Origin of the sequence: Arthrobacter sp. SX1312 (assembly GCF_002929295.1) — a bacterium.
Lineage (GTDB): Bacteria > Actinomycetota > Actinomycetes > Actinomycetales > Micrococcaceae > Arthrobacter_D.
The window spans coordinates 1,338,084-1,393,098 of the sequence record NZ_PJIM01000001.1; the positions used below are offsets into that span (position 1 = coordinate 1,338,084).

60 protein-coding genes (2 of these 60 only partly in view) are annotated in these 55,015 nt (G+C 69.7%); 30 read left to right on the forward strand and 30 right to left on the reverse strand.

The annotated features are described in order from the left end of the window. The 6 genes from CXQ92_RS06255 to CXQ92_RS06280 all read left to right on the forward strand — a co-directional run. Positions 1-872, forward strand: partial view of an ABC transporter substrate-binding protein gene (locus CXQ92_RS06255; RefSeq protein WP_104166180.1) — the 3' portion only. 73 nt of this gene lie to the left of the window's left edge; only the last 872 of its 945 coding nucleotides appear in the window; its start codon lies beyond the left edge, outside the window; the stop codon is at positions 870-872. Positions 873-904: 32 nt separating this feature from the next. Then, entirely contained in the window at positions 905-1,918 is a 1,014-nt protein-coding gene (locus CXQ92_RS06260) for an ABC transporter permease (RefSeq protein ID WP_104166182.1), read from the forward strand. Further along, entirely contained in the window at positions 1,908-2,921 is a 1,014-nt protein-coding gene (locus CXQ92_RS06265) for an iron chelate uptake ABC transporter family permease subunit (RefSeq protein WP_104166184.1), read from the forward strand. The genes CXQ92_RS06260 and CXQ92_RS06265 overlap by 11 nt, the downstream gene beginning before the upstream one ends. A 13-nt stretch (positions 2,922-2,934) precedes the next feature. Beyond that, the gene (locus CXQ92_RS06270) at positions 2,935-3,693 is read left to right on the forward strand and encodes an ABC transporter ATP-binding protein (RefSeq protein ID WP_104166185.1); all 759 of its coding nucleotides are present in this window, start codon (positions 2,935-2,937) and stop codon (positions 3,691-3,693) included. A gap of 9 nt (positions 3,694-3,702) precedes the next feature. Further along, complete coding sequence (locus CXQ92_RS06275) at positions 3,703-4,917, forward strand: class I SAM-dependent methyltransferase (RefSeq protein ID WP_104166187.1); 1,215 nt, start codon at positions 3,703-3,705, stop codon at positions 4,915-4,917. Between the two features lie 110 nt (positions 4,918-5,027). Beyond that, entirely contained in the window at positions 5,028-5,729 is a 702-nt protein-coding gene (locus CXQ92_RS06280) for an HAD family hydrolase (protein WP_104166189.1), read from the forward strand. A 33-nt stretch (positions 5,730-5,762) separates the two neighbouring features. Here CXQ92_RS06280 and CXQ92_RS06285 read toward each other — a convergent pair whose 3' ends face one another. Then, positions 5,763-6,056, reverse strand: a complete 294-nt coding sequence (locus tag CXQ92_RS06285) for a DUF503 domain-containing protein (protein ID WP_104166191.1) — start codon at positions 6,054-6,056, stop codon at positions 5,763-5,765. Between the two features lie 35 nt (positions 6,057-6,091). Continuing rightward, positions 6,092-7,108, reverse strand: coding sequence for a LacI family DNA-binding transcriptional regulator (locus CXQ92_RS06290; RefSeq protein WP_104166194.1), 1,017 nt, complete (start codon positions 7,106-7,108; stop codon positions 6,092-6,094). 178 nt (positions 7,109-7,286) lie between these two features. Between CXQ92_RS06290 and CXQ92_RS06295 the strand changes: the two genes are divergently transcribed. From CXQ92_RS06295 to CXQ92_RS06310, 4 genes are all read left to right on the forward strand, one after another. Continuing rightward, positions 7,287-7,676, forward strand: coding sequence for a hypothetical protein (locus tag CXQ92_RS06295; RefSeq protein ID WP_146067403.1), 390 nt, complete (start codon positions 7,287-7,289; stop codon positions 7,674-7,676). Positions 7,677-7,706: 30 nt separating this feature from the next. Further along, positions 7,707-8,222: a Cys-tRNA(Pro) deacylase gene (gene ybaK / locus CXQ92_RS06300; RefSeq protein ID WP_104166198.1), complete on the forward strand. Its 516-nt coding sequence runs from the start codon at positions 7,707-7,709 to the stop codon at positions 8,220-8,222. Positions 8,223-8,320: 98 nt separating this feature from the next. Next, positions 8,321-8,743 carry a GNAT family N-acetyltransferase gene (locus CXQ92_RS06305; RefSeq protein WP_104166792.1) on the forward strand — a complete coding sequence of 141 codons (423 nt, stop codon included), beginning with the start codon at positions 8,321-8,323 and terminating at the stop codon, positions 8,741-8,743. Further along, the gene (locus CXQ92_RS06310; RefSeq protein ID WP_258069758.1) at positions 8,740-9,381 is read left to right on the forward strand and encodes a GNAT family N-acetyltransferase; all 642 of its coding nucleotides are present in this window, start codon (positions 8,740-8,742) and stop codon (positions 9,379-9,381) included. The genes CXQ92_RS06305 and CXQ92_RS06310 overlap by 4 nt, the downstream gene beginning before the upstream one ends. On the opposite strand, the gene CXQ92_RS06315 is transcribed toward CXQ92_RS06310, so the two are convergent. Together CXQ92_RS06315 and CXQ92_RS06320 are read right to left on the reverse strand one after the other, a co-directional pair. Next, on the reverse strand, positions 9,282-10,118 hold the full coding sequence (locus CXQ92_RS06315) for a PhzF family phenazine biosynthesis protein (RefSeq protein WP_104166199.1): 837 nt from the start codon (positions 10,116-10,118) through the stop codon (positions 9,282-9,284). The two genes, CXQ92_RS06310 and CXQ92_RS06315, sit on opposite strands and share 100 nt — an antisense overlap. 30 nt (positions 10,119-10,148) lie before the next feature. Beyond that, positions 10,149-11,603, reverse strand: a complete 1,455-nt coding sequence (locus tag CXQ92_RS06320; RefSeq protein WP_104166201.1) for an APC family permease — start codon at positions 11,601-11,603, stop codon at positions 10,149-10,151. Between the two features lie 185 nt (positions 11,604-11,788). Between CXQ92_RS06320 and CXQ92_RS06325 the strand changes: the two genes are divergently transcribed. The 5 genes from CXQ92_RS06325 (at position 11,789) to CXQ92_RS06345 (ending at position 17,756) form a co-directional block, all read left to right on the forward strand. Beyond that, positions 11,789-12,235 carry a VOC family protein gene (locus CXQ92_RS06325; RefSeq protein WP_104166203.1) on the forward strand — a complete coding sequence of 149 codons (447 nt, stop codon included), beginning with the start codon at positions 11,789-11,791 and terminating at the stop codon, positions 12,233-12,235. Between the two features lie 200 nt (positions 12,236-12,435). Continuing rightward, the gene (locus CXQ92_RS06330) at positions 12,436-14,499 is read left to right on the forward strand and encodes a beta-galactosidase (RefSeq protein ID WP_104166205.1); all 2,064 of its coding nucleotides are present in this window, start codon (positions 12,436-12,438) and stop codon (positions 14,497-14,499) included. After that, positions 14,477-15,415, forward strand: a complete 939-nt coding sequence (locus CXQ92_RS06335; RefSeq protein ID WP_181033562.1) for a carbohydrate ABC transporter permease — start codon at positions 14,477-14,479, stop codon at positions 15,413-15,415. Before CXQ92_RS06330 ends, CXQ92_RS06335 begins: the two co-directional genes overlap by 23 nt. After that, a complete protein-coding gene (locus CXQ92_RS06340; protein ID WP_258069759.1) occupies positions 15,412-16,344 on the forward strand; it encodes a carbohydrate ABC transporter permease in 933 nt (310 codons plus the stop codon). The genes CXQ92_RS06335 and CXQ92_RS06340 overlap by 4 nt, the downstream gene beginning before the upstream one ends. Positions 16,345-16,421: 77 nt before the next feature. Then, positions 16,422-17,756 (forward strand): ABC transporter substrate-binding protein, encoded by a 1,335-nt coding sequence (locus tag CXQ92_RS06345; RefSeq protein ID WP_104166209.1) that lies wholly within the window; start codon positions 16,422-16,424, stop codon positions 17,754-17,756. Positions 17,757-17,870: 114 nt separating this feature from the next. Here CXQ92_RS06345 and CXQ92_RS18080 read toward each other — a convergent pair whose 3' ends face one another. After that, positions 17,871-18,032, reverse strand: a complete 162-nt coding sequence (locus tag CXQ92_RS18080) for a hypothetical protein (RefSeq protein ID WP_181033563.1) — start codon at positions 18,030-18,032, stop codon at positions 17,871-17,873. 107 nt (positions 18,033-18,139) lie between these two features. Here CXQ92_RS18080 and CXQ92_RS06350 point away from each other — a divergent pair, with 107 nt between their 5' ends. Next, a complete protein-coding gene (locus tag CXQ92_RS06350; RefSeq protein WP_104166212.1) occupies positions 18,140-20,131 on the forward strand; it encodes an amylosucrase in 1,992 nt (663 codons plus the stop codon). On the opposite strand, the gene CXQ92_RS06355 is transcribed toward CXQ92_RS06350, so the two are convergent. Then, on the reverse strand, positions 20,062-20,859 hold the full coding sequence (locus CXQ92_RS06355) for a shikimate 5-dehydrogenase (RefSeq protein ID WP_104166798.1): 798 nt from the start codon (positions 20,857-20,859) through the stop codon (positions 20,062-20,064). The genes CXQ92_RS06350 and CXQ92_RS06355 overlap by 70 nt on opposite strands. 175 nt (positions 20,860-21,034) lie before the next feature. On the opposite strand from CXQ92_RS06355, the gene CXQ92_RS06360 reads away from it, so the two are divergent. Beyond that, positions 21,035-22,174: a glutamate--cysteine ligase gene (locus CXQ92_RS06360; RefSeq protein WP_104166214.1), complete on the forward strand. Its 1,140-nt coding sequence runs from the start codon at positions 21,035-21,037 to the stop codon at positions 22,172-22,174. Between the two features lie 290 nt (positions 22,175-22,464). Here CXQ92_RS06360 and CXQ92_RS06365 read toward each other — a convergent pair whose 3' ends face one another. Beyond that, on the reverse strand, positions 22,465-22,647 hold the full coding sequence (locus CXQ92_RS06365) for a hypothetical protein (protein WP_104166216.1): 183 nt from the start codon (positions 22,645-22,647) through the stop codon (positions 22,465-22,467). 166 nt (positions 22,648-22,813) lie between these two features. Beyond that, complete coding sequence (locus CXQ92_RS06370; RefSeq protein WP_104166218.1) at positions 22,814-23,254, reverse strand: hypothetical protein; 441 nt, start codon at positions 23,252-23,254, stop codon at positions 22,814-22,816. 137 nt (positions 23,255-23,391) lie between these two features. Between CXQ92_RS06370 and CXQ92_RS06375 the strand changes: the two genes are divergently transcribed. Next, positions 23,392-24,258 carry an AraC family transcriptional regulator gene (locus CXQ92_RS06375; protein WP_104166800.1) on the forward strand — a complete coding sequence of 289 codons (867 nt, stop codon included), beginning with the start codon at positions 23,392-23,394 and terminating at the stop codon, positions 24,256-24,258. A 420-nt stretch (positions 24,259-24,678) separates the two neighbouring features. On the opposite strand, the gene CXQ92_RS06380 is transcribed toward CXQ92_RS06375, so the two are convergent. The 5 genes from CXQ92_RS06380 to arr form a co-directional block, all read right to left on the reverse strand. Further along, positions 24,679-25,254: a dihydrofolate reductase family protein gene (locus tag CXQ92_RS06380; RefSeq protein ID WP_104166220.1), complete on the reverse strand. Its 576-nt coding sequence runs from the start codon at positions 25,252-25,254 to the stop codon at positions 24,679-24,681. Positions 25,255-25,353: 99 nt separating this feature from the next. Next, the gene (locus CXQ92_RS06385) at positions 25,354-26,373 is read right to left on the reverse strand and encodes a glycosyltransferase (RefSeq protein WP_104166222.1); all 1,020 of its coding nucleotides are present in this window, start codon (positions 26,371-26,373) and stop codon (positions 25,354-25,356) included. Then, on the reverse strand, positions 26,370-26,543 hold the full coding sequence (locus CXQ92_RS06390; RefSeq protein ID WP_104166225.1) for a glycosyltransferase: 174 nt from the start codon (positions 26,541-26,543) through the stop codon (positions 26,370-26,372). The genes CXQ92_RS06385 and CXQ92_RS06390 overlap by 4 nt, the downstream gene beginning before the upstream one ends. Positions 26,544-26,709: 166 nt before the next feature. After that, positions 26,710-27,030, reverse strand: a complete 321-nt coding sequence (locus tag CXQ92_RS06395; RefSeq protein WP_104166227.1) for a hypothetical protein — start codon at positions 27,028-27,030, stop codon at positions 26,710-26,712. 128 nt (positions 27,031-27,158) lie between these two features. After that, positions 27,159-27,569, reverse strand: coding sequence for an NAD(+)--rifampin ADP-ribosyltransferase (arr, locus tag CXQ92_RS06400; protein WP_104166229.1), 411 nt, complete (start codon positions 27,567-27,569; stop codon positions 27,159-27,161). 139 nt (positions 27,570-27,708) lie between these two features. Between arr and CXQ92_RS06405 the strand changes: the two genes are divergently transcribed. Beyond that, positions 27,709-28,191, forward strand: a complete 483-nt coding sequence (locus CXQ92_RS06405) for a DUF2975 domain-containing protein (protein WP_306738452.1) — start codon at positions 27,709-27,711, stop codon at positions 28,189-28,191. Beyond that, complete coding sequence (locus CXQ92_RS06410; RefSeq protein ID WP_219815687.1) at positions 28,191-28,472, forward strand: helix-turn-helix transcriptional regulator; 282 nt, start codon at positions 28,191-28,193, stop codon at positions 28,470-28,472. Before CXQ92_RS06405 ends, CXQ92_RS06410 begins: the two co-directional genes overlap by 1 nt. A 184-nt stretch (positions 28,473-28,656) precedes the next feature. Here CXQ92_RS06410 and CXQ92_RS06420 read toward each other — a convergent pair whose 3' ends face one another. From CXQ92_RS06420 to CXQ92_RS06440, 5 genes are read right to left on the reverse strand one after another with little or no spacing between them, the layout of a single operon-like run. After that, on the reverse strand, positions 28,657-30,678 hold the full coding sequence (locus tag CXQ92_RS06420; RefSeq protein WP_258069761.1) for a beta-galactosidase: 2,022 nt from the start codon (positions 30,676-30,678) through the stop codon (positions 28,657-28,659). A gap of 34 nt (positions 30,679-30,712) precedes the next feature. Continuing rightward, entirely contained in the window at positions 30,713-31,354 is a 642-nt protein-coding gene (locus tag CXQ92_RS06425; protein ID WP_104166235.1) for a hypothetical protein, read from the reverse strand. Continuing rightward, on the reverse strand, positions 31,351-32,271 hold the full coding sequence (locus CXQ92_RS06430; protein ID WP_258069762.1) for a carbohydrate ABC transporter permease: 921 nt from the start codon (positions 32,269-32,271) through the stop codon (positions 31,351-31,353). Before CXQ92_RS06430 ends, CXQ92_RS06425 begins: the two co-directional genes overlap by 4 nt. Then, positions 32,268-33,251 carry a carbohydrate ABC transporter permease gene (locus CXQ92_RS06435; RefSeq protein ID WP_104166237.1) on the reverse strand — a complete coding sequence of 328 codons (984 nt, stop codon included), beginning with the start codon at positions 33,249-33,251 and terminating at the stop codon, positions 32,268-32,270. The genes CXQ92_RS06430 and CXQ92_RS06435 overlap by 4 nt, the downstream gene beginning before the upstream one ends. 39 nt (positions 33,252-33,290) lie before the next feature. Continuing rightward, positions 33,291-34,583 (reverse strand): extracellular solute-binding protein, encoded by a 1,293-nt coding sequence (locus CXQ92_RS06440; protein WP_104166239.1) that lies wholly within the window; start codon positions 34,581-34,583, stop codon positions 33,291-33,293. Positions 34,584-34,745: 162 nt separating this feature from the next. On the opposite strand from CXQ92_RS06440, the gene CXQ92_RS06445 reads away from it, so the two are divergent. Continuing rightward, entirely contained in the window at positions 34,746-35,753 is a 1,008-nt protein-coding gene (locus CXQ92_RS06445; RefSeq protein WP_104166241.1) for an acetylxylan esterase, read from the forward strand. A gap of 82 nt (positions 35,754-35,835) precedes the next feature. On the opposite strand, the gene CXQ92_RS06450 is transcribed toward CXQ92_RS06445, so the two are convergent. From CXQ92_RS06450 to CXQ92_RS06460, 3 genes are read right to left on the reverse strand one after another with little or no spacing between them, the layout of a single operon-like run. Continuing rightward, positions 35,836-36,996: a mannitol-1-phosphate 5-dehydrogenase gene (locus CXQ92_RS06450; RefSeq protein ID WP_104166243.1), complete on the reverse strand. Its 1,161-nt coding sequence runs from the start codon at positions 36,994-36,996 to the stop codon at positions 35,836-35,838. Beyond that, the gene (locus CXQ92_RS06455) at positions 36,993-38,975 is read right to left on the reverse strand and encodes a PTS mannitol transporter subunit IICBA (protein WP_104166245.1); all 1,983 of its coding nucleotides are present in this window, start codon (positions 38,973-38,975) and stop codon (positions 36,993-36,995) included. The genes CXQ92_RS06450 and CXQ92_RS06455 overlap by 4 nt, the downstream gene beginning before the upstream one ends. A gap of 59 nt (positions 38,976-39,034) precedes the next feature. Next, entirely contained in the window at positions 39,035-39,763 is a 729-nt protein-coding gene (locus tag CXQ92_RS06460) for a TetR/AcrR family transcriptional regulator (protein WP_104166247.1), read from the reverse strand. Positions 39,764-39,880: 117 nt separating this feature from the next. Between CXQ92_RS06460 and ptsP the strand changes: the two genes are divergently transcribed. Further along, positions 39,881-41,566, forward strand: coding sequence for a phosphoenolpyruvate--protein phosphotransferase (gene ptsP, locus CXQ92_RS06465; protein WP_104166249.1), 1,686 nt, complete (start codon positions 39,881-39,883; stop codon positions 41,564-41,566). A gap of 55 nt (positions 41,567-41,621) precedes the next feature. On the opposite strand, the gene CXQ92_RS06470 is transcribed toward ptsP, so the two are convergent. Both CXQ92_RS06470 and CXQ92_RS06475 read right to left on the reverse strand, forming a co-directional pair. Then, entirely contained in the window at positions 41,622-42,527 is a 906-nt protein-coding gene (locus tag CXQ92_RS06470) for a DUF6807 family protein (RefSeq protein ID WP_104166250.1), read from the reverse strand. After that, positions 42,524-43,696, reverse strand: a complete 1,173-nt coding sequence (locus CXQ92_RS06475) for a Gfo/Idh/MocA family protein (protein WP_258069763.1) — start codon at positions 43,694-43,696, stop codon at positions 42,524-42,526. Before CXQ92_RS06475 ends, CXQ92_RS06470 begins: the two co-directional genes overlap by 4 nt. Before the next feature lie 173 nt (positions 43,697-43,869). Between CXQ92_RS06475 and CXQ92_RS06480 the strand changes: the two genes are divergently transcribed. Further along, positions 43,870-44,922, forward strand: coding sequence for a LacI family DNA-binding transcriptional regulator (locus CXQ92_RS06480; RefSeq protein WP_104166252.1), 1,053 nt, complete (start codon positions 43,870-43,872; stop codon positions 44,920-44,922). A 45-nt stretch (positions 44,923-44,967) separates the two neighbouring features. Here the strand turns inward: CXQ92_RS06480 and CXQ92_RS06485 are convergent, their stop codons facing one another. Beyond that, complete coding sequence (locus CXQ92_RS06485) at positions 44,968-45,192, reverse strand: hypothetical protein (RefSeq protein ID WP_104166254.1); 225 nt, start codon at positions 45,190-45,192, stop codon at positions 44,968-44,970. 212 nt (positions 45,193-45,404) lie between these two features. Here CXQ92_RS06485 and CXQ92_RS06490 point away from each other — a divergent pair, with 212 nt between their 5' ends. The 6 genes from CXQ92_RS06490 (at position 45,405) to CXQ92_RS06515 (ending at position 49,922) form a co-directional block, all read left to right on the forward strand. Next, positions 45,405-45,701, forward strand: a complete 297-nt coding sequence (locus tag CXQ92_RS06490) for a hypothetical protein (protein WP_104166256.1) — start codon at positions 45,405-45,407, stop codon at positions 45,699-45,701. A gap of 112 nt (positions 45,702-45,813) precedes the next feature. After that, on the forward strand, positions 45,814-46,113 hold the full coding sequence (locus tag CXQ92_RS06495) for a hypothetical protein (RefSeq protein ID WP_146067404.1): 300 nt from the start codon (positions 45,814-45,816) through the stop codon (positions 46,111-46,113). Positions 46,114-46,306: 193 nt separating this feature from the next. After that, positions 46,307-47,494 carry a Gfo/Idh/MocA family protein gene (locus tag CXQ92_RS06500; RefSeq protein WP_104166260.1) on the forward strand — a complete coding sequence of 396 codons (1,188 nt, stop codon included), beginning with the start codon at positions 46,307-46,309 and terminating at the stop codon, positions 47,492-47,494. Beyond that, positions 47,491-48,645, forward strand: a complete 1,155-nt coding sequence (locus CXQ92_RS06505) for a DUF993 family protein (protein WP_104166261.1) — start codon at positions 47,491-47,493, stop codon at positions 48,643-48,645. The genes CXQ92_RS06500 and CXQ92_RS06505 overlap by 4 nt, the downstream gene beginning before the upstream one ends. Further along, a complete protein-coding gene (locus CXQ92_RS06510; RefSeq protein ID WP_104166263.1) occupies positions 48,642-49,523 on the forward strand; it encodes a sugar phosphate isomerase/epimerase in 882 nt (293 codons plus the stop codon). Before CXQ92_RS06505 ends, CXQ92_RS06510 begins: the two co-directional genes overlap by 4 nt. A gap of 9 nt (positions 49,524-49,532) precedes the next feature. Continuing rightward, a complete protein-coding gene (locus CXQ92_RS06515) occupies positions 49,533-49,922 on the forward strand; it encodes a nuclear transport factor 2 family protein (RefSeq protein ID WP_104166265.1) in 390 nt (129 codons plus the stop codon). A 78-nt stretch (positions 49,923-50,000) separates the two neighbouring features. Here CXQ92_RS06515 and CXQ92_RS06520 read toward each other — a convergent pair whose 3' ends face one another. From CXQ92_RS06520 to alr, 6 genes are all read right to left on the reverse strand, one after another. Continuing rightward, positions 50,001-50,615, reverse strand: coding sequence for a GNAT family N-acetyltransferase (locus CXQ92_RS06520; protein ID WP_104166267.1), 615 nt, complete (start codon positions 50,613-50,615; stop codon positions 50,001-50,003). 133 nt (positions 50,616-50,748) lie between these two features. Further along, a complete protein-coding gene (gene tsaD / locus CXQ92_RS06525) occupies positions 50,749-51,834 on the reverse strand; it encodes a tRNA (adenosine(37)-N6)-threonylcarbamoyltransferase complex transferase subunit TsaD (protein ID WP_104166269.1) in 1,086 nt (361 codons plus the stop codon). After that, positions 51,831-52,322, reverse strand: coding sequence for a ribosomal protein S18-alanine N-acetyltransferase (gene rimI / locus CXQ92_RS06530; protein ID WP_104166271.1), 492 nt, complete (start codon positions 52,320-52,322; stop codon positions 51,831-51,833). The genes tsaD and rimI overlap by 4 nt, the downstream gene beginning before the upstream one ends. Continuing rightward, entirely contained in the window at positions 52,319-52,999 is a 681-nt protein-coding gene (gene tsaB, locus CXQ92_RS06535) for a tRNA (adenosine(37)-N6)-threonylcarbamoyltransferase complex dimerization subunit type 1 TsaB (RefSeq protein WP_104166273.1), read from the reverse strand. Before tsaB ends, rimI begins: the two co-directional genes overlap by 4 nt. A 9-nt stretch (positions 53,000-53,008) precedes the next feature. Beyond that, a complete protein-coding gene (gene tsaE / locus CXQ92_RS06540) occupies positions 53,009-53,554 on the reverse strand; it encodes a tRNA (adenosine(37)-N6)-threonylcarbamoyltransferase complex ATPase subunit type 1 TsaE (RefSeq protein WP_104166275.1) in 546 nt (181 codons plus the stop codon). Next, a complete protein-coding gene (gene alr / locus CXQ92_RS06545) occupies positions 53,538-54,710 on the reverse strand; it encodes an alanine racemase (RefSeq protein ID WP_104166277.1) in 1,173 nt (390 codons plus the stop codon). The genes tsaE and alr overlap by 17 nt, the downstream gene beginning before the upstream one ends. Positions 54,711-54,799: 89 nt before the next feature. On the opposite strand from alr, the gene CXQ92_RS06550 reads away from it, so the two are divergent. Next, on the forward strand, positions 54,800-55,015 hold the 5' portion of the coding sequence (locus tag CXQ92_RS06550) for a GIY-YIG nuclease family protein (protein ID WP_258069764.1). 363 nt of this gene lie beyond the right edge of the window; the window shows 216 of its 579 coding nt (coding positions 1-216); its start codon is at positions 54,800-54,802; its stop codon lies off the right edge, out of view.

Below are 55,015 nucleotides of genomic sequence, written 5' to 3' on the forward strand. Positions count from 1 at the left end.
CCTCCGAAGCCGCCGGCGAGCCCGCAGCCTCCTCGACGGTCCCGGTCGAGCATGCGCAGGGAACCACCGAGGTGCCGGTGGACCCGCAGACGGTCTTCACGTTCGACCTCGGCGCCCTGGACACGCTCGACGCGCTCGGCGTCGAGGTGGCCGGCGTCCCGCAGGGCACCCTCCCCGAGCAGCTCTCGGCCTACGAGGGCGGGGACGTCACCGACATCGGATCCATGAAGGAACCGGACTTCGAGGCGATCGCTGCAGCCGCCCCCGACCTGATCATCATCTCGGGCCGCGTCGCCGACTCCTACGACGAACTCTCCGCGATCGCGCCCACCATCGACCTGAGCGTCGACGCGGCCGATCCGATCGCGAGCTTCGCGGAGCACACGGAATCCCTCGGCCGGGTCTTCGGCGTCGAGGACGAGGTCGCCGACCGCCTGGCGGCCCTCGACGCCGCCATCGACGAGACGAAGGACGCAGCCTCCTCGGCGGGGGACGGCCTCGTCCTGATGACCAGCGCAGGTGAGGTCACGGCGTACGGTGCCGGTTCCCGGTTCGGCCTGATCCACGACGTGCTCGGCGTCGATCCCGCCGCCGAGGTGAAGAGTGAGGGGACGCACGGCGAGGCCGTCTCCTTCGAGTACATCGCGGAGGTCGACCCCGCCCACCTGTTCGTGATCGACCGCGACGCCGCCGTCGGTGAGGCGGGAGCGGCAGGCGCGGCGGTCCTCGACAACGACCTCGTGAACGGGACGATTGCTGCGAAGAACGACGCCGTGACCTACCTCGACTCGGCAAGCTGGTACCTCATCGGTTACGGGCTGGACAACCTCGACGCCATGGTCTCGGCCGTCCACGAGGCCGTCGCGGCCTGATCCGCCCACCGCATCCCGCGGCAGGCGCCTCCATGCCAGCACTCGCCCTCCGGCCGCAGCGGCCGGTCCAGCAGCACGGTTCCACCGGATCACCCGCCCTGTGGCTGGCCGGTGGGGCCGTGCTGCTGCTCGCCCTCGTGAGCCTGTTCGTCGGCGTCTCCGACGTCTCGCCCGCGGACCTGCTGGCCGGTGACGCCGACGTCCGGCAGACCTTCCTCGTCAGTCGCGTGCCGCGGACGCTGGCGGTCGTCCTGGCCGGCGTGGCACTCAGCATCGCCGGATTCATCCTGCAGCTCATGGCCCGGAACCGGTTCGTCGAACCCTCCACGGTGGGGACGGTCGAGTCCGCCACCGCGGGCATCCTCGTGGCCACGCTCGTCCTGCCCGCAGCGCCGATCGTCGGGAAGATGCTCGTCGCCGCCCTCTTCGCCATGGCCGGGACGGCCCTCTTCCTGACCGTCCTGCGCCGCATCCCGCTGCGCAACACGCTGATCGTCCCCCTGGTGGGCATTATGCTCGGCGGCGTCATCGCCGCGGTCACCACGTTCTTCGCCTACCGGTTCGACCTGCTGCAGACCCTCAACACCTGGATGATCGGTGACTTCTCGGGACTGGTCCGCGGCCGCTACGAACTGCTGTGGATCGTCGCCGTCCTCGCCGTGGTCGGCTACATCTGCGCGGACCGCTTCACGGTCGCCGGGATGGGCGAGGAGTTCACCACGAACCTGGGGCTGGACTACCGGCGCACCATGAACCTCGGCCTGGTGCTCGTGAGCCTCATCAGCTCCGTCGTCGTCGTGGTGGTCGGAGCCATCCCGTTCCTCGGACTGATCGTCCCCAACCTCGTGTCCCTGCTCGTCGGCGACAACGTGCGCCGCGCCGTGCCCTGGATCGCCGTCGTCGGGGCCGGTTTCGTCCTCGCCTGCGACATCCTCGGGCGCATCATCCGCTTCCCGTACGAGGTGCCGGTGGGCGTGATCGTCTCCGTGGTGGGCAGCATCCTGTTCATCACCCTGCTCGTGAGGAGGAACGCCGGTGCGCGCTAGGACCGGGACCCTTCCCACCGCCGTCGTGCAGTCCGCACGGAGACCCGTACGGTCCCTCCCGCCCGCCGCCTGGCTGGTGATCCTCGGCGTGACCGCTGCCGCGCTCGTCACGGCGTTCCTCCTGGTCGGCCTCGAGGGGAACCCCGCCTACGTGCTCCCCCGACGCCTGAACCGCGTGGGCGCGATGGTGCTCGTCGCCGTCGCCGTCGGGGTGTCCACGGTCCTGTTCCAGACCGTCACCGGCAACCGCATCCTCACGCCGTCGATCATGGGACTGGACGCGCTCTACATCCTGATCCAGACGGTGCTGGCCTTCGTGCTCGGCGCCGGGACACTCCTCACCCTGGGCGCTCCCGTCCGCTTCGCCGTCGAGGTGTCCCTCATGGTCGGCTTCTCCTGGCTGCTGTACCGGTGGCTGTTCCTGGGCAGCGGGCGCAGCCTCCACCTGCTGCTGCTCGTCGGGATCGTGTTCGGGGTGTTCTTCCGGGGCGCCTCGTCGCTCCTGCAGCGATTGATGGATCCGAGCGAGTACATCATCCTGCAGGACCTGTTCTTCGCGAGCTTCAACCGGGTCGATCCGCTGCTCCTGCTCATCTCCGCGGTCGCCGTCGCCGGGCTGTGCATCCCCGCCTGGCGGCTCCGCCACCGGCTGGACGTCCTCGCCCTCGGCCGCGAGACCGCGGTGGGCCTCGGCGTCGACTACCGGCGCACCGTGACGCTCGTGCTCGTGGTCTGCTCGGTGCTCGTCGCCGTCTCCACCGCCCTCGTGGGCCCGACGACGTTCTTCGGCCTGCTCGTCTCCGCCCTCGCGTACCAGCTCTGCAACCAGTTCAGGCACGCCGTGGTGCTGCCCATCGCCGTCCTCCTCGGCGTGATCGCGCTCGTCGGCGGGCAGCTCGTCCTCGAGCAGGTCTTCGCCTTCGACACCGCGCTCAGCATCGTCATCGAGTTCACCGGCGGCATCGTCTTCCTCGTCCTCCTCCTGAAAGGCCGTATCCGATGAAAGGCCGTCTCCGATGATTACCATCGACCATGCCACCAAGCGCTACGGCGCCGCCACGGTGGTCGACGGCGTCAGTTGCACCATCCCCCGGGGCGGCGTCACCTCGATCATCGGTCCGAACGGCGCGGGCAAGTCCACGCTGCTGTCCATGATGAGCAGGCTCCTCCCGCTCGACGCCGGGTCGGTGGTGGTCGACGGACTGGACGTGAGCACGACGGCAGGCCCCGTCCTGGCGCGGACCCTGGCCATCCTGCGCCAGGAGAACCAACTCACCGTCCGGCTCTCCGTGCGCGACCTCGTGGGCTTCGGCCGCTTCCCGCACAACAACGGCCGCCCCACCGTCGTGGACCGCGAGCTCATCGAGCGCGCCCTCGCTTACCTCGACCTGACGGAGCTGGCCCACCGCTTCGTGGACGAGCTCTCCGGCGGGCAGCGCCAGCGGGCATTCATCGCCATGGTGCTGGCGCAGGACACGGACTGCATCCTGCTCGACGAACCGCTCAACAACCTCGACATGAAGCACTCCGTGGACATGATGCGCCTGCTCCGCCGCCTCGCCGGCGACCTCGGGAAGACCGTGGTGCTGGTCATCCATGACATCAACTTCGCCTCCTGCTACTCGGACACGATCCTCGCGATGCGCGACGGCGCCCTCCTCCGCCAGGGCCCGCCGGAGGAGATTATGACGCCGGAGGTGCTGCGCGAGGTGTACGACGTCGAGATCCAGGTGGAGCAGATCCGCGGCAACAGGATCGGGGTGTACTTCGCCTAGGCTGGCAGCATGGCGTCGGACAATATCGCGGACATCCTGACCACGGACGGCTGGGAGCTGCTGAACTCGCTCGGGCCCTACACCGAAGCGGACAGCCTGCGCCTCACCGGGCAGCTGCGGAAGGCCGGCTACTCCCCCGAGGTGGTCGCCGCGGCCCTCACCCAGTCACGGCTCCGGGCGAAGGCGTCCGCCAAGTTCGGCCCCTTCGCCGAACGCATGATCTTCACGGCCGCAGGGCTCGAGCAGGCCACGCGCCTGACCGTCGCCGCCCGCCACGCCCAGCGCTTCGTCGACGCCGGCCTCCTGAGGGTCGCCGACCTCGGATGCGGGCTCGGGGCGGACAGCATGGCCCTGGCCACCCTCGACCGCGAGGTCACCGCCGTCGAGCTCGACGAGACGACCGCCGCGGCCGCGACCATGAACCTGCTCCCCTTCCCCAACGCGCGCGTCGTCAACGCGGACGCCTCCGCCGTCGACACCACGGCGTTCGACGGCGTCTGGCTCGACCCGGCGCGCAGGACGACGACGACGTCGGGCACGTCCCGCCTCTTCGACCCCGAGGCGTTCTCGCCCCCGCTGTCCTTCGTGCAGGAGCTCGCGGACCGCGGCATGCCGGTGGGCGTGAAGATGGGCCCGGGCATGCCGCACGCCTCCATCCCGGCGAGCTGCGAGGCGCAGTGGGTCTCCGTGGACGGCGACGTCACGGAGGTGGCCCTCTGGTTCAACGCGCTCCGCCGCGCGGGCGTCCGGCGGGCCGCCCTCGTCCTCGGGGCGCAGGGCGCCGCGGAGATGGTGACGGAGCGGGACTTCGGCGACGGGCCCACACCCGCCGTCGGCGAACCTGCCGGCTATCTCTACGAGCCCGACGGCGCCGTCATCCGCGCCGAGCTCGTGGCGGATCTCGCCGCACAGCTCGGCGGGCACCTGCTGGATCCGATGATCGCCTACATCTGCGCGCCGACGTTCACGGACACCCCCTTCGCCCGCGCATACCGGGTGCTCGAGGTCCGGCCCTACAACGTCAGGGCGCTGAAGGCGTGGGTCCGCGCCGAAGGGATCGGGGTGCTCGACATCAAGAAGCGCGGCACCTCGGTCACCCCCGAGGAGGTCCGCAAGCAACTGCTGACCGGATCCGGCAAGGGCCGGAAGAGGGCCACCCTCGTCCTGACGCGCCTCGGGGACGAGCGCGTGGCCATCGTCGTCGAGCCCGTGCCGACCGCCTGAGAACGGGCCACACTTGTCGGCCTCCCGCAAGCCGGAATCCGCGACGACGCCGGGGTCCGCCCGTTCCTAGACTCGATCGGGAGCACATCCACTCCAGCGGAAGGCAGCACATGGCAGACGGCACCAGCACAGCAGCGGACCCACGGCACGGGGTGCTGTTCGACGTCGACGGCACCCTCGTCGACTCCAACTACCAGCACACCATGGCCTGGTGGCAGGCCTTCCGGCGGTTCGGCCACGACGTGCCCCTGGCCGAGATCCACCGCGCCATCGGGATGGGCGGTGACAAGCTCGTGGCGCACCTGCTCGGCGACGACCGCGACACGGACCAGGACGCCGAGCTGGACTCCACGCACAGCGCCCTCTTCTCGAGCTACTGGCCGGGCCTGCGTGCCTTCGAGGGCGCCGGCGACCTCCTGCGCCGCTGCGCCGACCACGGGTTGACCGTGGTCCTCGCCTCCTCCTCCTCGCAGCAGGAGGTGGGCGTCTCCCGCGGCATCATCGACGCCGACGATTCCATCAGTGCGGCCACCAGCTCGTCCGACGCCGAGAACAGCAAGCCGTCCCCGGACATCCTGCAGGCCGCGCTCGAGGCCGGCGGGCTCGACGCGGCGAACACCGTGTTCGTCGGCGACTCGATCTGGGACGTCAAGGCGGCGGCCGAACTGGGGATCCCGACGGTCGGCCTGGCCTCGGGCGGCACGAGCGAGGCGGAGCTGCGGGAGGCCGGCGCGGTGGAGGTCTACAAGGACATCCGGGCCCTGCTCGACGCCTTCGAGGACGGACCGCTCCGCCGGCTCGCGGCCTCCTGACGGGCTGCTGAGGACCGCCGAAGGGCCCGCACCCTAGTCCTCGCTGGTGAGGAGCCGTCGCCGGGCACTGAGGAGGTCGACCTCCGGCCTCGCCGCGACGTACCGCTCCACGCGGTCCAGGACGTCCACCACGTGCTGCCGGTCGGCGCCGACCAGGCCGACCCCGACGACGGTGCGGCGGTGCAGGTCCTGGTGGCCGACCTCCGCGACGGACAGCTCGAACTTCCGGCGGAGGTCCGCGACGAGCGGGCGCACCACCGACCGCTTGCCCTTCAGCGAGTGCACGTCGCCGAGCAGGACGTCGAACTCGATGAACCCGATCCACATGAGCGTCCTCCTCGTCGTGCCCCTCCCCTGCGGGGTCAGGCCGAATCGCGCCAGACGACGGTCGTGTCGAGCACCTGGACGGGGCTCGGCAGGCCCCGGATCTGGGCCAGCACCAGTTCCGCCGCCGTGCTGCCCAGCAGGTCGGCGGGCTGCCGGACGGTGGACAGCTGGGGCCTGGTCCTCACGGCCCAGCTGCTGTCGTCGAAGCCGACGATCCCGACGTCGTCGGGCACCTTCCGCCCCGATTCCTGGAGCGCGGTCATGGCACCCGCAGCGACGGCGTCCGAGGCTGCGAAGACGCCGTCGATCTCCGGGCAGCGGCGCAGCAGCTCCTGCATCCCCTCGAGCCCCGCCGCGTAGGTGTAGAGCGGGTATTCGACCACCAGGGACGCGTCGAAGCGGTCCCCCATCGCGTCCCGGAAACCCGTGAAGCGGTCGTACCCGGAGTCCCGGTCCAGGGCGCTCGCGATCATGCCGATCCTCCGGCGCCCGGTCGCCATGAGGCGCCGCGTGATCGCGCCGGCCGCGGCGACGTTGTCGATCGCGACGTACGGCAGGTCCGGAGTGCCGGGCGGATGGCCGACGAAGGCGGCCGGCACGCCGATGTCGCGCACCGCCGAGGCGATCGGGTCGGAGGCCCGGGCGGAGACGATGACCGCGCCGTCCACGAGGCCGCCCCTCAGGTAGTCCGCGACCCTGCGGCTGTCCCGGTCGGAGTCGATGATGAGGGAGACGAGCTGGTAGTCCGCCCGCGAGAGCACGGCGTTCGCCCCGAGGAGGATGGACCCGATGTTGGGGTCCTCGAACAGGAGCGAGTGCGGCTCGTGGATGATCAGGGCGATCGCCCGCGACTCCTGGGTGACGAGGTTCCTGGCCGCGGAGTTCCGGACGTAGCCCACCCGCGCGATCGCCTCCTCGACGGCGATGCGCGCCTCGTCGGACACGTAGCGTTCGCCGTTGACGACCCGGGACACGGTCCCCCGGGAGAGCCCTGCCGCGGTCGCGACGTCATTGATGGTCGCCCGGCGAGCACGGGTGCGGATCGGGGGCATACGTGTACTGTAGCCGAGCGTTCACGGGCTGTTTCCGCAGGAAGGAGTACCGACCTAGTACTGTGGGGGAAGTTGTCCAGAAGAGGGCGGCTGTTTCTCCGGTTCTCCCTCTCGTCGCCCGGGCCACCACGCCGGGCACCCTGCAGCGGAGCACCCTCCCCGATCGGGGTGTGCAGCAATGACCGACCAGGAAGCCCTTCTTCCGGACCCTCCCGCGGAAGAATCCCCGCGCCACACACCCATGGCGCACCTCGACCGATTCCTCCGGGCCACCACCACCGTCACCACCGACGGCGCGCTGGTCTCCCTCGACGAACTCGAGGGCCTCTACATGTACTGGTGCTCCCGGACCGGCCAGGACCCCTCGGCCACGGAGGACCTTGTCGACGCCCTCGAGCAGCAGGGCGTGGAACCCGTCACCCACGACGGCGTGGACTACGTCGAAGGGCTCGTGCTGACCGGCGTCCTCGTGACCGGCTTCATCGTCGAGTGCAAGTTCACGGGCAGCTGGGGCGTCCCCTCGGCACACGAACCGGCGACGGCGCTGGACGCCGGGACGGCGTCCTAGCACGCACGCGCCACGACAGGCGGGAGTGATGTGGGCAGGAAGATCACGGGACCACGCGGTACGCCCGCCCTCGCCGCGCTGACGGCCGCGGCCGTCCCCTTCACGACGCATCCGTACACCCACGAGGAGGGCGTCTCCTCCTACGGGCTCGAGGCCGCCGCAGCGCTCGGCGTCGAGCCGGAGCGGGTCTTCAAGACCCTGATGGCGAGCGTCGACGGGACGCTGGTCGCCGCCGTCGTCCCCGTCAGCGGTTCACTGGACCTCAAGGCCCTGGCCTCGTCGCTCGGCCGGCGGAAGGCGGCGATGGCCGATCCGGACGCCGCCCGGCGGCGGACGGGCTATGTTCTCGGCGGGATCTCCCCCATCGGGCAGCGGCAGGCATCCCCCGTCGTCGTCGACCGCTCGGCGCTCGACCACGCGACGGTCTTCGTGTCCGGTGGCCAGCGGGGCCTGGACATCGAACTGGCCCCCGCGGACCTCGTCGCCGTCACGCACGCCCTGATCGCCCCGATCGCGGGCACGCGACGCCGGTCCGCGGAGCTGTGACGCCCTGCCGGGGCGAGGAGGGAGCGCCGACCGGTTCCTGTTCCACGGTGCCCTGCGTGCACGGTGGCGAGGACGGGGTGCGGGGGTACGGTGGATCGGTGAGGATCACCGCTGATGACGCCCCTCCCCTGGACCGGGTGCTCACGCTCTACGACGCCGTGGGGTGGACGGCCTACACGCGTGATCCCGACAAGCTCGCGCGGAGCCTGGCGGGGTCCCACCTGGTCGTCACGGCGTGGGACGGCGACGGCGGACTGATCGGCCTGGCGCGCACCGTCTCCGACGGGGAATCGATCTGTTACATCCAGGACGTCCTCGTGCACCCGGCGTCCCGGCGACGCGGGGTGGCACGCGCCCTGATGGAGGAGATCCAGGGGCGCTACCGCCACTGCATGTTCGTGGCCCTGAGCACCGACGCCGGCGGGACGGAGGACGCGGCGCGCTCGCACCCGTTCTACCGTGCGTTGGGCTTCCAGCCGCACGACGACCTCCGCCTCGCGGCGTTCGGCTACCGGCCGTGAGCGGGCCCGTGGGTGCGCTGCTGCCCGACTGGCCGGACGTCGCTCCGGCCGTCGGCGACGTGGTCCTCCGACGGGTCGAGGACAGGGACTCGGGCATGGTCCGGGACCTGGCGACCGATCCCTACGTGCCCCTGATCGGCACGCTCCCTCCGCTGGCCGGTGAGCAGGAAGCCCTCGCCTACATCGCCCGCCAGCGCCAGCGGCACCCGGAAGGTACGGGCTTCTCCTTCGCGATCGCCGACGCCCGCTCCGACGAGGCGCTGGGCGTCATCGGCCTGTGGCTGCGCGACTACCCCCTGGGGCGAGGCCAGGCCGGATACGCCGTCGCCCCCGCCGCTCGCGGTCGCGGGACCGCGACGGACGCCCTGCGGGCGCTGACCTCGTTCGCGTGGACCCTGCCGGGCCTCCACCGCCTGGAACTGCACATCGAGCCGTGGAACGCGGCGTCCGTCGGCGTCGCCCGCCGGGCCGGCTTCAGCTACGAGGGGATCCTCCGCAGCTACCTGGAGATCGGCGGTGAACGGCGCGACCTCGCCGCCTACGCGGTGATCCGCACCGCGCCGCCGGAGACCGTCAGCCCCCCGGCCACCGGGATGCCGACCGTGATCAGGGACGGGCGCCCGACGTCGGAACCCTGATGCACCGTCAGGGTGGCCGGCGGGCGGACCTCGCCGCGCGCCCGCAGATAGGCGCCGAGGGATGCCGCCGCGGAACCGGTGGCGGGGTCCTCCCGGACGCCGCCCGGCGGGAAGGGGTTGCGGGCCTCGAAGACGTGCGGGCCGATCCGGTGCACGATGGCGACCGTCGCCCCCCAGCCCTGGGCGGCCATGAGCGTCCTGAGTCCGTCGTAGTCGTAGTCGAGTGCGCGCAGCACGCCCGCGTCGCGGACGGGCACGATCGGGTGGATGTTGCCGGCGAAGGACAGCAGGACGGGCAGGTCGGTCGACAGGTCCTCCTCGGCGAGCCGGAGGTGGCGCAGCAGGTCGGCGCGGCAGCCGGCGTCGATCCCGTCGGCCCACGGTTCGACCGTCTCGAGGGACGCGACGAGGCGACCGGCCACGCGGTCCGTGGTGAGCCCGAGCACTCCCACCGGGGTCGAGAGGGCCAGCGTCCCCGGTCCCTCGCGTTCGGCGAGCGCGACGCCCGTGGCGATCGTCGCGTGGCCGCAGAAGGGGATCTCCGCCTCGGGGGCGAAGTAGCGGACCGTGGCACGGCCTGGCAGGCGGTCGGAGATGAAGGCGCTCTCCGCGTAGCCGAGCTCCGCGGCGATGGCCTGCATCTCCCCGGACGTCAGGCCGTCGGCGTCGAGCACCACACCGGCGGGGTTCCCGCCGTCGGGCCGGTCGGTGAACGCTGCGTAGCGGAGGATCTCCATGCAGCCGATGCTAGCGCGGCTCCGGGCCGGTCACCCGTCGATCGCCGCCGGATCCCCCGTGGGGGTGTTGGTCCTCCGGTTGATCAGCCAGGTCACGAACCAGAGCACGACGCCGATCACCATGAGGCCCCCGGCGATCTGGTACTGGATGATGTCGCGCCCCACCCAGGGGCCGGCGAGGAAGAGGCACAGGACGGCAGCCACGGCGGGAAGCGGGCCCGGGGAGGTGAAGAACACCTTCCGGTTGACGTCCCGCTTGCGGCGCAGCACCAGGCACGCGATGTTCACCACGGTGAAGACGCACAGGAGCAGGAACGCGGTGGTCCCGGAGAGGTTGGCGACGATGTTGCCGTCCGGGTCGCTGGTCACGTAGAGGATCAGGCCGAGTGCCAGGACCGTCGAGAACACGATGCCGGCCCACGGCGTGCAGCGCACGGGGAGCACCTTGCCGAGCGGTCGGGGCAGGACGCCCTGCCGCGCCATCCCGTAGATCAGGCGGCTGGCCATCAGCATGTTGATCAGGGCGGTGTTCGCGACGGCGAAGACGGCGAGGAAGGGGAAGATCTGGTCGATGGGGAAATCGGGCGATCCCTTGTGCACCACCTCGAGCAGCGCGGCACCCTCCGCCTCCCGGATGCCCTCCAGCTCGGTGGGACTGAGCACCGTGACCACCGACACGGCCACCAGCATGTAGAAGAGCACCGCGATCCCGAGGCCTGTCAGCATGGTCCTGGGGAAGATGCGCTCCGGGTTCTGCGTCTCCTCGACCATGTTGACGGAGTCCTCGAAGCCCACCATCGCGAAGAAGGCGATCGAGGTGGCGGCGGTGACCGCCAGGAACAGGCCCTTGTCCTGGTAGTCGGTGAAGACGAAGACCTGGCCCACGTTGCCGGTGCCCTGCGCCATGGCGAGGAAGCCCACTCCGATGACGATGCACAGCGCGGCGACCTCGATGAGCGTCAGGACGACGTTGAACTTGACGCTCTCGCCGACCCCGCGGAGGTTGATCAGGGCGAGCAGGACCATGAACCCGAGGGCGACGGCGGTGAGCGCCCCCTGCCCCGGCGTGTCCGTCCAGCCGTTGACCACGAAGCCGCCGAAGAGGTTCTGGGCCAGCACGTTGGCGGAGGTCGCGGCGCTGGTGATGCCGGAGCAGACGACGGCGAACGCCACCAGGAAGGTGACGAAGTGGATGCCGAACGCCTTGTGGGCGTACAGGGCGGCCCCCGCCGCCTGGGGGTACTGCGTCACGAGTTCGAGGTAGGAGAACGCCGTCATCGTCGCGACGACGAAGGCGAGGAGGAACGGGAGCCACACGAGCCCGCCGACCGTCCCCGCCATGGTCCCGGTGACCGCGTAGACCCCGGCTCCGAGGATGTCACCCACGATGAACAGGAGGAGCAGCTTCGGCCCGAGGACCCGCTTGAGCTCGGGTTCCTCGCGGGTGGCGGATGCTTCGGACACGTGCTCTGACGAAGTACTCATGGACGGCCTCCCCGTAGTTTTCCACCTCACTGTCGACCTGTTCAGCCTGCTTCGCAAGGGGTGGACAGGAATGCGTCGGACACCGATGATTTCCCGGAGAAGTTCGCGTCCAAGAGGTACAGGGGCTCACAGGAGCCCCGGAGCACGCACCGGATCACCACCGCCCACGAAACAGGAGAACGGCCATGGCCACGAACGTCTTCATCAACCTCCCCGTCAGCGACCTCGCGAGGTCCAAGGAGTTCTACACGAGCTTCGGCTGGACGCTGGACCCGAACTTCTCCAACGAGGACGCCGGCTCAGTGGCCATCAGCGACACCATCTTCCTGATGATCCTCACCCACCAGCACTGGACGCAGTTCACGGACAAGCCCGTCGCGGACGCCCACGCCACCTCCGCAGTCATCAACGCGATCAGCGTCGACGCGCCGGAGGAGGTCGACACCCTCGTCGAGCGGGCCGTCGCCGCCGGAGCCGCCGAGAACAAGTCCCAGGAGCTCGGCTTCATGCGCTCCCGCTCCTTCTCCGACCCCGACGGCCACGCATGGGAAGTGATGTGGATGGATCCCATCGCGCAGTCCGGCGACTGGGAGGCCGTCCAGGCCAAGTACGGCGACCAGCAGCTCACCTAGGCCTCCGGCGCCTCGCTGCGCAGCGTCGCCGGCACCACCTCCGGCGTTGACAGCCACTGTGACCGTGATTACTCTGGGAACGTTCACAGATTCTCAACGGAGAGCTTAGCGGCTCCATCTGGGAGCGTTCACAGAACGCGCCCGCGGCCTCTCCTGCGGCACCTGCCCGAGAATCGGCACCGCAGCACCGAGGAGCAGGCTTGGCACATACCACCACCGTCGCAGGACTGTCCGGCAACGGGCAGCTCGTCTATGGATGTGATTACAACCCGGAGCAGTGGGACCCCTCCGTCTGGGTGGAGGACGTCCACCTGATGAAGGAAGCCGGCGTCAATCTCGTGGCCGTCAACATCTTCGGCTGGGCGGAACTGGAGCCGGAGCCGGGCGTCTTCCGCTTCGGGAACCTCGACGCCGTCATGGACCTCCTCGCCGAACACGGCATCGGGGTGAACCTGGGCACCGGGACGTCCTCGACTCCCGCCTGGCTCACCACCGCCCACCCGGAAATCCTCCCCCGCGCTGCCGACGGCACGGCCCGCTGGCCGGGCGGCCGCCAGGCGTTCTGCCCCAGTTCCCCCGTCTACCGCGAGCACGCCCTCGCGCTCGTCCAGCAGGTCGCCGCCCGCTACGGCAGCCACCCGGCGCTCCGGCTGTGGCATGTCTCGAACGAGCTCGGCTGCCACAACTCGCTGTGCTACTGCGACGTCTCGGCGGAGGCCTTCCGCGGGTGGCTCCGCACGCGCTACCAGAGCCTCGACGCCCTCAACGCGGCGTGGGGGACCGCGTTCTGGAGCCAGCGGTACTCGGCCTGGGAGCAGATCCTGCCCCCGAGGCTCACGCTCTCGGCGACCAACCCGACGCAGACGCTCGACTTCAACCGCTTCAGCTCGGACGAACTCCTCGCCCACTACTCGGCCGAGGAAGCCGTCCTGCGGGCCAACAGCGCGGCTCCCGTCACCACGAACTTCATGGTCGCGGCCCATATCCGCAACCAGGACTACTGGACCTGGGCGCCCTCGATGGACGTCATCGCCAACGACCACTACGTGGATCACCGCCTCGACGCACCGCGGGCCGAACTCGCCTTCACCGCGGACGCCACCCGCGGGCTCGCGCAGGGCCGGCCGTGGCTGCTCATGGAACACTCCACCGGTGCCGTGAACTGGCAGCCCCGCAACATCGCCAAGGGTCCGGGAGAGATGATCCGCACCTCGCTGACCCACCTCGCCCGCGGCGCGGACGGCCTGTGCTTCTTCCAGTGGCGCGCGTCGCTGCAGGGCAGCGAGAAGTTCCACTCCGCGATGGTGCCGCACGCCGGGACGGACTCGCAGATCTGGCGCGACGTCGTCGAACTCGGCTCGTCGCTGGTCAAGCTGCGCGAACTCGCGGGCACCACCGTGCACGCGGACGTCGCGCTCGTCTTCAGCTGGGAGGCCTGGTGGGCCCATGACCAGGAATCGCACCCGTCCGGGGACGTCCGCTACATCGAGCAGGTGCACGCCGCCTACAAGGCCCTGTGGGACGCCGGCATCACCGTCGACGTCGTGGCACCCGGCGCTGACCTCTCCGCCTACCGCCTCGTGGTGGTCCCCAACCTCTACCTGATCCGCGACGAGCACGCCGCGATCATCAGCGACTTCGTGGCCGACGGCGGATCCGCCGTCGTCACCTTCTTCAGCGGCATCGTCGACGAGAACGAGCGGGTGCGCCCCGGCGGCTACCCCGGAGCGTTCCGGGAGCTGCTCGGCCTCCGGTCCGAGGAGTACTTCCCGCTCGACCCGGCGCACCCGCTCACCCTCGACAACGGCTCCCCCGCGTCCCTCTGGTCCGAGGCGGTCCGCCTCACCACGGCCGAGGCCGTGCTGAGCTACGCGACCGGCCACCACGCCGGCGGCCCCGCCGTCACCCGCAACCGCTTCGGCGCGGGCGCGGCCTGGTACGTCGGCACGGTGCTCGACGGCGGTGTTCTCCGGGACCTGCTGCTGCGTGCCGCCGTCGCCGCCGGCATCCCCGTCCCCGAGGTGCAGTCCGGTCTCGAGACGGTCACCCGCCGCGGCAACGGACACGAGTACCTCTTCCTCATCAACCACGGCACCGAGGACCGCAAGCACCGGGTCAGCGGCCTGGAACTGCTGACCGCTGAGGCCGTGGCCGACGCCGTCGTCGTTCCCGCGGGCGCCGTGCGCGTTGTCCGCACCACCCCAGTTATCCCCACCGACGGCTCCGCCCCGGGCCGAAAGGATGCAGGAAATGACCGTCACTAGCACTCCGGCCGAGTCCCCGAAGGTACGCCCGGCCGCGCGGAAGAGCCGCTCGTCGGGAGCCCAGCGGCGCGCCGTGGCCATGTTCATCGGCCCCTTCGCCCTGCTCTTCGTCGCCTTCTACGCCGTCCCGATCGTCTACGCGATCATCCAGTCGCTGCTCACCGTCGAGCGGGAGGGCACCTTCGGCGCACCCCAGCAGGTCTTCGGCGGCCTCGTGCAGTACCAGCAGGTCTTCCAGAACACCGCCTTCTGGCAGTCCGTGGGCCGGGTCCTGCTGTTCGGCGCCGTGCAGGTGCCCGTCATGCTCGGCCTCGCCCTGCTGTTCGCGCTGCTGCTCGACTCCCCGCTGCTCAAGGGCAAGAAGTTCTTCCGTCTGGCGTTCTTCGCCCCCTACGCCGTCCCCGGCGTGATCGCCGCCATCATGTGGGGGTTCCTGTACTCGCCGTCGCTCTCCCCGTTCGGCGCCGTGACCTCGAACGTCGACTTCCTGGGCGCCGAACTCGTCCTGTGGGCCATCGCGAACATCGTGACGTGGGTCTACGTGGGCTACAACATGCTGATCATCTACGCGTCCCTGCTCGCGATCCCCCACGAGATCTACGAGGCGGCGCGGCTCGACGGCGCCAGCAACATCCAGATCGCCTGGCGCATCAAGATCCCCCTGGTGGTCCCCGCGATCATCCTCACGGCGGTCTTCTCCATCATCGGCACGCTCCAGCTGCTGGCCGAACCGCAGACCCTGCGCAGCTTCAGCTCCGCGATCAGCAGCACCTACACCCCGAACCTCGCGGTCTACACCACGGCGTCCATCCCCAACTACAACCTGGCCGCCGCATTCTCGGTGGTCCTGGCGCTCGCCACGTTCATCCTCTCCTTCGTCTTCCTGAAGGCCACCCAGCGGAAGGTATCCCAGTGATGGCAGCCCCAGCCACCGCCCCCAAGCGCCCGCGCGGCGGGAGCACGACGGCGCAGAGCGCCGAGAACCGCGGACGCGGGCCACGCCAGAGCATCATGTCCCGCAGCGCGGCGATGCTCGTCATGGGTGTCTTCACCCTGTACTTCCTGACCCCCATCTGGTGGCTGCTCACCACCTCGACCAAGACCGGCGGGGAGATCACCTCCACGGCGCCGCTGTGGTTCACCGCGAACTCCTTCGCCACGTTCTTCGAGAACCTCGGCCGGCTCTTCACCTACGGGGACGGCCTCTTCGGCCGATGGCTGCTGAACTCCGCCCTCTACGCCGGCGTGGGCGCCCTCATCGGGACGGTCATCGCGGCCATGTGCGGCTACGCCCTCGCGAAGTACGAGTTCCGGGGACGCGAGGCGATCTTCAACGTCGTGCTCAGCGGCGTCCTCGTCCCCGCCACCGCGCTGGCCCTCCCCCTGTTCCTGATCTTCAGCCGGGTGGAGCTCACCAACACCATGTGGGCCGTCTTCCTGCCGAGCCTCGTGAGCCCGTTCGGTGTGTACCTGGCCCGGATCTACGCGGCGGCGAGTGTCCCCAACGAACTGCTCGAGGCCGCGCGCCTCGACGGCTCCGGAGAGGTGCGGACGTTCTTCAGCCTGTCCACGCGCCTGATGGCGCCGGCCCTGGTGACCATCTTCCTGTTCCAGTTCGTCGCAATCTGGAACAACTTCTTCCTGCCGCTCATCATGCTGCGTGACCAGGTGCTCTTCCCCGTGACCCTGGGGCTGTACGCCTGGAACAGCCAGATCAGCCAGATCCCGGAGCTGCGATCCCTCGTGATCGTCGGAGCGCTCGTCTCCATCGTCCCGCTCATCATCGCCTTCCTCGCCCTCCAGCGGTTCTGGAGCAGCGGTCTCGGCGCCGGCAGCGTCAAGTAGCCACCCCGATCCTCCCGACCAGCACCAGGTGCGGGGGCGCCCGCCCCCGCACCGCACTACCACCGATAGGAAAGACAATGCGCGCGCATTACGGAAAAGTCACCGCGGCCTTTGCCATGATCTCTGCGCTGGCTCTCTCCGGCTGTTCAGCCGGCGGAGACAGCTCTGAAGCACGTGGCGAAGCAGCCCCCTGCGAGGCCTCCGACGGGCCCGTCGAACTGACCTTCACCACCTGGGTTCCCGGCATGGACAAGGTCGTCGACCTGTGGAACGCGGACAACCCGGACATCCAGGTCGAGGTGCAGACCGGACCCAACGGCAACTCGGGTACGTACCAGAACTTCTTCAACCAGATCCAGGCCGGCAACGCTCCGGACCTCGGCCAGATCGAGTACGACGCCCTGCCGAACTTCCGTGTGCAGGACGGCCTGGAGAACCTCGCAGGCTGCGAAGGCGTCGCCGACGCCGAGGACCAGTTCGTCGACTGGACCTGGGGCCAGGTCACCTTCGGCGAGGAGGACGCCGTCTACGCGATCCCGCAGGACAGCGGCCCCATGGCCATGTACTACCGCGCGGACCTCTTCGAGCAGGCCGGCATCGAGGTGCCCACCACCTGGGAGGAGTACGCCGCAGCGGCCGAGCAGATCAAGGCCGAAGGCTCCTACATCACCAACTTCCCGAAGTCGGACGTGAACTGGTTCGCCGGCATGGTCTGGCAGAACGGCGGCCAGTGGTTCGCGAACGACGGCGAGAGCTGGGACGTCAACCTGACCAGCCCCGAGTCCGAGGAGGTCGCCACCTACTGGCAGGACCTGCTGTCCGAGGACCTCGTCTCCACCCTGCCGTCCTTCTCGGACGAGTGGAACGCGTCCTTCAACGAGGGCCAGCAGTGGACCTGGGTGTCCGCGGTCTGGGGCGCGACGACGCTCTCGACCGGCGCTCCCGACACGGCCGGCAAGTGGGCCGTCGCCCCGATGCCGCAGTGGGAGGACGGCGGCGAGGCCGCCGGTAACTGGGGCGGCTCCTCGACGGCCGTGCTGAAGGGCTCCGAGCACCCGGCCGAGGCCGCGAAGTTCGCGCTCTGGCTGAACACGGACCCCGAAGCACTGGCCCTCGCCAACGAGCTCGGCGGCCTGTACCCGGCGGCGAAGTCCGCGGCGGACCTCGAGTCCTTCGCCGGCGGCGTCGAGTACTACGGCGGACAGAAGATCTACGAGGTCTTCTCCGAGGCCTCCGCCAACGTGAACCCCGACTTCACCTGGGGCCCCACGATGACGCAGACCTACACGGACGTCTCGGACGGATTCGGCGCTGCCATCGGCGGCTCCGGCACCCTGATGGACGCCCTGGAGAACGGGCAGCAGAAGACGATCGACTCCCTCGAGTCGCAGTCCATCCCGGTCTCCGAGTAGTCGCCGGCGGTTCCCGCCACAGTGATCACGAAGCGCCGCGTCCCGGAAGGGGCGCGGCGCTTCGCGCGTCCGGGGCGCCGCCGATGCGGTGGAGAATCCCGCGGAGGATGCCGGCTATACGTCCTGGCCGCTGGTCGGCCCGGACCCGGTGTCGTCGGCGTCCCCGGTCTCCTCGGTGTCCTTCTCCTCCACGACCCGACCGTCGTGGACCCGCTTCAGCGAAATGCCCTCGAGGTACGCGGGAACGGGCGGATCCTTCTCTTCATCAGCTGTCATGGCCCACATCCTACGGGCCCCCCAAAGAGGAGGAGTGGCCCCACCCGGGCACCGGGAGGAGACCGTCCCGCCGCCGGCGCCGGGACCGGCTGCCCTAGGCTGGCGGGATGAGTTCCCCGCACACCCTGCCCCACGACCGCATCCGGGCAGAGCTCCCCTCGGCCCGCCGCCCGACGACGTCCGACGCCGACTGGCAGTCCTTCCAGGCCCGCTTCGACACGGAGTTCCCGCGCCTGCAGGCGCTGTTCCACCGCATCTACGGTCCCGAGGCGGACGGCGAACTGCTGCAGGTGGCGCTCGACGCCGCGGCCTCCTGGCAGGACCGGCCGGAGGATCTCAAGGCCCTCGACGCCTCCCGTGCCATGGCCCCGCTCTGGTTCCAGTCCCACCGGATGCTCGGCGGTGTCTGCTACGTGGACCTCTACGCCGGGGACCTCGCCGGCCTCCGTGCGCGGATCCCCTACTTCCGCGAGCTCGGCCTCACCTACCTGCACCTCATGCCCCTGTTCCGTGCTCCCGAGGAGAACTCCGACGGCGGGTACGCGGTCTCGAGCTACCGCGAGGTGGACCCGTCCCTCGGCACCATGGACGACCTCGCGGGCCTCGCGCGGGAGCTGCGCGAGGACGGGGTAGCCCTCGTGGTCGACTTCATCTTCAATCACACCTCGAACGAGCACGAGTGGGCACGCCGGGCCGTCGCCGGGGATCCCGACTACGCGGACTTCTACCTGATCTACCCCGACCGGCAGATGCCGGACGCCTATGAGCGGACCGTCCGGGAGATCTTCCCCGACGACCACCCGGGCTCCTTCGTCCCGCTCGAGGACGGCCGGTGGGTGTGGGCCACGTTCCATTCCTTCCAGTGGGATCTCAACTACCGCAACCCGCGGGTCTTCCGGGCCATGGCCGGGGAGATGCTCCACCTCGCCAACCAGGGGGTGGACGTCATCCGGATGGACGCCGTCGCCTTCATCTGGAAGCAGCTCGGCACCTCCTGCGAGAGCCTGCCCGAGGCGCACCTGCTGCTGCAGGCCTTCAACGCGGTGTGCCGCCTCGCCGCCCCTTCCCTGCTGTTCAAGTCGGAGGCGATCGTGCATCCGGACGAGGTGGTGCAGTACATCGACCGCGGCGAGTGCCAGCTCAGCTACAACCCGCTGCAGATGGCGCTCATCTGGAACTCGCTGGCCACCCGGGAGGTCTCCCTGCTCGCCCAGGCCCTCGGGCGCCGGCACGACATCCCGGAGGGCACGGCCTGGGTCAACTACGTGCGCAGTCATGACGACATCGGCTGGACGTTCTCCGACGAGGACGCCGCAGAGCTCGGCATCAACGGTCACGACCACCGCCGGTTCCTCAATGCCTTCTACGTCGACCGCTTCCCGGACAGCTTCGCGCGCGGCGTGCCCTTCCAGGACAATCCCCGCACCGGGGACTGCAGGATCTCGGGCACCACGGCGTCGCTCGCCGGGCTGGAGGCGCACGACGACGCCGCCGTCGCGCGGATCCTGCTGGCCCACTCCATCATCCTCAGCACGGGCGGGATCCCGCTCCTGTACCTCGGCGACGAGGTGGGCCAGCTCAACGACTATTCCTACGCGGCTGATCCTGCGAAGGCCGGGGACAGCCGCTGGGTGGGCCGTCCCACGTACCCCGCGGACCGCTACGCCGCACGGACGGACCCGACGACGGACGCCGCCGCGATCTACGCCGGACTCCAGCGGCTGATCACCGTACGCCATCAGGCACCGGAGCTCTCCGGCGGGCGCCTCGTGCCGTTCCACACGAACAACCCCCACGTCCTCGGCTACCAGCGGCCAGGCCTGCTCGACGGCGAGGAGTCCACCGTCGTCGTGGTCGCCAACTTCGCCGAGACCCCGCAGGACATCAGCGCCCTGACGCTCTCGGGCCTGCCGGAGAGCGCCCTGGACCTCGTGAGCGGCCAGTCCGAGCTCCTGCGGGCGGGCATCACCCTGGAGCCGCTCGGGATCCGGTGGTACCGGCTCCAGCCCCCTGTTCCTCCTGCGGGGCCTCAGGCCTGCCGGCGCGAGAACTCCCCTGCTGCACGCACCTGCTCCGGCGTCGGCCGGATTCCCGTGTAGAGCACGAACTGCTCCTCGGCCTGCAGCGCGACGACCTCCGCTCCCGTGATGACCGGTCGGCCCGCCGCGCGGGCGGCGAGGATCAGCGGCGTCTCCGAGGGAGAGGCGACGACGTCGAACACCACCTGCGCGGCGTCGATCGCCGGCTGCGGGAAGGCGAGGGCGTCGGCATCGGGGCCGGTCATGCCCAGCGGGGTCACGTTGAGGAGCAGGTCCGCCGTCGACTCCCCCACCTCCGGCTGCCAGGCGAAGCCGTACAGGTCGGCGAGCGCCCTGCCGGTGCGCTCGTTGCGCGCGACGACGGTGACCTGCGTGAAGCCGGAGTCCCTTAAGGCGGCGACGACGGCCTTGGCCATGCCACCGGACCCCCGTACCAGGACCGAATGCGTGGCCGGCACGGCGTGCTCGCGCAGGAGCCGCTCGATCGCGAGGTAGTCCGTGTTGTAGGCGGTGAGGACGCCGTCGTCGTTCACGATGGTGTTGACGGAGTCGATGGCCTGCGCGGACGGGTCGAGGTGGTCCACGAGCGCGATCACGTCCTCCTTGAACGGCATGGAGACGGCGCACCCGCGGATGCCGAGACCGCGCAGGCCGGCGATGGCCGACGGCAGGTCGGTGGTGGTGAACGCCTTGTAGATGTAGTTCAGCCCCAACTCCTCGTAGAGGTAATTGTGGAAGCGCGTACCGATGTTGCTGGGCCGCGCGGCCAGGGAGATGCAGAGGGTCATGTCTTTGTTCAGGATGGGCACCTCACCATCATCCCAGCAGCACCCCGTCCGCAGACCCCGAACCGCCGTTCCGCCCGCGTACCAGGCACTAATATTGGGACGAGTCTCCCCCGCGACGGCGCGTTACCGAGGCACCCTGTCAACGTCCCTTTCAGCACCGCCCAGGAGCAAGCCCTTGAACATCGACTTCGCGCAGTCAGCCCAGTCCACACTCGGCGTCGAATGGGAGCTGGCGCTCGTGGACCGCTACAACGGGGAACTCGTCTCGGTGGCCGGTGAGGTGCTGCGGGGGGTCAGCGCGAACCACCCCGAACTGCAGGACGACGACGAACACCCGCACATCAAGCAGGAGCTGCTCCTCAACACGGTGGAGCTCGTGACGGGCATCTGCACCTCGGTCGGGGAGGCCAAGGCGGATCTGTCCCGCTCCCTCGCCGCTGTCCGTGAGGTCACCGATCCCATGGGCGTGGAACTCTTCTGCGCCGGCTCGCACCCTTTCAGCGCCCCGAAGGCCCAGCAGGTCACGGACAGGGAGCGGTACGCGAAGCTGATCGACCGCACGCAGTGGTGGGGCCGCCAGATGGTCATCTACGGGGTGCACGTGCATGTAGGGCTCGATTCCCGCGACAAGGCACTGCCGGTGGTGGACGGGCTGACGAACTACTTCCCGCACTTTCAGGCGCTGTCGGCGTCCTCGCCGTTCTGGGGCGGCGAGGACACCGGATACGCCTCCCAGCGGTCCCTCATGTTCCAGCAGCTGCCCACCGCGGGCCTGCCGTTCCACTTCGACGACTGGACCGCGTACGAGTCCTACGTCGAGGACATGTTCACCACCGGGGTGATCGACTCCGTCAGCGAGATCCGGTGGGACATCCGGCCGGTCGGGAACCTCGGGACGGTGGAGATGCGCGTGTGTGACGGCCTCTCGACCCTGCAGGACGTCGGCGCGGTCGCCGCCCTCACCCAGTGCCTCGTGCAGGAGTTCTCCGAGACGCTCGACGCCGGCGGCAGCATCCCCACCATGCCGCCGTGGCACATCCAGGAGAACAAGTGGCGGGCAGCGCGTTACGGCCTCGACGCGATCATCATCCTCGACGCGGCGGGCACGGAGCGGCTCGTCACCGAACATCTCGTCGACGTGCTGAACCGTCTCGAACCCATCGCCGCGAAGCTGGGATGCAGCAGCGAGCTCGCGGACGTCGAGGCCATCCTCCAGCGCGGTGCCGGGTACCAGCGCCAACGCAGGGTGGCGGCGGAGAACGACGGCGACCTCCGCGCCGTCGTCCTCGACATGGTGCAGCAGCTGCGCGGCTAGCGACGGACCGTCGGTGGCCGCGTGAGGAACGCCGATCTCGTCGGACTCCCCACAACAGCGCGGGTCGGGTCGGCCTACGAGTGCGGCGGACACGCCACGGCGTGGTCACCCGGTTCTCACCATCGGGATCAAGGACTGATGCAGAACCGTCGGACCATCCCTCCTTCTCGGACTTATGGCGGCTGATATTCGCGCTCAGATGAAAGTCCTCACGGCGCCTGCCGGCTGCCTGATCGGCGCGTGAACGGTCTGCACCAGACCCACGACATCACGGCGCAGCTCGAACCGGTTCAGGGCCTTACCTTCCCGCTGGATCCGTGGGTTCTCCTGTAGTTCAGGATGAGCAGGGCTGCCACGATGCTGCAGATCAGTCCCGTCGTCAAGTCGCCCCACTCCGACCGCTCAGGGAGGGACAAGAAGAAGTAGCCGAGACCGCCCACGGCATTGACGAGAAGAAGAGCGATGGCGGCCATCCACGTATTTTTCGGCACACCGATACCGTAGTCCGGCGGTGGAGGACAGCCCGTGAACCGAACCATCATCAGGCGTGGATCCGGCTCGTAGCCAGGATCGACTGCAAAGCATGCGGTGATCCACTTTTCAGCGGACGCTTGGATGTTGAACGTTGGATGCTGCGGGTCAGTTTCGAGGGGAACTGCGCTTGCCTTCGATCGTGCCAGGGACGACGTGCCGGGCCATGGGCAATCCGATGGTGCAAGCCAGCGAGGTGATGAGGAGAGCCGCCCAGCCCAGCACCATCAGGCCGGCGCCGCCGATGTCTCCGTAGGACGCTTCCACCGACCTGAATGAGAACAGGTAGATCCCGTTAGCCACCAGCACCGGGATGCCGGCGATTGCCAGAAGTATGGCCCCGAGTCTCTGGAGGTCCGGGCGGCGCCTCGCGGCTCGGCCGATCAGGACGAAGGTGAACGGAACGGCAGCACAGAGTACGGCGGAGCCGGAGTGGGCGATGGTGAACAGTGCAGGACTGTATGGTCCGGCGAAGACCCAGAGATAGCCCGACAGGAAGGACAGCATCAGTGCTGCCAGGCCGGGGAGGGCGCGAAGGAAGGTGGGCATGAGTCACAGTCCCACAATCCCGGCGCCATTCCGCTCAGCTCGGCGCCCAATAGCGATATGGAACCGACGCGATCGGACCGCGATAGTAGGGTGCCGATCGAGGATGCCGGACAGGCTGGATGGTGAAGGGGGCAACCGTGATTGCAGAGTTGAACCGACTCGTCGAGTTCGTCGAGGGTCATCTGACGGACGATATCGATGTGGCCCGGTTGGCGACCGGTCTTGGCACGACGGAATATCACCTCCGGCGGATGTTCTCATCGCTGGCCGGCATGCCGTTGTCCGAGTACATCCGGCGGCGCCGCATGACGCTCGCCGCCGCAGACGTTCTCACGCACGGCGACCTGCTCGGTATCGCGGTGAGGTATGGCTACAGCTCCCCCGACGCCTTCGCTCGTGCGTTCCGATCAGTGCACGGCGTCGGCCCCGGGGACGTACGACGACACGGCGGCCCCCTTCGGACCCAACCACACCTCAGGTTCCGCCTGACCGTAGAAGGAAACATCCCCATGGACACTCGTATCACCAACCGACCGGCCTTCCGCCTCGTCGGCCACGCCGCCCGTGTACCGCTCATCCACCACGGCGCCAACCCGCACATCCAAGCGCACATCGCGTCACTGCCGGCAGCGGAGCACCCACGGCTCAAGCACCTGAGCAGCACCGAGCCGGCGGGCCTGCTCCAGGTCAGCGCCGACGTCGACCCGGACTACACCGAGGGCAGCGAGCTGACCTACCTCCATGGCGTGGCCGTCGCGGATTCGGCGGTCGTTCCCGAGGACCTCGATACGATCGAGGTTCCCGCCGGCACCTGGGCGGTGTTCCACACCAAGGGAGACCACCCATCAGCTCTGCAGTCGGTGTGGGCGGCCACGGCCACGGAGTGGTTCCCGTCCAACCCGTGGCGGCTACGCCCCGGCCCCTCGATCGTGGCTGTCCTCGACCGCGGCGCTGATTTCAGCACCGCCACCTGCGAATTGTGGCTCCCCGTAGAACGCGCCTGACCGTGCGGCCCCCGGCAAGACCACCAGCCTGCGGGCGTCCGGTGCGCCTCTCCCGAGGCCCTGATGCCTGCATCGGGATCCCCCGGCAGGACCTCTGTCAGTGCTGTCAGGGCAGAGACATACGTGGGCTATGGGACCGTGGAGCATGATGGCTCGTCTGCGCTTCCTTCCCGGAACGACTGCACTGGTCCTGTCACCTCTCTGCGGATTCCTATGGACGCAGGAAGACCGCCTCTTGTCCTTCACCGCGGCGCACATAGGCTCCACCCTGTTGTGCCTGGATGCGCCGATGGCCTTCGTGCTGGTCGGTCTCATCGGACTGAGGCGAGCAACGGTCCCGGCCCTCGGATGAGATATCCATGGAGCAGTGGCCAGGTAGCCGCCCGGGAGGTGTGGGCGTTTCGTGTCGGTCAGAGCCGCTCAATGCATGACGTCGTAAACGGCTTTGAGGACGCCGTTGGAGTACGCGGTGGAATCCCTGAGGTGGAGCTTCTGCTGATCCCGGTCCGCCGCACTGAATACACGCTTGCCCGCGCCGAGGAGCACCGGGAAGACAAGAAGATTGTAGCGATCGATGAGGTCCGCATCGGCAAGACCCCGCGCCAGTTCCGCACTGCCATGGATGAAGATGGCACCTCCGTCGCTTTGCTTCACCGCGGCAACGTCGTCGAGGGTGCGCAGAATCTCGGTCGGCCCCCAATCACCGACGATCGCGTCCTGGCCGAGAGTGCCCGACACGACGTACTTGGGAAGATCCTTGTAGCCGGCATGGTCCTCTGATCCCGGCCAGATCGGCGCGAACGCCTCGTAGCTGCGACGCCCGAACATCAGCGCCGTCGTCTCGCTGAGCTCGTCACCCTTGAGTGCGAACGCTTCCGGGACGAATTCCGTGCTGAGGACCCAGCCACCGCTGCGGTGACCTTCGACCCTCCCTCCGGGGGAATCGACGACGCCGTCGAGCGTCATGAATCCCGTCCATACGAGTTCCCGCGTCATGAAACCTCCCAGTAGCTATGCACCCACCTATTGATACCAGTTGAGACGGAGCAGGAGGCATGAACTGAGCGGTGGGGCGTGTGCACGAGCCGGCACTGGTCAGCGGATCGATGCGAGGACGGTCAACGCCGTCAGGGTTCCGTCCTCGGCGGACATGGCTTCGGCGACGTCCGTGACGCGGGGACGGCACCACTCCGCCTCCTCGAGTGCGGCGTGGAGGGCGGGGACGGTCAGCGCATGTTGCGGGATCGGTGCCGGTGTCAGGCCCGCTTCACTCAGGCGGTATCCCCAGAAGGGTTGGTCGGCTATGAAGGGCACGATCACCGATGGTGTTGCGGCAGTCATCGCGGCGTGCACGGTACCGATGCCGCCGTGGTACACAGCCGCAGTCGCGTGCGGAAGCACAGCCGTATGCGGCACGGTCCGCACGACGAGCACGTCGTCGCCGAGGCGGTCCGGAGGCACGTCGATGCCGCCGAGACCGGTAGCGATGAGGCAGCGGCTGCCGCGAGCCCGCGCGGCATCGACGATCGTCCCTCCACGCGCTTCGGCGTTCCCCGCGGCCATCGAGCCGAACCCTGCATAGAGGAATGGGCCGTCGGCGATGAACTCGTCGACGGCGGGCGCGAGGGCCTCCCCTTGATGTGCGCGAGTCCACGGCCCGGTGAGATGCACCGATGCCGGCCAGTCACGGGGGCGCTGGAGTATGGCAGGGCTGATGGGCATGAGGGTGGCAGTGGGGGCAGAGGACTTGCGTGTCTGCCCGCCGACCATCCTGCGCACCTCGCCGAGTTCGGAGCGGAACATCGTCGACGCGACGCCCACCGCCTGATACGTCCATCGATTCAGCGGGCCCAACCCACGGGTGAGGGTGCCTGCGGCAGGAAAAGCCCTCGTCGGCGTGAGAGCCGGCACGATCTCGACCATGACGTGCGGCACTCCTAGAGCATCCGCTACCAGCGGAGCCGACAGGACCTTCGGGTGGTACACGATCAGATCAGGTTCGTACTCGAGCGACACCCGCGCGCTACCGACGATGACGCCTCGCATCACCGGACGCACCACGGAGCGGTAGTTACGGAACGCTGCCATGACCGAGACGCCCTGCTCCTCGATCATCCGCGTGTAGTCGACCCCATGCTCACCACATCGAGGTCACCCATCTCGACGCCCGAGTTGTCCGGGACGACCAGGCGCACCTCGTGCCCCGCCGCAAGCGCCCGCTCTGCCAGGGCCACGAAGGGCTCGACATCGCCCCGTGAGCCCGCCGTCGCCAGTAACAGTCTCATTACCGTCCTCCGCAGACGTCAGTGCATCGAGTAGCTTAGTGCCCTTGGGAGGGCCGTGGGGTGAATCCCCGCGATCGGAATCGCACGCCGCGCCATCGCAGCAGCCAGCCCTGTGTCCGCCCCTCGGGTGAGGCCTGCCGAGACAGCGACCAGGTCCGGAACGATGTCACCCGTCGTGCCAGGACTTCGCGCGGCGCCCACCAACGATCATCGAGACCAGCGCCATGGCCCCCGTCACGGTGAATACTGCCGGCCACGCGCCGATCTTCTTCGCCAGGGGGTGGGACGCGCCGAAGGCCGCAACGTACAGGCCCGTCAGGGCGGCAGCCCGGGCCGTGCCGGCGTCCTTGTTCCATACCGTGAAGGCGGCCACGCCGCAGGCCGCCAGAATGGCACCGCCTGCCAGCCTGCTGCCCGTATCCCGCGCGACCTTGTAGCCGAGCAGGAGACCGGTCTTGGCCAAGCCGGTCGACATGATGCGGGACATTCGATCTCTCCTTCGGCGGAACGGATGAGCGTTGACCCAAGCATAGGTTCGGACCTGCAGACCAGGCGGACCAGACAGACAGAGATTCGTCCCCGGATCATCACCTGCGGATTCTCCTCGGATGACTCCTAGTTGACGATGCTTCCCTGGGTGTCCGCGCGGAGTACTGCCAGGCGTTCTGTCCAGGCCTGTAGGGCCTCGGGCGTCTGCCGCGTCCAGTCGGTGACCTCGGCGACGATCCGCAGCGGGTCTCGACTGCGGTACGAGCGGGTGGGATTGCCCGGGAACTTCCTGTCGGTCACGTTCGGATCGTCCTCGAACGTCCCGGTCGGCTCGACGACGTAGACGCGGGGCTCATCAGCACCGGTCGCGAGCTCCGCCGCGAGGCCGGCACCGTCACGAAGGGCAGTGAAGTAGACATGGTTCATCACGATCTCGGGACGGTAATTGGAGGGGAAGCCCGGTCTGAGGAGATCCCCTGTGCGGAGATCGGCTTTCGTGCCATGGAAGAACGGTCCGTCGTCCTGCGCTCGGCTCACCGCGACAGTCTAGGCCACGACGGCGGGACATACAGGGCGTCGGCACCCTCAACCCGATCGGAGTTCTTGTTCTTTCTATCGATTAACGATAGTTTGCTACCAACATTCAAGTGGAGGGGAAGACATGGGAAAACTGACGGTGGCCGCGTTGCGCCTTGTTCTGGCGATGATGTTCGCAGGCTCGGTCTTCATCCAGATGGTGGTGCTGTCCTTGCTGACCCGGGACGTCAGTACGGCGGATCCCGACTTCGCGATGATCCGCACACCGATGGTGATCCTGACCGTCCTGGCGATCCTGGCGGGCCAGGTCGCGGTGGTCTGCGTGTGGGGGCTGCTGACGATGGCCCGGCGGGGAACCGTGTTCTCGACCGGCGCCTTCCGTCTGGTGCATCTCGTGATCGGTGCCTTCGCGGCCGCGTCCCTGTTGACCTTCGGGCTCGGCGTCGCGCTCGCCCCCGGGGAGGCGGTGGCGCCCGGAGTCGTTCTGTTGATCGGCGGGGTCGCGGTCATGCTGGCATCCGTTGCGCTGATCGTCCTGGTGCTGAAGGCCCTGCTGGAGCAGGCGGTGGCACGCGATGTCGAAGCGCGCACCCTGCGCACCGAGCTCGACGAGGTGATCTGATGCCGATCGTGGTCCGGATAGACCTGGAGCTCGCCCGACGGAAGATGAGCGTCGGAGAGTTCGCCGACCGCATCGGTCTGACACCGGCGAACGTCGCCGTCCTGAAGAACGGGCGAGCCAAAGCGGTCCGTTTCAGCACACTGGAAGCAATGTGCAGGGTTCTCGACTGCCAGCCGGGGGACCTCCTGGAATGGGTCGACGAGGTGGACGAGCCGGACCTCGCGCAGTCCTCGCACGCGAGCCACAGCACGGACGACCGTTCACGACTCGATACCCCCTGAGAGGCCGGAGATGAAGAGACTGGTACCGATCCTGCTGATCACGGTCGGCGTGGCACTCATGGTCTTCCAGATCCGTACGGAAAGTGAACCCGGAGCCATTCCCCTGGCACTCGTCGGGCTGGGCCTGGGCACTCACTTCATCGCGCGCGCCCGGCATCGGCGGGCTCGCGCTCGGCCCCGTGAATCACCGTGACCCTGGTACCGCTGGAGGACAGGGTTCCGTGGCCTCCAGGCTGGAGATGAGCACCAGGGCGTAGCCGAACGGCCGCAGGACCACTCCCCGGACCTCGCCGCCGCCCAGCGCGTCCTCCCCCTGCACGTCGATGTGGACGGGCTCGCGGCCGTGGTTGATGAGCGTGAGCAACGGCCCGCGGCGGATCGCCTCCACCAACGGCGGCAGGCCCGGATACACAGGCTCCACCCCGGCCGCCGTGAACAGGTGGTCGAGGACCTGCCGCGCACCGTCGTCGTCGGGCACGGTGGCCAGGTAGTACGCCGATCCCGCACCGTGCGACCGCACCGTCAGCGCCGGCCGCCCATCCTGGCGGCCACCCTCGAACCGCGCCAGGACACGGGCGTCGACGGCATGGGCCTCCTCGGCGAGGATCGACCCGACGAACGCCACCCCTGGGCCGGCGACCGGCGCCCGCTGCTCACCCGGACCCGCCGATCCGGTGTCCGCCAGGGCCCCGAAGTCCTCGATGACCACACCCAGCAGGTCCCTGAGCTGCGTGCCGAAGCCGCCCGCGCGGAAACGGTCGTACTCGTCGACCACATCACTGAACGCCGTGACGAGCAGGTGCCCGCCCTGCTCGACGAAGTCGACCAGGTTCGCGGCGGCCGGTTCGGTGAGGAGGTACAGGTGCGGGGCGACGACCGCCGTGTAGTGCGCCAGGTCGGCCGTCGGCGGGAGGATGTCCACCTGCACGTGCAGGCGGTGCACGGCGTCGTACCAGCCCCGCACCAGGGACAGGTAGTCGAGCGAGGTGGGGTGGTCAGGGTTCTCGATGGCCCACCAGTTCTCCCAGTCGAACAGGAGCGCGACCCGCGCGGCGCCGTCGTCGGCCGGCAGGTCTGGCAGCCGGCCGAGGTCGCCACCGAGGGACATCACCTCGCGCCACGTGCGTGTCTCCGTGCCGGCGTGCGGGAGCATGGCGGAGTGGAACTTCTCCGCTCCTGCCCGGGATTGCCGCCACTGGAAGAACAGGATGCCGTCGGCACCGCGGGCCACGGCCTGCATGCTCTGCGCGGCGAGCTGGCCCGGCGCCTTCGGGGCGTTGGTGGGCCGCCAGTTCACGGCATTGGTGGCCTGCTCCATGAGGAGCCACGGGGTCCCGGGTTTGAGGGAGCGCATCAGGTCACCATGGAACGCACCCTCGCGGAAACCCTCCGGATCGTTGGGATCCGGGTAGAGGTCGTCGCTGAGCACGTCGAGTTCCGCGGCCCATCGCGCGTAGTCGGCGGGTTTGAAGGCGCCCATGAAGTTGGTGGTGATGGGCTGGACGGCTCCCGCCGCCCGGATGATGTCCCGCTCCATCCGGTAGCACTCGAGGAACATGTCCGAGGTGAACCGCCGGTAGTCGAGCAGCTGCCCGGGGTTGTGGCTGTAGGGGGCGTGCCGGGGCGGGAAGATCTCGGCGAAGGACCCGTAGCGCTGCGACCAGAACATCGTGCCCCACGCGGCGTTCACGGCGTCGACCGACCCGTAGCGGTTCGTCAGCCAGGTCCGGAAGGCGTCCCGGGCGGCGTCGGAGTAGTCCACGTCGAGGTGGCACCCGTACTCGTTGTTCACATGCCAGAGGACGACGGCGGGGTGCCCGGCATAGCGCTCGGCGATCCTCCGCACGAGTGCAGCGGCCAGTGACCGGTAGGCGGGCGACGACGGCGCGTAGTGCTGCCGGCTGCCGTGCCAGTAGGGGCTGCCGTGTTCATCGGCGGCCAGCATCTCCGGGTAGGCGACCGTCGCCCACGGCGGGGGCGACGCCGTCGCCGTCGCGAGGTCCACGGCGATCCCGCCCTCGTGCAGGAGGCCGATCACCCGGTCCAGCCAGTCGAAGTCGAACTCGTGCTCGGACGGCTGGATACGTGCCCAGGCGAAGATCCCGAGGCTCACCATCGTCACGCCCGCCTCACGCATGCGGGCCACGTCCTCGGGCCACACCTCGTCGGGCCACTGTTCCGGGTTGTAGTCGGCGCCGTAGTGCAAGGGGGTCTCCCGGGTAGGTCGCAGGGTCGGAGGATCAGGAGTGGGGACGGCGCTCGCGCACCGAGGTCGCGAGGGCGGCGAACACCAGGCAGCCGACCCCCGGGATGATCAACGGCGGCAGCTGCCAGGCCACCATCGCGGTCAGCACGACGGCGGCGACGAGCCAGAGGACGCCCGCGGGGTCCTCTCGTGCCTCCCGGAACCACAGGTGTCCTGCCGCCCGCCACGACCGGTCGGCCTGCCAGCGAGCCGTCACGCCGGCCAGTCCCGCCAGCAGTCCCAGGAGCAGCAGGATCCCGGCGGCGAGGACGATCTGCCAGCCCGGCAGGGACCGCGAGCCGGCAACCACGATGTCCAGCAGGAGGAGTGAGGCAGCGGCGATCACCCCGACGCCGACGAGCCAGCCCCTCCCGAGGGCCGCCGTGAAGTCCGCGGCGAACTGCCGGACCGTCGAGTCCTCGGCCCGCAGGAAGCGATGCAGGTGGGCGGAGCCGGCGGCGAAGGACGCCGGGATGGTGATGATCCCGAGGCCCGCCACGCAGCACAGCACGCCGACCCAGAGGACCTCTCCGAACAGCGCGAACTTCGCCGTCCCGCCGGGCCAGCGCAGCGTGCTGCCGTCGCGGGCGGCGGTCTGCCCCGGGCGATCGGCTGCGTCGCGCCGGCGCGGGCTCATCCCTTCAGGCCCTGCGTCGCGACGCCGTCGACGAGGAAGCGCTGGAAGATGATGAAGAACAGCATCACGGGCAGCAGCGCGAGGACGGAGATCGCGATGGTCGCGCCGTAGTCCGAGGTGCTCGTCTGGTCGTTGAAGATGCGCAGCGCCAGCGGCAACGGGTACTTGTCCGGCGAGTTCAGGTACAGCAGCGGTCCGAGGAAGTCGTTCCAGCTCCAGATGAACGCGAAGATCGACGACGTGATGAGGGCGGGCTTGATCAGGGGCAGCGTGATCGAGAAGAAGATCCGCCCGTGCCCGCAGCCGTCGATGCGCGCCGCCTCGTCGAGTTCCCGCGGCAGGTTGCGGATGAACTGCACCATGAGGAAGACGAAGAACGCCTCCGTGGCCAGGAACTTGCCGGCGAGGAGCGGCCAGAAGGTGTCGATCAGCCCGAGGTTCCTGAAGATCACGTACTGCGGGATGATCAGCACGTGGAACGGCAGGAGCAGGGTGCCGATCATCGCCGCGAAGAGGATCTTGCTGCCACGGAAGGAGATCCTCGAGAAGGCGTACGCGGCCATCGACGAGGAGATGACGGTGCCGATCACCGCGCCGACGCCCAGCAGGGTCGAGTTGAGGAAGAACTTCCAGGTGGGAATGCCGGCGATACCCTGCATCACCTTGACGAAGTTGTCGAAGGTGGGGTTCTCGGGGAGGAAGCCCTGGTTGCTGCCGAACTCGGAGTTCGGTTTCAGGGATGCGGAGAACATCCACAGGAGCGGGTACAGCACGATCGCCGTGAGGGCGACGATCCCCACGATCCAGAGCGCCGTGGGGAGATGCCGGCGCATCGGCCGGCGGCGCGGCCGGGGCTGCGGGCCGCCGTCCGGGTCACGCGGGACGGGGACGGCGGGGTTCGATTCGATGGCGGTCACTTGGAGTCTCCTGCGTAGTGGACCCAGCTCCTGGAGGTGCGGAAGAGGATGAGGGCGAGGACACCCACGGCGAGCAGCAACACCCAGGCCATCGCCGAGGCGTAGCCCATCTGGTTGTTGGCGAACGCCCTCGTGTAGAGGTACACGGTGTAGAAGTTCGTGGCGCCGCCGGGGCCGCCCGTTCCCGATCCGATGATGTACGCCGAGGCGAAGACCTGGAAGGCGTTGATCATCTCGAGCAGCAGATTGAAGAAGATGACGGGCGAGAGCATCGGCACCGTGACGCTGAGGAACTTGCGCAGGGGGCTCGCGCCGTCCACGGAGGCGGCCTCGTAGAGTTCGGCCGGGACGCCCTTCAGCCCGGCGAGGAAGATGACCATGGGGGCGCCGAACTGCCAGACGGCGAGCAGGATCATCATCGGCATGATCAGCGAGGGGTTCCCGATCCAGCCGCCGAGATTGATGCCGAACAGGTTCAGGGCGCCGTCTACCGGGCCGTCGGTGGAGAACATGGCCCGCCAGACGATCGCGATGCTGACGCTCGCGCCGATCAGGCTCGGAGCGTAGAAGGCGGAGCGGAAGAAGCCGGTGCCCTTCGCCCGGTAGTTCAGGAGCATGGCCACGGCGAGCGCTGCCGCGAGCTTGATGGGCGTCCCCACCAGCACGTAGATGAGGGTGATCCGGACCGAGGCCCAGAACTTCTCGTCGTCGGCCATGCGGCCGAGGTTCTCGAGTCCGGTCCACTCGGGGGCGGTGAAGAGGTTGTAGTCCGTGAAAGCGAGGTAGAGCGATGCCAGCATGGGGCCGAGCGTGAGTCCCACGAACCCCAGGAGCCAGGGTGAGAGGAAGACGTACCCGGCCAGGGAGTCACGGTTTCGGCGACGGGGCCGGGGCGTGCCCGTCCGGCGGCTGTCCGCCGGACGGGCACCGGATTCGGCGGTGCGGGCTGAAGCTGGCGCGTGCGCCGAGTCCGTGCTCACGATCTGACTCCTTTGTCCTGCTGGATACCGGGTGTCGTGCTAGTTACCGAGCGTGACGGAGGCTTCGTCGAAGAACTGCTTCGCGGCGTCGTCGGGCGTCACAGTGCCGAGGCCGATCGACTTGCCGAGGTCCCAGAAGGTCTGCTCGAGGGGTCCGAATCCGGCGACGGGCGCTGCCGGGGCGTCGCCCATGCGGTTCTCGATGGAGTCGAGGTAGTCCTTGACCGCCTTGTCCGGCCCTTCGAGGTTTGCGCCCTCGAGCTGCGTCTCGGAGGCGGGGATACCGAGCGTCGCGCCGAAGATCTCGCCGACCTCGGGGCTGTTGATGAGGAAGTCGACGAACGCGGCGGCGGCCTCGGGGTGCTCGGTCGAGGCGGATGCCGCCTGCATCAGGCCCACCTTCCGGTAGAGATCCTTCTCGTCGGGGTTGCTGGTGGGCGGGGCGACGATCGTGATCTCCTCCGCCCCGGAGTCACCGAGGTACCCGCCGAGGAAGTTGCTCCAGCTCATCTCGCTGGTGGTCAGGTTGCCGCCGAAGCCGGAGACCGGGTTGATCTCCTCGAGCTTGCTCTGCGGCACGGTGACGTCCTCACGGTTCTCCTGACCCTCCGTCCAGTGCTCGGCGAGCTCCTCCTGGGTGAAGCCGAGTTCGCCCTCGTCGGTGAAGAGCTGCCGGCCCTCCTGGCGCAGTTTGAGCTCCAGGTCCTGGATGCGCTGGGTGGTGTCGGTTCCGCCGTACACCGTGCCGCCGCCCGCCTCCGTCACGGATGCCATGTAGGCGTCGTACTCGCCCCAGCTCGTGCCGCCCTCGTAGGGCTCGATGCCGGCCTCGGCCAGCAGGGCCGGGTTCTGGAACACGGACCAGGCGCTGTAGCCGGTGGGGATGGCGAACGTGCCGTCGTCGAGCGTGCCGGTGGACAGCAGGCCCTCGTCGATGGCGTCGGTGGTGATGCCGTTCCCGAAGTAGTCCTCGAGGTTCAGCAGGAGTCCGTTGTCGCCGTACTGGCGGAGGTAGGTGTAGTCGAACTGCATGACGTCGGGGAGTCCACCACCCGCCGCTTCGGTCTGCCGCTTCTCCCAGTAGGAGGGGTAGTCGGTGAACGTGTCGTTGATCGTGATGTTCGGGAACTCCTCCTCGAACGCCGCGATCGCCGCGTCGTACCGGGCTGCACGATCGTCGTTGCCCCAGAACGTGTAGTTGAGCGTGATCTGCTCGTCGGCGTCGAGGGCTGCGGGCTCGCCCCCACCACCGCCGCAGCCGGCCAGGACCAGTCCGGAGGCGGTGAGCGCTGCGACGCCTGTCAGTGTGCGTCGGGAGAGTGTGCGGAACATCGTTGTCCTCCTGGGAAACTTCATTGTCAGCCATCGTGGGACGCCCTTGGGAAAGCGTTATCCCACAGCGTAGATTGAATCGTATCAATGGTCAACAGTGCAGGGCGGGCAGGCGTGTCCGCGCTCTATCCTCGCTCATCCGCCCGTGAAAGGATGCACCCCATGCCCCATTTCGACCGCCCCCTGTCCGAGCTGCGGAGCTATCTGCCCGAACGCGACGAACCCGCCGACTACGACGCCTTCTGGGACCGGACGCTGTCGGAACAGCGCAGGCATGTGGCGCCTCCCCTGTTCGAGGAGGTCCGGGCGGGCTACTCCCAGCTGGTCACCGAGGACGTCACGTTCGCCGGTTACGGCGGGGAACCCATCAAGGCCTGGCTGCTGCGGCCACGGCACCTCGCCGGCCCGCTCCCGACGGTCGTCACCTATATCGGCTACGGCGGCGGGCGCGGGCTGCTCGGCGAGTGGACCGCGCTGCCGAGTGCCGGTTTCGCACACTTCGTCATGGACCTCCGGGGCCAGGGCTCCGGTCACCGCCCCGGGGACACGGCCGACGGCGCCTTCACGGGCCCCCATGCCGGCGGTTTCATGACACTCGGCATCGGCAGCCCGGAGACCTACTACTACCGGCGCCTGTTCGTCGACGCCGTCCACGCCGTGGAGGCCGCCCAGGCGCATCCCGCCGTCGACCCGGCCCGCGTGGTGGTCTCGGGCGGCAGCCAGGGGGGCGGGATCACCCTCGCTGTTGCCGCCCTCGCGCACCGGGTGAACGGCACCCCGCCCGTCGGGGCCATCGTCGACGTCCCGTTCCTCGCGCACATGCGGCATGCCACGGAGATCGTCGACACCGCGCCCTACGCCGAGATCGTGAGATACCTGGGCACGCGCCGGAACGACGTCGACGACGTCTTCCGGACCCTCAGCTACTTCGACGGCGTCAACTTCGCGGCACGCGGCACCGTCCCGGCGCTGTTCTCCGTCGGTCTGCTCGACGACGTGTGCCCGCCGTCGTGCGTCTTCGCGGCCCACAACCACTACGCGGGACCGAAGCGCATGAAGGTCTACCCCTACAACGGGCACGAGCAGGGCGGCGCCTTCCAGGACGTCGAGCATCTGGCGTTCGTGCGCGAACTGCTCGCCGTGGAGCATGACGCCCTCGTACACCCCTGAGCCGCCCACCCCCAGGTGCCGCCGGAGGGAACGACGAAGGGAGCAGCCGAGGCTGCTCCCTTCCGATCCTGCGGTCGTTGTCCTACTGTCCCGCGCGCGCCACCGCGGCGTGGTCGGCGATCAGCTCGCGCACCGCTCCGAACAGGGGATGCTCCGCCTCGAGCCCCGTGACCGACGTCGTCGCCGTGTCCGGGTCCTGGGTGGCCAGGATCTCGGCCAGCGCCGCGACCTCGGGATCATCCGGTGCCGAGAACGACAGCGCGGCCCGCATCGCCTCCAGCAGCGCCGCGGGATGCGTGCCGCGCTCGGCCAGCTCGGCGGCCGGCCCCACGAAGCGTTCCCTGCGGCCCAGCTTCCGCAGTGGCGCCCTGCCGACACGACCCACGGTGTCGGGCAGGTGCTGGTTCGTGAAGCGCCGCAGGATCTTCTGCACGTAGGCCTCCTGCTCCGCGGGGTCGAACCCGTGCTTCGCGACCAGCAGCTGCTTCGTCTCGTCCAGCACTGCCCTCACCCTGGCTGCGACGGCGTCGTCGTCCATGGCGTCCGCGATCTTCTCCACCCCGGCCGCGGACCCGAAGTATGCCGCCGCCGCGTGGCCCGTGTTGACGGTGAACAGCTTCCGCTCGATGTACGGCTCGAGGTCGTCGACGTACGTGGCGCCGGGAATCTCCGGCGGATGGCCCCCGAACGGGGTGCGGTCGATGACCCACTCGAAGAACGTCTCGACCGTGACGTCGAGGCCCTGCCCGGCGGCCTGGTTCGGGACGATGCGGTCCACGGCGGTGTTGGCGAAGACCGCCCGCGTCGCGAGGTCCGGCGCCGCGCCGTCGTAGGCCTGCTCGATCTCGCCGCGCAGGATGTCCGTGGCATTGATGGCGTTCTCGCACGCCATGACCTGCAGCGGTGCCTGGCTCTCGCTGCGGCGGGCGATCGCCCGGGCGATGACCGGGGCGAGGAAACGCAGGACGTTCGGCCCTACGGCCGTGGTGACGATGTCCGCCGTCGCGATCTCCGCGATGACGTCCTCCTCCTGGGAGCGCGAGTTCAGCGCACGGTAGTTGTCCACCGTCTTCACTGCCGGGTCCTCGCCGACCTCGTGGACGTCGTAGCCGGGGGTCGAGGCCAGCTGGTCGATCAGGGCGTCCGCGACGTCGGCGAAGACCACCTCGTACCCGGCCTCGTGGAGCAGGAGCCCCACGAAGCCGCGGCCGATGTTGCCGGCACCGAAATGCACTGCCTTCACGAGGCGTTCACCTTTCCGAAGAGGGCGATGACCTCGTCCACCGACGCGGCCTCGTCGAGCCTGGCGACCTGCGCCTTGTCGGAGAAGACGCGGGCGATCGCGGACAGGATGGACAGGTGCTCGTTGTTGACGCCTGCGACGCCGACCACGAACTTCACCTGCTTGCCGTTCCAGTCGATGCCTTCGGGGTAGCGCACGATCGACACGGCCGAGCGCTTGATCAGGTCCTTCGCCGCGTTGGTGCCGTGCGGGATGGCGAGGAAGTTCCCCATGTAGGTGGGGACGGACCGCTCGCGCTCGTGCATGGCCTCGACGTAGGTGGAATCGACGGCCCCGCGGGCGACCAGCAGCCGTCCGGCCTCGTCGATGGCGTCCTCCTGCGTGGTGGCGGTGCCGTTCAGCACGATGCTCTCCTCCGCCAGGACGTCGGCGTCGGTCATGGCGTCGTCGTCGGATACGACCGCGGCGGAGGCGACCGCGGCGGGAGCGGGGTCCTTCGGGTCGACGCCGCCGTCGGCCGCCGCACCGGCCCGGACGAGGTCGACGATCTCGTCGTAGCGCGGACTGTTCATGAAGTTGTCGACGGCGACGTGCGTCGCGCTCTGCGTCAGGGGCTCCGCGCGGTCGGCGAGATCCTGGTGCGTGATGACGACGTCGTAGTCGTCCTTCAGGCTGGAGATGGCGAGGTTGGTGACCTTCACGTCCGGGAACCCGGCAGCCCGGATCTTGTTGCGGAGCACCGAGGCGCCCATCGCCGAGGACCCCATGCCCGCGTCGCAGGCGAACACGATGCTGCGGATGGGGCCGTCGGGGGCCGAGTCCGACCGGAAGTTCCCGGCCACGGAGCTCTTCTTGCCCTTGAGCTCCTCCATCCGGGCAGCGGCGGCTGCGAGGTCCTCCTGCGGGCCCTTGCCGGTCTTCAGGATGACCGAAGCGACGAGGAAGGACACCGCCGTGGCCAGCACGACCGACAGGGTGACGCCGAAGTAGCTGTCCCGGGCCGTCTGCGCCAGGACCGCGATGATCGACCCGGGGGCCGCCGGGGCCACCAGACCGGCGCTCGTGATGCTCAGCGTCGCGATACCGGTCATGCCGCCGGCGATCGCGGCGAGGATCAGCAGCGGGCGCATCAGGACGTAGGGGAAGTAGATCTCGTGGATGCCGCCGAAGAACTGGATGATGGCGGCGCCAGGAGCGGAGGCCTTGGCGATGCCGCGACCGAAGAACGAGTACGCCAGCAGGATGCCGAGCCCCGGGCCGGGGTTCGCTTCGAGCAGGAACAGGATGGACTTCCCCTGTTCCAGCGACTGCTGGACACCGAGCGGGGTCAGCACGCCGTGGTTGATGGCGTTGTTGAGGAAGAGGACCTTCGCCGGTTCGATGAAGATGCTTGTCAGCGGCAGCAGGCCGTTGTCGACCAGCCACTGGACCACGTTGCCCGCCCCCGTGCTGAAGGCGATGACCAGCGGCGAGACCCCGTAGAAGCCTATGAGCGCCAGCACGGCGCCCCAGATGCCTGCCGAGAAGTTGTTGACGAGCATCTCGAAGCCGGGCTTGATCCGGCCTTCCCAGATCGCGTCGATCCTCTTCATGGTCCAGGCGCCGAGCGGGCCCATGATCATGGCACCGATGAACATGGGGATGCCGGCTCCCACGATCACGCCCATCGTCGCGATCGAGCCGACCACGCCGCCGCGGACGTCGTACACCATCCGGCCGCCGGTGTAGGCGATCAGAAGGGGCAGCAGGTAGGTGATCATCGGCCCGACGAGCCCGACGTTGGCGACGCCGTCGGTCTCGCCGAAGCCGCCGAGCCGGGGAACGGGAAGCCAGCCGGCCTCGATGAACAGTGCCGTGACGATGCCCCACGCGATGAAGGCACCAATGTTGGGCATGATCATCCCGGACAGGAACGTCCCGAACTTCTGTACGCGGACCCGGGCACTCGTGCCGGACCTCGCTTCTAGTTGTGTTGCCACATTCATTCCTAACCGTAGGCCCCGCAACACTGCGGAGGGATGGCGTCGATCGGGAGGCGTCAACCGCCCGATCGGCTGGATATTCTCTGGAGCCATTCGAGGAAGAGCTTCAGTTCCGAACTGGAGAGCTGATCGGGGTGCGAGGACTGCAGTGCTGCATTGAGGGCGATCGCCGCGACGACCACCGACGGGGTCCCCTCGGTGTCGGTCACGGGATCGGACTCGGAATCCGTGGCCACCGCCGAGATGACGGCCTCACGCGTCATCGCCGAGAGTTCGAGGTTGCGCTTCGCCGCGGGCTCCGAGATCAGCATGAGGGTGACGCCGATGTTGGCGGCCAGCATGCTGCGCGCGGCTTCGTGCGGTGAGACCACCAGGCGGGCCGCCGCGGCCGCCCGCGCCAGGACCTCCTCGAGGAACGCCTCCGCGCTGGCGACCATGGAGGGCCGACGCTCGGGCCGGATGTTGCCGAACATCACCAGGTAGAGGTGCGGGTGGTCGAGGCCGAACCGCACGTGGTTGTCCCAGTGCATGCGGAGGTCCTCGATCGGCTGGCCCGACGTCGGGATGCTCCTCTCGGCCGCCAGGTACTCGGAGAAGCCCTCGGCGACCACGGCGTCGAAGAGCCCCTCCTTGTCACCGAAGTGGTGGTACAGGGTCGGAGCGGTCACCCGGGCGGCCTCGGTGATCTGGCGGGTGGAGACCGGCTCTCCGCCGGACTCCGCGAGCAGTGCCGCGGCCGCCCGCAGAAGCCTGACCTTCGGCGCCGGTTCGCCTCCTTTTTTCATGCCTGCTAGCGTAACACCTATAGCACCGTTATATGAACTGGGTCACACTCTACAATTGCCTTGCGCGACACAATGGTGTTAGACCGAGATCCACCGGCAAGGAAACGAGGACGTTCAATGGAGAATTTCGCAGGTGTCGGGGTCAGCCCCGGACGAGTGATCGGCCCGGTCCGGCACATGCCGCCGTCGGTCGGCGAACCCCCCGCCGGTGAACGTCACGACACCCCCGACGCTCCCGAACAGGCCGTCGCCGCCCTCAGGTCCGCGGCGAAGACCGTCCAGGAGGAGCTCAAGCGCAGGGCCGGCATCGCCAAGGGCGACGCCAAGGCCGTACTGCAGGCCACCTCGCTGATGGCGACGGACCCCCTGCTGCTGAAGTCCGCGACGAAGCTCATCAACAACGGCACCTCGCCGGCCCGGGCGGTCTGGGAGGCGGGCGCCTCCGTGGCCGAGATGCTGCACAACCTCGGCGGCTACATGGCCGAACGCACGGCGGACGTCCTCGATGTCCGCTCGCGGATCGTCGCGGAACTGCGCGGGCTCCCCGCACCGGGCATCCCGTCGTCGGACTCGCCCTTCATCCTGGTCGCCGAGGACCTGGCTCCGGCGGACACCGCCACCCTGGACCCCGCGGTGGTCCTCGCCCTCGTCACCTCCGGCGGCGGCCCGCAGTCCCACACCGCGATCATCGCGCGAGCCCTCGGACTGCCCGCCGTCGTGGCCGCCCACGGCGTGGACGACATCGACGAGGGCACCCTCGCCTTCGTCGACGGCGCCGCCGGGACGCTCACCCTCGAGCCCGGCGCCGCGGAGGAAGCGGCGGCCGAGGCCTACGCAGCCGCCGCGGCCGCGCTGGCCGTGTTCGATGGCGTGGGCGTGACCGCGGACGGGCACGAGGTACCGCTGCTGGCCAACGTCGGTGGGGCCGCCGACGCCGTCAAGGCCGCCGAGGCGAAGGCCCAGGGCGTGGGCCTGCTCCGGACGGAGTTCTGCTTCCTCGGACGCGACACCGAGCCGACGGCGGAGGAGCAGATCGAGGCGTACAAGGGCGTCTTCGACGCCTTCCCCGGCAGGAAGGTGGTGGTCCGCACACTGGACGCCGGCGCGGACAAGCCGCTGCCCTTCCTGACGGACACCTCCGAACCCAATCCCGCCCTCGGCGTCCGCGGCTACCGCACCGACCTCACGTCCCCGGGCGTCCTGGAACGGCAGCTCAGGGCCATCGCGGACGCCGCCGCGCAGGCGAGCGCGGACGTCTGGGTCATGGCACCGATGATCTCGACGGCGGAGGAGGCCGCGGACTTCGCGAAGCTGTGCAGCAATGCCGGGCTGCAGACACCGGGCGTCATGGTCGAGGTCCCCTCGGCGGCCGTCATGGCCGAGTCCATCCTCGGTGAGGTGTCCTTCGCGAGCCTCGGGACCAACGACCTCACGCAGTACACGATGGCCGCGGACCGGCAGCTCGGCTCCCTCGCCGCACTCAACAACTCCTGGCAGCCCGCCGTCCTGCGCATGGTGAAGCTGACCGTGGAGGGTTCGGCCGCCGAGGGGAGCGCGAAGCCGGTGGGGGTCTGCGGTGAGGCCGCGGCGGATCCCGCGCTCGCCGTCGTCCTGGTGGGACTGGGCATCTCGACGCTGTCCATGACTCCGCGGGCCCTCGCCGGGGTGGGCGCGGTGCTGAACAGCATCACGCTGGCCGACGCGCAGCGCATCGCCGGCATCGCAGTGGCCGCGCCGACCGCGGCCGAGGCCAAGGCACGGGCGCGCGCGGAGCTGCCGGTGCTCGAGTCCCTCGGCCTGTAGTCGTCCGGTCGGCTCCGGGCCGGCACCTTCTCGCCGGAGTCCTGACAGCGCGATCTCAGGCGGGATGCCCGGGAGCAGCGGCCCTCGCGGCGCCGAGCGCCGCCCGGAACGCACCTTCCTGCACGGCGCCGTCCGCGACCAGCAGCGACCACTCCCAGCGGAGCACGGCGTCGCGGGCGAGGTGCATCTCCTCATGGAAGAAGGGGGCCGCGCACAGCATCGGGGTCCCGCTGCTGCGGACGAACCAGGGAGACGGGCCTCCCGGATTGTCCGCCGACGGGATCATGAGGACGGACGCACCGGCGGACTGCAGTCCGAGCCAGGCGTGCGCTGTCCCCATGGCGTCGCCCTCCCCGACGGCACCGGCGCCACCGGCGGAGGGTGCGATGATGCTGCTTCCGTCGAACGACGGTGCGAGGCGCAGGAAGAACCCGCCGTACCCGGCGTTCGGGCGGCCTGCCGTCGTCGGGCTGCCGAAGGCCAGCGGACCGCCGCTGACGTTCGCCCAGGTGCTCTGCACGGTGGTCCGGGACCATCCGACGTCGCCCGCCCGCAGGGTGTCCGCGCTCCAGGCCCGCTCCTCCTCGAGGAATTTGCTGCCGTCCGCAGCGCACCAGCCGATCCGCTGCACCACCACGTGGCCCGCGTGCCGGCGGCTGCGCACGCGCTGCGAGCCGTTGTTCGGGAGCTGGACGTAGCCCCGCGCGCCGCTGTAGGTCGGGCCTCCCCACAGGTTCACAGGGTCCTCCTGGCCGGGGACGTCGATGGCCGATACCGTGATGCCGAGCCCCCAGTGCCACGGATGATCGGCCGGCGCGTAGTCGCTGACGGGCTGTCCGCCCGGGGTCAGGACCGGGTGGAGGAAGGGCCGCGGCGCGTGCATGACCGGCTCGTCGCGGCCCTCGCGCAGGACGCCGGCCACCCGACCCTCGCGCGTGGAGAGGGCGTCCCCCGCGCTCATGCCGCGGGGGCTCCGGCGGACGCCCCGGGGCGCCCGTCGATGACCGGCGCCGTCAGGGATCCCCGCAGGGACGGATCTGCGAGATCCTCCCGGGAGACCCAGCGGTCCTCCCGGGCCGACACGTACATGCCGGTGACGATCTCGAGCGCGCGGGCAGGATGGCCGACGACGCCGGGCATGCCCCGACCCGCGATGAGCGAAGGATAGATCTCCCCGAACAGGGCGTCGTGGCCGCTCGGGATCTCCTGATCCGGCAGGCTCCACGACGCCGAGGTCGCCTCGTCGACGCCCGGCGCAGGCGTGATCCTCCAGTGGGCGTGCCCGTGGCCGTAGAGGTGCTCCAGCTCGATCGTCGCCCGCTCCGTGTCGATGCGGAGCAGGCTCGACTGCCGTGGGGCGAGGACCGTCGAGACCACCGAGGCCACCGCGCCCGAGGCGAAGACCAGGGACGCGTGGGAGAGGTCCTCGGTCTCGACGTCGTGCTGCTGCCGCCACAGCGTGGCGCGCACCGCGGACCATTCGCCGAGCAGGTATGCGAGCAGATCGACCTGGTGGCTCCCGTGGCTGAGCGTGGTGCCGCCGCCCTCGGTGGCCCACGTGCCGCGCCACGGCACGGCGAAGTACTCTGCCGTCCGGTACCAGTGCGTCTGGCACAGTGCTGACAGCGGGCGGCCGAGAGCGCCCGAATCGAGCAGTGCCTTCACATGGGCGGCGGCGGTGCCGGAGCGTTGCTGGAAGACGACGGCGAGGCCGCGTCCCGCGGTGCCCGCCGCCCGGGTCATCGTGTCGAGCTCGGCGAGGCTCAGGGCGGCGGGCTTCTCGACGACGACGTGCGCTCCCGCGACGAAGGCCCCGGCCGCCTGCCCGGCGTGCCCGCCGGGCGGGGTGCAGATATGGAGGACGTCGACCGGCTGGGCGGCGAGCATCTCCTCGAGCGAGGAGAAGCGGAACGGGACCCCGTGGGCCTCCGCGAAGGCGGCGAGGTGCACGGCGGACGGATCCGCAGCCGCGACGAGCGCCACCCCGGGCAGGTCCCGCAGGGCCGTGGCGTGGAGCTCCGCCACTCCCCCGGTCCCGAGGATCGCTGCGCGGAGCAGGGGGGCGGTGCCGTCGGCAGGGGCAGCGCGTCGCTCGGCGGAGGGGTTGTCCGCGGGACTCGGCAGGGGCACGGTTCCTCCAGGGTGGACAGGGATCACGGTTCGGGAAACCCTAGCAGAGAAAGCGCTTACCGATCAGGCGCAGCAGGGCTCGGCGTCACCCCCGGCCGTGCAACAATGGCCCTTTCCGTGGAACGCGCTGGGCGGTGGCCGCAGCGGCCGCCCGTACCTCAGGAGTGGAAGCAATGTCGGCACCGGCCAGCAAGAGTCCCGCGACGCTGCATGACGTGGCCAGGGAAGCGGGCGTCTCGCTCGCCACGGCGTCGCGATCGTTGAACGGAAGCACCCGCAAGGTCAACGAGGCCTACCGGCAGCGAGTCGTCGAGGCTGCCCAGCGACTCGGCTACACCACGAACCTCTTCGCGCAGGCAGTGGCCAAGGGAAGCACCACCACGGTGGCGTTGCTCGTGGCGGACATCGCGGACCCCTACTTCTCCAGCATCGCGGCCGGAGTCATCGATGCCGCGAGCGAGGAGGGACTCGTCGTGACGATCGCGGTCACCGGACGCAATGCCCAGCGGGAGCTGGACACCGTGCGGGCGCTGCGCGGACAGCGCCCCCGCGTCATGATCCTCGCGGGCTCCAGGACCACCGGCTCCGCGTTCGAGGATCAGTTGCGCGGCGAGCTCACCTCCTTCGAGGACACCGGCGGGAAGGTGGCCTTCATCAGTCAGGACGCGGCCCCCTTCGCCACGGTTCTCCTCGACAACCGGGGCGGAGCACGTGACCTCGCCGTCGCACTCGCCTCACTCGGCTACCGGGACGTCGCGGTCATCACCGGGCCGCCCGAGATCAGGACGGCCGAGGAGCGTCTCGAAGGGTTCGCGGCGGGGCTGGCGGAGTGCGGTATCCCCCTGCCGGCGGATCGCATCATCCACGCCGACTTCACGCGCGACGGCGGCTACCGCGGCACCCAGGAGCTCCTGGCGTCGGGCGCTTCGGTCGACCTCGTGTTCGCCGTCAACGACGTCATGGCGGTGGGCGTCGTATCGGCGCTCCGGGAGGCCGGGATCGTGCCCGGCCAGGGGATCGGCGTGGCAGGCTACGACGACATCCCGACCGTGCGGGACATCACGCCCGCCCTGACCACGGTCCGCATCCCCCTCGAGGACGTGGGCCGGCGCGCCCTCCAGCTCGCGACAGGTTCCGTGCACGACGCCGGAGCAGCGCCCGCACCCGGGGAGCCCGCGCCCATCAGGACGGAGACGATCATCCGGGGGAGCACGCCCCGCCGGTGATTCCGTGCCGGTGGCCCTGCGCAGGTCCCCGCACCGGCAGGTCCCTCAGGAGGGCAGGACGGACCCGGGGCCGGCGTCGCGTGCTGCAAGCCTCGCGACGTCGTCCACGGGAAGCTCCGCGACCTCGGCCACGGTCGCGATGTCCTCCCCGTGGCTGATCGCATCGGACACCGCTTCCTTCAGGGTCAGCTCGGCGCGGTCGAGCTCGAACTGGACGTCCTCCCTGTCGGCGGCAGCGACACGGATCCTCAGCAGATGGTCCTTCGTCATGGCAGGTGCATACCTCGTATCGTGGTCGGGCGGCGTGACGCCGGCGTCCCACGCCGCGCAGGTCCTGCGCGCAGGTGCGGTGATGGTGCCATTGTCGCGATCATCCTAACCATTCACGGCACGGCGTGGAATGGACCGCCGGACCTCCGATGGATTGTGTCCGTCGCCGGTTCCCGGCCCATGCTGTCGGACCCGCGGCGTACCCTCGTCGCATGGCGGAAAGACCGGGATGGCATGGCATTCCACCCAGCGCGGACCGGTACGTCGCCCCGCTCCAGCTCGAGGCGCCGACCGGTGACATCACCGAGCCGGCCCGCTCCCCCGCTCTGTGGGTGGAGCTGGACTATCCCGACGGGACCCGGCGCACCATGAAGGGATTCGCGATGGCGTGGACGGCCACCACCGTCCGTGCGCAGTGGATCGAGTACTCCCGTGCACGCGAGGCCTGGGTGGACGCCGCGCGCTGCCGACGCCGGACCCTGACGCCGCGTCCGACGCACCCGGCCTGACGAGACCCTGTGTCGAGCCCCTGCCCCTCCCCCTGCCTGCTCGGGCAGCATCCTCGTAGAGTGGAGGGATGAACCGGGCCGCACCGCACTCCACCCCGCCGGGCAGGCATGCGTGACCAGGGCTGCCGGGTGGCACGGACTCCCGCCCACGACGCACCAGTTCGTCTCTCCACTCCAGGTGGAGCCGCCCACCGAGGGCATCACGGAGTCCGTCTCCCCCTCACCTGCGCTCTGGGTGGACCTCGAGTATCCGAACGGCGCACGGCAGACCGTCCGCGGATTCGCCATGGCATGGACCAGCTCGGCGGTCCTCGCGCAGTGGGTGGAATTCTCCATCGCCCGTAGTGCATGGGTGCGTCCGGACCAGTGCACGCGGCGGTCGATCCCTGGCCGCTCGGGCGCCCCGGGCTGACCCGTCCGGCGGGTGTTCCTGCTTCCTCCGTAACGCCCGAGCGGAATGCCGCACGCCGAGCTCGAGGGTCCCGGGCGTCATCGGGGTGGGCGTCCTGACCCACGCGGCCCCTCATTGCCCCTCCCTCCTTCTTCCTCTACACTCGCGGTAAGCGTTTTCCCATATAGCGGTGCCGCCGCACGAAGGAGCAGGAATGTCAACGAGGACAATCGGGATCATCATGAACGGCGCCTCAGGGCGCATGGGCTATCGGCAGCACCTGGTCCGCTCGATCCTCGCGATCCGCGACCAGGGGGGCGTGCTCCTCTCCGACGGAACCCGTGTCCAGGTCGAGCCGATGCTCGTGGGCAGGAACGAGGCAAAACTCGCCGAGCTCGCCGCCCGGCACGGCATCGAGCACTTCTCGACCGACCTCGACAGCGTCCTGGCCGACCCCACCTGGGAGATCTACGCCGACTTCCTCGTGACGAAGGCTCGGTCGGCGGCCATCCGCAAGGCCATCGCCGCCGGCAAGGCCGTCTACACCGAGAAGCCCACCGCCGAGACGGCGGCCGACGCCCTCGAACTCGCCGACCTGGCGGAGGCGGCCGGGATCAAGAACGGCGTCGTCCACGACAAGCTGTACCTGCCGGGCATGCAGAAGCTGAAGCGCCTCATCGACTCCGGCTTCTTCGGCCGGATCCTCTCGGTGCGCGGGGAGTTCGGGTACTGGGTCTTCGAAGGCGGCTGGCAGGACGCCCAGCGTCCCAGCTGGAACTACCGGGCGGAGGACGGCGGCGGGATCGTCGTCGACATGTTCCCGCACTGGAGCTATGTGCTGGAGAACCTGTTCGGCAGGGTCGAATCCGTGTACGCGCGGGCCGTCACCCATATCGACGACCGCGTCGACGAGCAGGGCCACCGTTACCGCGCGAGCGCCGACGACGCCGCGTACGCCGTCTTCGAGCTGGAGGGCGGCATCGTCGCGCAGCTCAACTCGAGCTGGACGGTCCGCGTCGACCGGGACGAACTCGTGCAGTTCCAGGTGGACGGCACCCACGGCTCCGCCGTCGTCGGGCTGTTCGGCTGCAAGATCCAGCCACGCAACGCCACGCCCAAACCCGTCTGGAACCCCGATCTCGAGGACACCCACGACTACGACGCCGACTGGATCGAGGTGCCCACCAACGAGGTGTTCGAGAACGGATTCAAAACGCAGTGGGAGGACTTCCTCCGGCACGTCCTGGAGGACGCCCCCCACCCCTACGATTTCCTGGCCGGCGCCCGCGGCATGTACCTCGCCGAGCAGGGACTCGAGAGTTCGCGCTCGGGGCGCCGCCTCGACCTGCAGGACGTCCGCAGCACCGCCGCACCTCGCCAGGCAGCGGTTCCGCTGGCATGATCACCCTCGTCGATGCGGCCGGACGCACCTCCGCCGTCGAACTGGATCCTGCGCCGGTGTTCGCCAGGCCGGCCGGTCCCCTCACGAGCAGGACCGTCTATGCCGCCGCGCACGTGGTCCCGAGGACCACGGCCGAGAACGTGCCCGGCGCGCCGGCCGACCTCGATTGGGACGCGACGCTCGCCTTCCGCCACCACCTGTGGTCGTGGGGGCTCGGGGTCGCGGACGCCATGGATACGGCCCAGCGGAACATGGGGCTCGACGCCGCCGCGACCCGCGAGCTGATCTCCCGCAGCGCGGCGGAGGCACGAACGGTGGGCGGCGGCCTGGTGGTCGGCGTCACCACGGACCATGTCGACGACGCCGTGATCCCCCTCGGCGCGGTCGTCGACGCCTACAAGGAGCAACTCCACTTCGCCGAGGACGCTGGTGCCTCGGTGGTCCTCATGGCCAGCCGCCATCTCGCGCGGGCGGCGGGGTCCGCCGAGGACTACGAGCGAGCGTACGCAGAGGTCCTGGCCGCGGCCGGCGCCCCGGTGATCCTGCACTGGCTCGGCAGCGCCTTCGATCCGGAACTCGGGAGCTACTTCGGCTCCACGGACACCGGGTCGGCGTCGTCGACCCTGCTCAAGATCATCGCCAACGCTCCGGACAAGGTGGCGGGAGTGAAGATGAGCCTGCTCGACGCGGATGCGGAACGGGCCGTACGCGCACAGCTTCCGGCCCCGGTCCGCATGTTCACCGGGGACGACTTCAACTACGTGTCCCTCATCGGCGGGGACTCCTCGGGTCACTCGGATGCCCTGCTCGGAGCGTTCGCCGCCCTCGGGCCGCACGCCTCGGCGGCGGTCCAGGCCCTCGACGCCGGCGCCCACGACGCCTATGCGCGGATCCTCGGTCCCACGGAGGCCCTGTCCCGGCAGGTCTTCGCGTCCCCCACGTACTACTACAAGGCGGGCGTGGCCTTCCTCAGTTGGCTCAACGGCCACCAGCCCGGCGTCGGCATGGTGGGCGGGCTGCACGCCGCCCGCAGCCTGCCACACCTGTCGGAGATCGTGCGCCTCGCCAACGCGTGCGGCGCCCTGGAGCAGCCTGAGCTCGCCCGGGAGCGCTGGCATGCGATGCTGCGGGTGAGCGGGGTGTCGGCATGACGACGCCGCACGCCCGCCTGTCCGTCAACCAGGCCACCCTGAAGTACGCCTCCCTCCCCGAGGCGCTGGAAATCACGGCCGCCGCCGGCATCACGAGCATCGGTCTGTGGCGCGACTCGGTGCAGGCCCAGTCCCTGCCCGAGGCGGCCCGGCTGCTCGCACTGTCGGGGATGCGGTTCTCGAGCCTCTGCCGCGGGGGCTTCTTCACCGTCCCGGAAGGGGCTGCCCGCCGGGCGGCCATGGACGACAACCGGAGGGCCATCGAGGAGGCCGCGACCCTCGCGGCCGCCGGTGCGGCAGGCTCCGTCCCGGTGCTCGTGATGGTGGCCGGCGGCCTTCCAGAGGGTTCGAACGATCTCGCGGGGGCCCGGGCCCGGGTGGAGGACGCCCTGACCGAGCTGGCGCCCGAGGCCCTCGCCGCAGGGGTGACCCTCGCCCTCGAACCCCTCCATCCGATGTACGCCTCCGACCGCGCCGTCATCTCGACGCTGAAGCAGGCACTGGACCTCGCCTCCCCCTTCCCGCCCGCCGCCGTCGGCGTCGTCATCGACACGTTCCACGTGTGGTGGGATCCGGACCTCCCGGCGCAGATCGTCCGGGCCGGCGCGGAAGGGCGGATCGCGAGCTACCAGGTGTGCGACTGGAGGACGCCGCTGGCCGCGGATGTCCTGCTCTCGCGCCACTACCCCGGAGCCGGGGTGATCGACTTCGAAGCCATCACCGGCGCGGTCCAGACAGCCGGCTATGCGGGCGACGTCGAAGTGGAGATCTTCAACCAGGACATCTGGGACACCGCGCCGGCCGAGGTCCTGGCGCGGACGATCGGGAGCTTCGACGAGAACATCGGCGCACACCTGCGGACGGGCATCCACCGGTAGCATCGGCCCATGGAATCTACCGAGGTCGTCCGGCGGTACTGGTCGTCGGTGTGGAGCAGGGACTGGACCGCGGTCGGGCAGACCCTCGCCCGGGACGTGACGGTGTTCTGGCCCGTCACACGGGAGGTCATCCGCGGCAGGGACAACGTGGTGGCCGTGAACTCGGAGCGACCGAACGGGTGGAGCATCGACGTGCTCGAGGTCTACGACGCCGGCGAGGCGGTGGTGTCCGAGGTGCAGGTGCCGCAGGAGGACGTCGGGATCTTCCGCGTCGTGTCGATCTGGACGGTGTCCGACGGCGTGATCACCTCGGGCCGGGAGTACTGGACCCTGTACGGCGGCGAGGACGGCCCCGACTGGCGCCGGAAATACGCCGCCATCGGGGATCTCCCCTCCTGAGTGCCTCGTACGGCACGCGCGAAGGACACGGCAGCCGCATCATGACCGACCGTCCACGCCGCGCGCGGTACTCCTGCCCTAGCTCGCGATGAGGCTCCGGTACTGGGGGTTGTCCGCCAGGAACGCCTGGACCTGGTCGCAGTACGGCAGGGCGGCCAGGCGACGCTTGTGGGCATCGAGCAGGACCTTCTGGATGAGAACGCCCTCCAGCCCGGCCCCCTCGAAGGCCGCGGCGACCACGGTGCGGTGCAGCCGCAGGGTGCCCGCCCGCAGGGAATAGGTGAGATAGCCCGCGAGCATCCCGTCCTGGAAGAGCTCGAAGCGATGATTCATCGGGTTGTCGCGGAAGGCACCGGGACGCTCCGCCACGCCCGAGCCCTCACGTGCCTCGGCGGCGCGCCGGTCCAGCTCGTCGGCGAGGCGGTCGTAGTCCTCCTGTGCGCCGTACGGCGGGAAATCGGCGTCGAGCACCTTGTACATCTGGTTGACCAGGCGGCGGAGCTGGCGCGTGGTGGTACCGGTGAAATCGTGGGGCAGGATCAGCGGTTCGACCGGAGGCTGCGCCGCTCCGAGACGGCCGGTGGCCATTCCGGGCCACGCGTCATAGGCGGTGTCGTGATCGGTGGGGAGTGCGGGAGCTGCATCGTCATCGAGGCGAGCGGTGGTGGAAGAAGTCCGGGCTACGGGTGTCATGGCATTGACCTTCAGGTCAGAAAGGAGCAGGCCGTTTTCTTGACCTTCCCCTAACCTAGCCGCCGGCTAGGACGATGTAAAGCTAGTTTATCTAGTAATAAGCATGCTCACCATCAGGGGTCCGGTCGAACGGCTAGGCCTCGGCGAGCATGACGCTCGTCACGGGGAGGGACGGATCGGTCCCGAACGCGATACCGCTCGGGCTGCCCCCGTCCAGCACGATCTGCGCTCCGAGAGCGGCCACCATGGCGCCGTTGTCCGTGCAGAGCGAGGGCGCGGGAATCGTCAGGGTGATGCCGGCGGCAGCGCACCTCTCGCCGGTCAGCTCGCGGAGCCGCCGGTTGGCGGCCACTCCCCCACCCAGCAGCAGGTTGGTGATCCCGTGCTCGCGGCAGGCGAGGACGGCCTTCGCCGTGATGATGTCCACGACGGCCTCCTGGAAGGACGCCGCGATGTCCGCCACCGGCACCTCCAGCCCTGCCGCCTCGTACTGCTCCACCGAGCGGGCGACGGCGGTCTTGAGACCGCTGAAGGACCAGTCGTAGCGGTGCGGGCCGGGCTCCTCCGCGCTGCCCATGTACTTGGGCTGCGACAGGCCGCGCGGGAAGCGGATGGCCTTCGGATCGCCCTGCCGTGCCAGCCGGTCGATGGCCGGACCGCCGGGATAGCCGAGGCCCAGGATCCGGGCCGTCTTGTCGTAGGCCTCGCCCGCGGCGTCGTCGATCGTGGATCCGAGCAGTTCGACGTCGTTCGCGATGTTGACCACGCGGAGGATCTCGGTGTGCCCCCCGGAGACGAGCAGTGCGCCGAGATTCGGCGGCAGGCCGTCGCTGAACGTGCCGCCCACCATGCCGACGCCGACGTGCGCCACGAGGTGGTTGATCGCGTAGAGCGGCTTGCCGGTGGCGACGGCGAGCGCCTTCGCCGCGGAGACGCCGACCATGAGGGCGCCGGAGAGCCCGGGACCGGCGGTGACGGCGATCGCATCGAGCTCGTCGAGCGTGACGCCGGCGTCGTCGAGCGCGGCCCGGAGGGTCGGGACGAAGGCCTCCAGGTGCGCCCGCGAGGCGATCTCGGGGATGACGCCGCCGAAGCGGACGTGCTCGTCCATCGAGGAGGACACGGTGTTGGTCAGCAGCTCGGTCCCGCGGACGATCCCGATGCCGGTCTCGTCGCACGAGGATTCGATGCCGAGGACCAGGGGTCGGTCGGTGGTCACGGTGTTCCTCCCCCGTCCGTGGTGTGGCGGTCCGCGGTGCCGTCCGCCAGGACGAGCCGCATCACCCAGGCATCCACCCCGTCCCGGTAGTACTTCCTCCGGGTGTGGATCTTCCGGAACCCGAACCGGACGTACAGGGCCTGGGCGCGGGGGTTGTCGGCGCGGACCTCCAGCATGACGTTGTCGGCGCCGCGCCGGCGGGCCTCCTCGAGCAGCTCGGTGAGCAGGGCCCGTCCGATGCCCCGGCCCTCGAAGCGCGGGAGGACGCCGATGGTCTGGATGTCCGCCGTCGTGTCGATCACCATGAGGCCTGCGTACCCGACGGCCTCGCCGTCCACCTCGGCCACGAGGTAGCGCCGGGTGTCCGGCTGGAAGAACTCCGTGTAGAACATCTCGAGCGGCCAGGCGTCGATGGGGAACAGTTCGTTCTCGAGCCGGCCGATCGTCTCGATGTCCTCGAAGGCGAGGTCCCGCAGGAGGAAGCTCACGCCGTCGCCCGCTTCCTCGGCCCGGGCACCTGCGCGTCCGATTCCCGCAGGTAGAGCGGCGAGGTGTCCCGCAGGGGCGCACCGGCGAGCAGTCGCAGGCGGGCCACGCGGGCGAGGGACGCGGCGTCCGGGTCCGACGCCGCGAAGGACGGCACGCCGTCGACGTCGTCCGGGTACAGGCTCGCGGCCCGGCCGACGAGCGGCTGTCCGCCGGGGAGCGCGGACGCGGAGCCCACGTGCGGGCCGTCGAGGAGTTCGGGCAGGGCCCCGGGCTGCGACGGCGCCCGGTACGCCGCCCAGTACACCTCACCGCGGCGCGCATCCGTCCCCGCGAGGAACGCGCTGCCGGCCGGCACCGCGCCACCCGCTGCGGCGTCGAAGGCCAGGGCGTCGAGGCTCATGACGCCGTACAGGGGCACGCCCCACACGAAGCCGAGCGTCCGGGCGGTGACGAGACCGGCGCGCAGGCCGGTGAACGGCCCCGGGCCGACGCCGGCGACGACGGCGTCGAGCTCGGTCCCCGCCACCCCGGCGTCGGACAGGATCCGGTGCACCGCGGGTGCGAGGACCTCCGCGTGCGAGCGCGTGTCGGCACTGGCGAACCGGCCGACGACGGCGTCGTCGTGCAGGAGCGCCACGGTGGCCGCGGCGGAGGTGTCGAGGGCGAGGAGAAGCACCCGACAAGCCTAGTCGAGCGGCAGCGCCGGCACCCCTCCGCGCCAGCGTGGGCCGGCGCCGGAGAGCGTGACGGTGCGCACCTCGTCCTCGCCGTCGTCGTCGAAATCCGTGACGAGGCCGCGCGGCCCACCCGGACCGGTGCCGCCCAGCGGCCGCGTGATGTCCACCCGGAGCCAGCTGTCGGCCAGGTGCTCCACGCGCCCGGCACCCCACTCGATGACCGTGACGTTGGCATCGAGGGTGGCCTCGAGGTCGAGGTCGTCGACGGCCGACGCGCTCTCGAGGCGGTAGGCGTCCACGTGGACGAGGCCCGGGCGGCCGTCGCGGGAGCGGTGCTGGCGGACGAGCACGAAGGTGGGCGAGATGATGCGGTCCTCGACGGCGAGGCCGCGCCCGAGCCCCTGGGTGAAGGTGGTCTTGCCCGCGCCCAGTTCTCCCGAGAGGACCAGCAGGTCCCCCGCCCGCAGGTGCCGTGCGAGGCCGGCGGCGAGCGCCTGGAGCGCGGCGGCCGAACCGACGTCGTACGACGCCGACCACTCAGGAGCCGGTGCCATCGCCGCCCTCCCGGGGTGCGTCGAGGTAGACCCGTTCCACCCGGTCGCTGATGCGGGTGACCACTTCGTAGTTGATCGTCTGCGCGGCGGCGGCCCAGTCCTCGACGGGCGGCGCGTCCCGGCCGCCGAACAGGACGGCGCGCTCACCCAGCGGGCTCGCCGGGGTGTCCACCAGACCGGTGGCGCCGAGGTCGATGACGAACTGGTCCATCGCGATCCGCCCGACCACGGGGTACACGCGCCCGCCCACCTGGACCGGCGCCCCGGTGGCGATGCGGGGGACCCCGTCCGCGTAGCCGACGGGGATGAGCCCCAGCGTGGTGGGCTTCCGGGTGCGGTACGCGTACCCGTAGGAGACGCCCTGGCCCGCGGGCACCTCCTTGCAGTTCGCGACCGTGGTGCTGAACGTCATGACGGGCCGCAGCCCCAGGTCCTCGGATCCCTGGTCGGCGAAGGGCGAGAGCCCGTAGATCCCCAGGCCCACCCGCACCAGGTCGAAGTGGCAGTCGGGCCGGGAGAGGGTCGCGGGGGTGTTCGCGAGGTGCCGCACCTCGACGTCGATCCCGGCCTTCTCGGCGGCGGCGACGGCGTCGCGGAACGCCTGCACCTGCAGGTCGGTCTCCGGCCGGGCGGGCTCGTCGGCGACGGCCAGGTGGGAGAAGACCCCGACGACGCGGATGAGGCCCTCCTCCTGGTGGGCGACGGCGCGGCCGAGCAGGGCCTCCCACTGCTCCGGCGGGCAGCCGTTGCGGCCCAGCCCGGTGTCGATCTTCAGGTGCACGATGGCGGGGCGCTCCAGCTCGCGTGCGGCGGCGACCACGTGCTCCAGCTCCCAGCCGGAGATCCCCAGGTCCAGTCCGTGCTCCACGCCCGCGGTGAAATCGGTGCGCGACGTGTGCAGCCAGGCGAGGATGGGCGCCTCGATGCCGGCCTTCCTCAGGGCGACGCCCTCGCTGACGTGGGCCACGCCGAGCCACGCGGCTCCCGCCTCGAGCGCGGCACGTGCCACCGGGAGCGCCCCATGGCCGTAGGCGTCGGCCTTCACGACGGCCATCACACGCGCCGGGTGCGCCACGTCGCGGAGGTGCCGGATGTTGTGCCGCAGCGCATCGAGGTCGATCTCGGCGGCGCGTTCGGGGAAAGTCACCCGGCCCATTCTGCCAGTTCGGCCCGCCCGTCCGCCGTCCGGTGGGTGCACGGGCCGTGGGGTTGCGCCCGGCCACACCTCGGGGAAGGATCGAAGACATGTTCGATCCGGAGCAGGACGGCCGCACCTGCGAGCTCCGCCGCGAGGACGGGCGGCCCTGCGGCGGGGCCGTGGGCGGCGCCCCCGTTCCGGTCTGTCGGGCCCACGCCGCGGTGATCGGCGAGTGGGTCGCCGACGAGTACGGCGTGACCGACGTCCTGCCCGGCGCGTGCCGGGCCTGCGGCTCGCGCCTAGGTGTCCGGTATCCCTCCGCC

Excerpts from the sequence above, each read along its gene's own strand:
- CXQ92_RS06285 (WP_104166191.1), bottom strand. The coding sequence starts at position 6,056 with ATGTGGATCGGGTTCATCGAGTTCGACGTCCTGCTCGGCGACGTGCAC.
- CXQ92_RS06335 (WP_181033562.1), top strand. The coding sequence starts at position 14,477 with ATGCAGGAAATGACCGTCACTAGCACTCCGGCCGAGTCCCCGAAGGTA.
- CXQ92_RS06505 (WP_104166261.1), top strand. The coding sequence starts at position 47,491 with ATGATCACCCTCGTCGATGCGGCCGGACGCACCTCCGCCGTCGAACTG.
- CXQ92_RS06385 (WP_104166222.1), bottom strand. The coding sequence starts at position 26,373 with ATGATCGAGGAGCAGGGCGTCTCGGTCATGGCAGCGTTCCGTAACTAC.
- CXQ92_RS06325 (WP_104166203.1), top strand. The coding sequence starts at position 11,789 with ATGGCCACGAACGTCTTCATCAACCTCCCCGTCAGCGACCTCGCGAGG.
- CXQ92_RS06355 (WP_104166798.1), bottom strand. The coding sequence starts at position 20,859 with ATGACCCTCTGCATCTCCCTGGCCGCGCGGCCCAGCAACATCGGTACG.
- CXQ92_RS06460 (WP_104166247.1), bottom strand. The coding sequence starts at position 39,763 with ATGAAAAAAGGAGGCGAACCGGCGCCGAAGGTCAGGCTTCTGCGGGCG.
- CXQ92_RS06365 (WP_104166216.1), bottom strand. The coding sequence starts at position 22,647 with ATGGCCGCCATCGCTCTTCTTCTCGTCAATGCCGTGGGCGGTCTCGGC.
- CXQ92_RS06320 (WP_104166201.1), bottom strand. The coding sequence starts at position 11,603 with ATGAGTACTTCGTCAGAGCACGTGTCCGAAGCATCCGCCACCCGCGAG.
- CXQ92_RS06520 (WP_104166267.1), bottom strand. The coding sequence starts at position 50,615 with ATGACACCCGTAGCCCGGACTTCTTCCACCACCGCTCGCCTCGATGAC.
- CXQ92_RS06480 (WP_104166252.1), top strand. The coding sequence starts at position 43,870 with ATGTCGGCACCGGCCAGCAAGAGTCCCGCGACGCTGCATGACGTGGCC.
- CXQ92_RS18080 (WP_181033563.1), bottom strand. The coding sequence starts at position 18,032 with ATGACAGCTGATGAAGAGAAGGATCCGCCCGTTCCCGCGTACCTCGAG.
- CXQ92_RS06500 (WP_104166260.1), top strand. The coding sequence starts at position 46,307 with ATGTCAACGAGGACAATCGGGATCATCATGAACGGCGCCTCAGGGCGC.
- CXQ92_RS06410 (WP_219815687.1), top strand. The coding sequence starts at position 28,191 with ATGCCGATCGTGGTCCGGATAGACCTGGAGCTCGCCCGACGGAAGATG.
- CXQ92_RS06425 (WP_104166235.1), bottom strand. The coding sequence starts at position 31,354 with ATGAGCCCGCGCCGGCGCGACGCAGCCGATCGCCCGGGGCAGACCGCC.
- CXQ92_RS06445 (WP_104166241.1), top strand. The coding sequence starts at position 34,746 with ATGCCCCATTTCGACCGCCCCCTGTCCGAGCTGCGGAGCTATCTGCCC.
- CXQ92_RS06490 (WP_104166256.1), top strand. The coding sequence starts at position 45,405 with ATGGCGGAAAGACCGGGATGGCATGGCATTCCACCCAGCGCGGACCGG.
- CXQ92_RS06380 (WP_104166220.1), bottom strand. The coding sequence starts at position 25,254 with ATGACGCGGGAACTCGTATGGACGGGATTCATGACGCTCGACGGCGTC.
- CXQ92_RS06510 (WP_104166263.1), top strand. The coding sequence starts at position 48,642 with ATGACGACGCCGCACGCCCGCCTGTCCGTCAACCAGGCCACCCTGAAG.
- CXQ92_RS06295 (WP_146067403.1), top strand. The coding sequence starts at position 7,287 with ATGACCGACCAGGAAGCCCTTCTTCCGGACCCTCCCGCGGAAGAATCC.
- CXQ92_RS06270 (WP_104166185.1), top strand. The coding sequence starts at position 2,935 with ATGATTACCATCGACCATGCCACCAAGCGCTACGGCGCCGCCACGGTG.
- CXQ92_RS06440 (WP_104166239.1), bottom strand. The coding sequence starts at position 34,583 with ATGTTCCGCACACTCTCCCGACGCACACTGACAGGCGTCGCAGCGCTC.
- CXQ92_RS06470 (WP_104166250.1), bottom strand. The coding sequence starts at position 42,527 with ATGAGCGCGGGGGACGCCCTCTCCACGCGCGAGGGTCGGGTGGCCGGC.
- CXQ92_RS06515 (WP_104166265.1), top strand. The coding sequence starts at position 49,533 with ATGGAATCTACCGAGGTCGTCCGGCGGTACTGGTCGTCGGTGTGGAGC.
- CXQ92_RS06395 (WP_104166227.1), bottom strand. The coding sequence starts at position 27,030 with ATGTCCCGCATCATGTCGACCGGCTTGGCCAAGACCGGTCTCCTGCTC.
- CXQ92_RS06485 (WP_104166254.1), bottom strand. The coding sequence starts at position 45,192 with ATGACGAAGGACCATCTGCTGAGGATCCGTGTCGCTGCCGCCGACAGG.
- CXQ92_RS06290 (WP_104166194.1), bottom strand. The coding sequence starts at position 7,108 with ATGCCCCCGATCCGCACCCGTGCTCGCCGGGCGACCATCAATGACGTC.
- CXQ92_RS06350 (WP_104166212.1), top strand. The coding sequence starts at position 18,140 with ATGAGTTCCCCGCACACCCTGCCCCACGACCGCATCCGGGCAGAGCTC.
- CXQ92_RS06280 (WP_104166189.1), top strand. The coding sequence starts at position 5,028 with ATGGCAGACGGCACCAGCACAGCAGCGGACCCACGGCACGGGGTGCTG.
- CXQ92_RS06260 (WP_104166182.1), top strand. The coding sequence starts at position 905 with ATGCCAGCACTCGCCCTCCGGCCGCAGCGGCCGGTCCAGCAGCACGGT.
- CXQ92_RS06370 (WP_104166218.1), bottom strand. The coding sequence starts at position 23,254 with ATGCCCACCTTCCTTCGCGCCCTCCCCGGCCTGGCAGCACTGATGCTG.
- CXQ92_RS06390 (WP_104166225.1), bottom strand. The coding sequence starts at position 26,543 with ATGAGACTGTTACTGGCGACGGCGGGCTCACGGGGCGATGTCGAGCCC.
- tsaE (WP_104166275.1), bottom strand. The coding sequence starts at position 53,554 with ATGGCACCGGCTCCTGAGTGGTCGGCGTCGTACGACGTCGGTTCGGCC.
- CXQ92_RS06275 (WP_104166187.1), top strand. The coding sequence starts at position 3,703 with ATGGCGTCGGACAATATCGCGGACATCCTGACCACGGACGGCTGGGAG.
- CXQ92_RS06345 (WP_104166209.1), top strand. The coding sequence starts at position 16,422 with ATGCGCGCGCATTACGGAAAAGTCACCGCGGCCTTTGCCATGATCTCT.
- ptsP (WP_104166249.1), top strand. The coding sequence starts at position 39,881 with ATGGAGAATTTCGCAGGTGTCGGGGTCAGCCCCGGACGAGTGATCGGC.
- alr (WP_104166277.1), bottom strand. The coding sequence starts at position 54,710 with ATGGGCCGGGTGACTTTCCCCGAACGCGCCGCCGAGATCGACCTCGAT.
- CXQ92_RS06315 (WP_104166199.1), bottom strand. The coding sequence starts at position 10,118 with ATGGAGATCCTCCGCTACGCAGCGTTCACCGACCGGCCCGACGGCGGG.